The organism is Kitasatospora sp. NPDC090091 (assembly GCF_044747365.1).
GTDB lineage: Bacteria > Actinomycetota > Actinomycetes > Streptomycetales > Streptomycetaceae > Kitasatospora.
The window spans coordinates 1-56350 of record NZ_JBIVDY010000009.1 but is presented as its reverse complement, the minus strand read 5'-3'; the positions used below and the strand labels follow the sequence as shown (position 1 = coordinate 56350).

Annotated in this window: 50 protein-coding genes, 1 tRNA gene and 1 pseudogene (1 of these 52 cut by a window edge); 27 read left to right on the top strand and 25 right to left on the bottom strand. The window is 71.9% G+C overall.

Going from position 1 to position 56350, the window contains the following annotated elements; genetic code table 11:
- The 6 genes from ACIPSC_RS17315 to htpX all read left to right on the top strand — a co-directional run.
- A protein-coding gene (locus tag ACIPSC_RS17315) for an NADH-quinone oxidoreductase subunit J (RefSeq protein ID WP_400826530.1) crosses the window boundary here: on the top strand, positions 1 to 13 show its 3' portion. The gene continues 782 nt to the left of window position 1, outside the view; 13 of the gene's 795 nt are visible here — the last part of the coding sequence; the start codon falls outside the window, past its left edge; the stop codon is at positions 11 to 13.
- Positions 13 to 381 (top strand): NADH-quinone oxidoreductase subunit NuoK, encoded by a 369-nt coding sequence (nuoK, locus tag ACIPSC_RS17310; RefSeq protein WP_395295723.1) that lies wholly within the window; start codon positions 13 to 15, stop codon positions 379 to 381. The genes ACIPSC_RS17315 and nuoK overlap by 1 nt, the downstream gene beginning before the upstream one ends.
- Positions 378 to 2423, top strand: a complete 2046-nt coding sequence (locus tag ACIPSC_RS17305) for an NADH-quinone oxidoreductase subunit L (RefSeq protein ID WP_400826528.1) — start codon at positions 378 to 380, stop codon at positions 2421 to 2423. Before nuoK ends, ACIPSC_RS17305 begins: the two co-directional genes overlap by 4 nt.
- Before the next feature lie 72 nt (positions 2424 to 2495).
- Positions 2496 to 4076, top strand: a complete 1581-nt coding sequence (locus tag ACIPSC_RS17300; RefSeq protein WP_400826526.1) for a NuoM family protein — start codon at positions 2496 to 2498, stop codon at positions 4074 to 4076.
- A 2-nt stretch (positions 4077 to 4078) separates the two neighbouring features.
- A complete protein-coding gene (locus ACIPSC_RS17295; RefSeq protein WP_400826524.1) occupies positions 4079 to 5680 on the top strand; it encodes an NADH-quinone oxidoreductase subunit N in 1602 nt (533 codons plus the stop codon).
- A gap of 156 nt (positions 5681 to 5836) precedes the next feature.
- Positions 5837 to 6700: a zinc metalloprotease HtpX gene (gene htpX, locus ACIPSC_RS17290; protein ID WP_238863752.1), complete on the top strand. Its 864-nt coding sequence runs from the start codon at positions 5837 to 5839 to the stop codon at positions 6698 to 6700.
- A gap of 103 nt (positions 6701 to 6803) precedes the next feature.
- Here htpX and ACIPSC_RS17285 read toward each other — a convergent pair whose 3' ends face one another.
- Positions 6804 to 8264: a PLP-dependent aminotransferase family protein gene (locus ACIPSC_RS17285; RefSeq protein WP_400826523.1), complete on the bottom strand. Its 1461-nt coding sequence runs from the start codon at positions 8262 to 8264 to the stop codon at positions 6804 to 6806.
- On the opposite strand from ACIPSC_RS17285, the gene ACIPSC_RS17280 reads away from it, so the two are divergent.
- Positions 8263 to 9282, top strand: coding sequence for a DMT family transporter (locus ACIPSC_RS17280; RefSeq protein ID WP_400826825.1), 1020 nt, complete (start codon positions 8263 to 8265; stop codon positions 9280 to 9282). The genes ACIPSC_RS17285 and ACIPSC_RS17280 overlap by 2 nt on opposite strands.
- Before the next feature lie 85 nt (positions 9283 to 9367).
- On the opposite strand, the gene ACIPSC_RS17275 is transcribed toward ACIPSC_RS17280, so the two are convergent.
- Positions 9368 to 9832: a hypothetical protein gene (locus tag ACIPSC_RS17275; RefSeq protein ID WP_400826521.1), complete on the bottom strand. Its 465-nt coding sequence runs from the start codon at positions 9830 to 9832 to the stop codon at positions 9368 to 9370.
- 336 nt (positions 9833 to 10168) lie between these two features.
- On the opposite strand from ACIPSC_RS17275, the gene ctaD reads away from it, so the two are divergent.
- The 4 genes from ctaD to ACIPSC_RS17255 all read left to right on the top strand — a co-directional run bounded on the left by ctaD (position 10169) and on the right by ACIPSC_RS17255 (position 13894).
- Positions 10169 to 11827, top strand: coding sequence for a cytochrome c oxidase subunit I (ctaD, locus tag ACIPSC_RS17270; protein WP_400826823.1), 1659 nt, complete (start codon positions 10169 to 10171; stop codon positions 11825 to 11827).
- A 132-nt stretch (positions 11828 to 11959) separates the two neighbouring features.
- Positions 11960 to 12385, top strand: a complete 426-nt coding sequence (locus ACIPSC_RS17265; protein ID WP_400826519.1) for a BlaI/MecI/CopY family transcriptional regulator — start codon at positions 11960 to 11962, stop codon at positions 12383 to 12385.
- A 3-nt stretch (positions 12386 to 12388) separates the two neighbouring features.
- Positions 12389 to 13375, top strand: coding sequence for a M56 family metallopeptidase (locus tag ACIPSC_RS17260; protein WP_400826518.1), 987 nt, complete (start codon positions 12389 to 12391; stop codon positions 13373 to 13375).
- A 120-nt stretch (positions 13376 to 13495) separates the two neighbouring features.
- Positions 13496 to 13894: a YccF domain-containing protein gene (locus ACIPSC_RS17255; RefSeq protein WP_400826516.1), complete on the top strand. Its 399-nt coding sequence runs from the start codon at positions 13496 to 13498 to the stop codon at positions 13892 to 13894.
- 12 nt (positions 13895 to 13906) lie between these two features.
- Here the strand turns inward: ACIPSC_RS17255 and ACIPSC_RS17250 are convergent, their stop codons facing one another.
- Complete coding sequence (locus tag ACIPSC_RS17250) at positions 13907 to 15877, bottom strand: FtsX-like permease family protein (RefSeq protein WP_400826514.1); 1971 nt, start codon at positions 15875 to 15877, stop codon at positions 13907 to 13909.
- Positions 15878 to 16142: 265 nt separating this feature from the next.
- On the opposite strand from ACIPSC_RS17250, the gene ACIPSC_RS17245 reads away from it, so the two are divergent.
- Together ACIPSC_RS17245 and ACIPSC_RS17240 are read left to right on the top strand one after the other, a co-directional pair.
- Complete coding sequence (locus tag ACIPSC_RS17245; protein ID WP_400826513.1) at positions 16143 to 17468, top strand: sensor domain-containing protein; 1326 nt, start codon at positions 16143 to 16145, stop codon at positions 17466 to 17468.
- Positions 17469 to 17506: 38 nt separating this feature from the next.
- Entirely contained in the window at positions 17507 to 18139 is a 633-nt protein-coding gene (locus ACIPSC_RS17240; protein ID WP_400826822.1) for a LuxR C-terminal-related transcriptional regulator, read from the top strand.
- 68 nt (positions 18140 to 18207) lie between these two features.
- On the opposite strand, the gene mug is transcribed toward ACIPSC_RS17240, so the two are convergent.
- From mug to ACIPSC_RS17220, 4 genes are all read right to left on the bottom strand, one after another.
- Positions 18208 to 18765: a G/U mismatch-specific DNA glycosylase gene (gene mug / locus ACIPSC_RS17235; protein ID WP_400826511.1), complete on the bottom strand. Its 558-nt coding sequence runs from the start codon at positions 18763 to 18765 to the stop codon at positions 18208 to 18210.
- Positions 18725 to 20002 (bottom strand): phosphatase PAP2 family protein, encoded by a 1278-nt coding sequence (locus tag ACIPSC_RS17230; protein WP_400826510.1) that lies wholly within the window; start codon positions 20000 to 20002, stop codon positions 18725 to 18727. The genes mug and ACIPSC_RS17230 overlap by 41 nt, the downstream gene beginning before the upstream one ends.
- Positions 20003 to 20145: 143 nt before the next feature.
- Complete coding sequence (locus tag ACIPSC_RS17225; RefSeq protein WP_400826821.1) at positions 20146 to 21225, bottom strand: M24 family metallopeptidase; 1080 nt, start codon at positions 21223 to 21225, stop codon at positions 20146 to 20148.
- A gap of 243 nt (positions 21226 to 21468) precedes the next feature.
- Entirely contained in the window at positions 21469 to 22923 is a 1455-nt protein-coding gene (locus ACIPSC_RS17220; RefSeq protein WP_400826508.1) for an MFS transporter, read from the bottom strand.
- A gap of 113 nt (positions 22924 to 23036) precedes the next feature.
- On the opposite strand from ACIPSC_RS17220, the gene ACIPSC_RS17215 reads away from it, so the two are divergent.
- The 3 genes from ACIPSC_RS17215 (at position 23037) to ACIPSC_RS17205 (ending at position 25235) form a co-directional block, all read left to right on the top strand.
- Positions 23037 to 23831 carry an ArsR/SmtB family transcription factor gene (locus ACIPSC_RS17215; RefSeq protein WP_400826507.1) on the top strand — a complete coding sequence of 265 codons (795 nt, stop codon included), beginning with the start codon at positions 23037 to 23039 and terminating at the stop codon, positions 23829 to 23831.
- Positions 23832 to 23872: 41 nt separating this feature from the next.
- A complete protein-coding gene (locus ACIPSC_RS17210) occupies positions 23873 to 24415 on the top strand; it encodes a hypothetical protein (protein WP_400826506.1) in 543 nt (180 codons plus the stop codon).
- Between the two features lie 127 nt (positions 24416 to 24542).
- Positions 24543 to 25235, top strand: a complete 693-nt coding sequence (locus ACIPSC_RS17205; protein ID WP_400826505.1) for a hypothetical protein — start codon at positions 24543 to 24545, stop codon at positions 25233 to 25235.
- Between the two features lie 227 nt (positions 25236 to 25462).
- Here the strand turns inward: ACIPSC_RS17205 and ACIPSC_RS17200 are convergent, their stop codons facing one another.
- From ACIPSC_RS17200 to ACIPSC_RS17145, 12 genes are all read right to left on the bottom strand, one after another.
- Positions 25463 to 26542 carry a hypothetical protein gene (locus ACIPSC_RS17200; RefSeq protein ID WP_400826503.1) on the bottom strand — a complete coding sequence of 360 codons (1080 nt, stop codon included), beginning with the start codon at positions 26540 to 26542 and terminating at the stop codon, positions 25463 to 25465.
- Positions 26539 to 28944 (bottom strand): hypothetical protein, encoded by a 2406-nt coding sequence (locus ACIPSC_RS17195; protein ID WP_400826502.1) that lies wholly within the window; start codon positions 28942 to 28944, stop codon positions 26539 to 26541. The genes ACIPSC_RS17200 and ACIPSC_RS17195 overlap by 4 nt, the downstream gene beginning before the upstream one ends.
- Positions 28945 to 29135: 191 nt before the next feature.
- Positions 29136 to 29609: an NUDIX domain-containing protein gene (locus ACIPSC_RS17190; RefSeq protein ID WP_400826501.1), complete on the bottom strand. Its 474-nt coding sequence runs from the start codon at positions 29607 to 29609 to the stop codon at positions 29136 to 29138.
- A gap of 146 nt (positions 29610 to 29755) precedes the next feature.
- Positions 29756 to 30232: an NUDIX domain-containing protein gene (locus ACIPSC_RS17185; protein WP_400826499.1), complete on the bottom strand. Its 477-nt coding sequence runs from the start codon at positions 30230 to 30232 to the stop codon at positions 29756 to 29758.
- Entirely contained in the window at positions 30229 to 31008 is a 780-nt protein-coding gene (locus tag ACIPSC_RS17180) for a phosphotransferase (protein ID WP_400826498.1), read from the bottom strand. The genes ACIPSC_RS17185 and ACIPSC_RS17180 overlap by 4 nt, the downstream gene beginning before the upstream one ends.
- Positions 31005 to 31805, bottom strand: coding sequence for a class I SAM-dependent methyltransferase (locus ACIPSC_RS17175; protein WP_400826496.1), 801 nt, complete (start codon positions 31803 to 31805; stop codon positions 31005 to 31007). Before ACIPSC_RS17175 ends, ACIPSC_RS17180 begins: the two co-directional genes overlap by 4 nt.
- Positions 31806 to 31842: 37 nt before the next feature.
- Entirely contained in the window at positions 31843 to 32352 is a 510-nt protein-coding gene (locus ACIPSC_RS17170) for a topology modulation protein (protein WP_400826494.1), read from the bottom strand.
- A gap of 78 nt (positions 32353 to 32430) precedes the next feature.
- Positions 32431 to 33486 carry a hypothetical protein gene (locus tag ACIPSC_RS17165; RefSeq protein WP_400826492.1) on the bottom strand — a complete coding sequence of 352 codons (1056 nt, stop codon included), beginning with the start codon at positions 33484 to 33486 and terminating at the stop codon, positions 32431 to 32433.
- Positions 33483 to 35201, bottom strand: coding sequence for a carbamoyltransferase (locus ACIPSC_RS17160; protein ID WP_400826491.1), 1719 nt, complete (start codon positions 35199 to 35201; stop codon positions 33483 to 33485). The genes ACIPSC_RS17165 and ACIPSC_RS17160 overlap by 4 nt, the downstream gene beginning before the upstream one ends.
- 5 nt (positions 35202 to 35206) lie before the next feature.
- Entirely contained in the window at positions 35207 to 36175 is a 969-nt protein-coding gene (locus ACIPSC_RS17155) for a thymidylate synthase (protein ID WP_400826489.1), read from the bottom strand.
- 34 nt (positions 36176 to 36209) lie between these two features.
- Positions 36210 to 37202 (bottom strand): NAD-dependent epimerase/dehydratase family protein, encoded by a 993-nt coding sequence (locus tag ACIPSC_RS17150; RefSeq protein WP_400826488.1) that lies wholly within the window; start codon positions 37200 to 37202, stop codon positions 36210 to 36212.
- Positions 37203 to 37255: 53 nt separating this feature from the next.
- Positions 37256 to 37468: a hypothetical protein gene (locus ACIPSC_RS17145; RefSeq protein ID WP_400826487.1), complete on the bottom strand. Its 213-nt coding sequence runs from the start codon at positions 37466 to 37468 to the stop codon at positions 37256 to 37258.
- Between the two features lie 271 nt (positions 37469 to 37739).
- On the opposite strand from ACIPSC_RS17145, the gene ACIPSC_RS17140 reads away from it, so the two are divergent.
- Complete coding sequence (locus ACIPSC_RS17140; protein ID WP_400826486.1) at positions 37740 to 39071, top strand: hypothetical protein; 1332 nt, start codon at positions 37740 to 37742, stop codon at positions 39069 to 39071.
- Between the two features lie 31 nt (positions 39072 to 39102).
- Positions 39103 to 40188 (top strand): UDP-N-acetylmuramate dehydrogenase, encoded by a 1086-nt coding sequence (locus ACIPSC_RS17135; protein ID WP_400826484.1) that lies wholly within the window; start codon positions 39103 to 39105, stop codon positions 40186 to 40188.
- Positions 40189 to 40257: 69 nt separating this feature from the next.
- Here the strand turns inward: ACIPSC_RS17135 and ACIPSC_RS17130 are convergent, their stop codons facing one another.
- Complete coding sequence (locus ACIPSC_RS17130) at positions 40258 to 41217, bottom strand: hypothetical protein (RefSeq protein ID WP_400826482.1); 960 nt, start codon at positions 41215 to 41217, stop codon at positions 40258 to 40260.
- Positions 41218 to 41549: 332 nt separating this feature from the next.
- Between ACIPSC_RS17130 and ACIPSC_RS17125 the strand changes: the two genes are divergently transcribed.
- The gene (locus tag ACIPSC_RS17125; protein WP_400826480.1) at positions 41550 to 42491 is read left to right on the top strand and encodes a hypothetical protein; all 942 of its coding nucleotides are present in this window, start codon (positions 41550 to 41552) and stop codon (positions 42489 to 42491) included.
- Positions 42492 to 42531: 40 nt separating this feature from the next.
- Here ACIPSC_RS17125 and ACIPSC_RS17120 read toward each other — a convergent pair whose 3' ends face one another.
- The 3 genes from ACIPSC_RS17120 to ACIPSC_RS17110 form a co-directional block, all read right to left on the bottom strand.
- Positions 42532 to 42855 (bottom strand): hypothetical protein, encoded by a 324-nt coding sequence (locus tag ACIPSC_RS17120; protein ID WP_400826478.1) that lies wholly within the window; start codon positions 42853 to 42855, stop codon positions 42532 to 42534.
- A gap of 170 nt (positions 42856 to 43025) precedes the next feature.
- On the bottom strand, positions 43026 to 43472 hold the full coding sequence (locus ACIPSC_RS17115; protein WP_400826477.1) for a plasmid mobilization protein: 447 nt from the start codon (positions 43470 to 43472) through the stop codon (positions 43026 to 43028).
- Between the two features lie 384 nt (positions 43473 to 43856).
- Positions 43857 to 44882, bottom strand: coding sequence for a DUF2637 domain-containing protein (locus ACIPSC_RS17110; RefSeq protein ID WP_400826476.1), 1026 nt, complete (start codon positions 44880 to 44882; stop codon positions 43857 to 43859).
- Between the two features lie 117 nt (positions 44883 to 44999).
- On the opposite strand from ACIPSC_RS17110, the gene ACIPSC_RS17105 reads away from it, so the two are divergent.
- A complete protein-coding gene (locus ACIPSC_RS17105) occupies positions 45000 to 46319 on the top strand; it encodes a tyrosine-type recombinase/integrase (protein ID WP_400826474.1) in 1320 nt (439 codons plus the stop codon).
- A gap of 214 nt (positions 46320 to 46533) precedes the next feature.
- On the top strand, positions 46534 to 47298 hold the full coding sequence (locus tag ACIPSC_RS17100; RefSeq protein WP_400826472.1) for a hypothetical protein: 765 nt from the start codon (positions 46534 to 46536) through the stop codon (positions 47296 to 47298).
- A 191-nt stretch (positions 47299 to 47489) separates the two neighbouring features.
- On the opposite strand, the gene ACIPSC_RS17095 is transcribed toward ACIPSC_RS17100, so the two are convergent.
- Complete coding sequence (locus ACIPSC_RS17095; protein WP_400826470.1) at positions 47490 to 47978, bottom strand: YajQ family cyclic di-GMP-binding protein; 489 nt, start codon at positions 47976 to 47978, stop codon at positions 47490 to 47492.
- A gap of 215 nt (positions 47979 to 48193) precedes the next feature.
- On the opposite strand from ACIPSC_RS17095, the gene ACIPSC_RS17090 reads away from it, so the two are divergent.
- Positions 48194 to 48274: transfer RNA gene (locus ACIPSC_RS17090), tRNA-Tyr, on the top strand.
- A gap of 64 nt (positions 48275 to 48338) precedes the next feature.
- On the opposite strand, the gene ACIPSC_RS17085 is transcribed toward ACIPSC_RS17090, so the two are convergent.
- Complete coding sequence (locus ACIPSC_RS17085) at positions 48339 to 49004, bottom strand: HAD family hydrolase (RefSeq protein ID WP_400826468.1); 666 nt, start codon at positions 49002 to 49004, stop codon at positions 48339 to 48341.
- A 389-nt stretch (positions 49005 to 49393) separates the two neighbouring features.
- Between ACIPSC_RS17085 and ACIPSC_RS17080 the strand changes: the two genes are divergently transcribed.
- From ACIPSC_RS17080 to ACIPSC_RS17060, 5 genes and pseudogenes are all read left to right on the top strand, one after another.
- The gene (locus tag ACIPSC_RS17080) at positions 49394 to 51238 is read left to right on the top strand and encodes an APC family permease (protein ID WP_400826466.1); all 1845 of its coding nucleotides are present in this window, start codon (positions 49394 to 49396) and stop codon (positions 51236 to 51238) included.
- A 303-nt stretch (positions 51239 to 51541) separates the two neighbouring features.
- Positions 51542 to 53536, top strand: a complete 1995-nt coding sequence (locus tag ACIPSC_RS17075; protein ID WP_400826819.1) for an APC family permease — start codon at positions 51542 to 51544, stop codon at positions 53534 to 53536.
- Positions 53537 to 53933: 397 nt separating this feature from the next.
- Positions 53934 to 54023, top strand: a complete 90-nt coding sequence (kdpF, locus tag ACIPSC_RS17070) for a K(+)-transporting ATPase subunit F (RefSeq protein ID WP_238863773.1) — start codon at positions 53934 to 53936, stop codon at positions 54021 to 54023.
- Position 54024: 1 nt separating this feature from the next.
- Entirely contained in the window at positions 54025 to 55686 is a 1662-nt protein-coding gene (gene kdpA, locus ACIPSC_RS17065) for a potassium-transporting ATPase subunit KdpA (RefSeq protein ID WP_400826465.1), read from the top strand.
- A pseudogene (locus ACIPSC_RS17060) lies at positions 55686 to 56350 on the top strand (potassium-transporting ATPase subunit B); the annotation flags it as partial. The gene kdpA and the pseudogene ACIPSC_RS17060, both read left to right, overlap by 1 nt.

Sequence of the window (56350 nt, the reverse complement as noted above, 5' to 3'; positions counted from 1 at the left end):
GGAGGAGAGCTGATGCACCTCGCCTACCCCGCCGTGCTCGCCGTGCTGCTGTTCAGCGTCGGCGTCTACGGCGTGCTCGCCCGGCGGAACGTCATCCTGGTGCTGATGTCCGTCGAGCTGATGCTCAACGCCGTCAACCTGAACCTCGTCGCCTTCGACGTCTGGCTGCGGGACTCCCTGCACGCCGGCCAGGCGCTCACCCTGTTCACCATCACCATCGCCGCCGCCGAGATCGGTCTCGGGCTCGCCATCGTCCTGCTGCTGTTCCGGGCCCGGGGCACCGCGGACGTCGACCGGGCCACCGAGCTCGGCGACCCGGCCGAGACCGCCGAGGAGGCGCCGACCGGAGCCGAGGCGCTGAAGGGCCAGGCCGCCGCATGAACCTCGCCCTGCCCGCCCTCGTCCCCGCGCTGCCCGCGCTCGGTGCCGCCGCCACCCTGGCCACCGGCAAGAAGGTGCCCGGGCTGGCCAAGCCGCTGGCGATCGTCCCGGTCGCCGCCTCGGCCGTGCTCGCCCTGGTGGTCGCGCTCCAGCTCGGCACCGGCCAGGTCCTGGACGCCGCCACCCGGCTCACCCCGACCGGCGGCCCCGAGATCTCGCTGGGCTTCTACCTGGACGGCTACAGCTCGCTGATCTCCGTCCTGGTCGGCCTGGTCGCCACCTGCGTGCAGGTCTACTCGACCGCCTACCTCAAGGGCGACCCGCGCTACCCCTCGTACGCGGCGCTGGTCTCGCTCTTCACCGCGGCGATGTTCCTGGTCGTCTACTCGGGCGACCTGATCGTGCTGCTGGTCGGCTGGGAGGTCATGGGCATCTGCTCGTACTTCCTGATCGGCCACCACTGGGAGACCGCCGACGCCCGCTCGGCCTCGCTGAAGGCCTTCCTGGTCACCAAGCTCGGCGACGTGCCGTTCCTGTTCGGCATCTTCCTGCTCGGCGCCGACGCCGGCAGCTTCCGGATCCCGGACGTGCTGGCCGCCGCCACCGACGGCCGGCTCGGCCACCCGACGCTGACCGCGCTGCTGCTGCTCGCCGGGGTCGCCGGCAAGAGCGCGCAGTTCCCGCTGCACACCTGGCTCCCGGACGCGATGGCCGGTCCGACGCCGGTCTCCGCGCTGATCCACGCCGCCACCATGGTCGCGGCCGGCATCTACCTGGTGGCCCGGCTGCTGCCGGTCTTCCTGCTCTCCGGGGCGGCGCTGGTCGTGCTGGCGGTCATGGCCGCCGTGACGATGATCGGCTCGGCGCTCTGCGCACTCGCCCAGGACGACCTGAAGCGGGTGCTCGCCTACTCGACCGTCGGCCAGCTCGGCTACATGGCCGGCGCGCTGGCCAGCGGTGACCGCGAGGCATCCGTCTTCCACCTGGTCACCCACGGCGTCTTCAAGGCGCTGCTGTTCCTCGCCGCCGGTGTGGTGATCCACGCCGCGCACACCAACTCGATCTCCGCGATGTCCCGGGTGCCGGGGCTGCGCAAGCGCGTCCCGGACGCCTACTGGACGATGGGCATCGCGCTGGCCGCCCTGATCGGGCTCCCGCCGTTCTCCGGCTTCTTCAGCAAGGAGGCGGTGCTGACCGCCGCCGAGCACGCCGCCGACGGCGACGCGCTGACCAACGGGCTCGGCCCGGCCTCGGCCGTCCCCGAGGCGGCCGGCTGGATCGTGCTGGTCTCGGCCGCGCTCACCGCGCTGCTCACCGCGGCCTACGCGGCCCGGATGTTCCTGGTCACCTTCCACACCCCGGCGGCGGCCGTCGCCGCCGTCGCGGCCGCCCCTGCGGCGGGACGGCCGGACCACGAGGCCGACGCGCCGTACTCGCCCGAGGTGGACGAGGCCGACCCGGCCACCGCGGAGCCGCCCGCGATGCGCTGGCCGCTCTGGGTGCTGGCCCTCCCCACCATGGGCCTCGGGGTGCTCGGCCTGCGCTCCGAGTGGCTGCCCGCACTGCTGGACGGCGGTTCGCTGCGCCCGTCGCCCGTCACCGCCGTGATCGGCACCGGCCTCGCCGTGATCGGCGCGCTGCTGGCGTACGGGGCCTGGCGCGCCGCCACCGCTCGGGTCGCGGCCGGCCGCCCCGAGCCGGCCGACGCGGGCCGGGTGCCCGAGCAGGCCGGAGCCCCGGCCGCCGAGATGATCATCGGCGACCCCGGGCGCGCCCTGCTCGGCCCGCTGTTCGGCCCGGCCCGGCACGGTTTCGGCGTCGACCGGCTCTACAGCGCGCTGTTCGTCCGCCCGGTGGCCGCCGCCGCGCAGCTGGTCCGCTTCCTCGACCGCGAGGTCGTCGAGACGTACGTGCGCGGCAGCGGGCTCGGCGCCAACCTGCTCGGCCGGGCCGTCCGGCTCGCGCAGACCGGCAACGCGCAGACCTACCTCAGCGCGCTGCTCGCCGGCGTCGTCCTGCTGGCCGTCCTGGTGGCGGTGTAGCCGGATGCCCTACCCCGCCCCGCCGGTCCCCCCGATGTCCACCGCCGTCCGCACCGCCCGTAGGAGCCCCCGATGAACGCAGTCCTCATCGCCCTCCTGCTGCTGCCGCTGGCCGGCGCCGCGCTGACCCTGGCGCCGGTGTTCGGCGCCGACGCGGCCGCCGCCGACCGGCGCGCGCTCCGGCTGAACAGCGTCGTCACCGGTGCCGTGCTCGTGCTGACCGTCGTGCTGGCGGCCGGCTTCGACCACGACGAGCCCGCCCGGATGCAGGCCACCACGGACGTGTCCTGGATCCCGGCCATCGGCGTCCGGTTCCACCTCGGTGTGGACGGCGTCTCGCTGCCGCTGATCGTGCTGACCTCGCTGCTCACCTTCCTCTGCGCGCTGTACTCGGAGAAGCGGCTGCCCTCGGGCGACGCCGCGGGCGCAGCCCCCGGCGCGGGCCGTCCGTCGGCGCAGTCCTTCGTCGGGCTGTTCCTCCTCCTCGAAGTGGGCATGCTCGCCACCTTCGCGGTGCTGGACCTCCTGCTCTTCTTCCTGGCCTTCGAGATCGTGCTGATCCCGATGTACTTCCTGATCGCCCGCTGGGGGAGCGGGGCGAAGGTGCCGGCCGCCAACCGGTTCATCCTCTACACGGTGCTCGGCTCGGCCGTGATGCTGCTCGGCTTCCTGCTGGTCGGCAGCAAGGCGGGCACCTTCGACATGCAGGCCCTGGCCGCCGCGCACGGCAACGGCCTGAGCCACACCACCCAGGTGATCGCCGCGTTGGCGATCATGGTCGGCCTCGCGGTCAAGGCCCCCGCCTGGCCGCTGCACAGCTGGCTCCCGGACGCGCACACGGCGGCCCCGACCGTCGGCTCCGTGCTGCTCGCCGGCGTGCTGCTGAAGATGGGTACGTACGGCCTGGTCCGCGTCCTCCTCCCGGTCGTGCCCGACGGCACCGCGACGCTCGCCCCGTACCTGGGTGCGTTCGCCGCCGTCGGCATCGTCTACGGCTCGCTGGCCTGCCTCGCGCTTTCCCGCCCGGGCTCAAAGGGCGACCTCAAGCGCCTGATCGCGTACTCCTCCGTCGGGCACATGGGCTTCGTCCTGCTGGGCATCGCCTCCCTCACGGCGGTGGGCGTCAACGGCGCGCTGTTCGCCAACATCGCCCACGGTCTGATCACCGGTCTGCTCTTCTTCGTGGTGGGCGCGCTCAAGGACCGCTACGGCACGGCGGACCTCGACACCCTGGCCGGCTCCACCGGCGGCGCCCTCTACGGGCGGGCCCCGCGGATCGGCGCCCTGCTCGCCTTCGCCGCCGTCGCCAGCCTCGGCCTGCCCGGACTGGCCGGCTTCTGGGGCGAGCTGCTCGCGATGTTCGGCGCGTTCGACCCGGCCGCCGGCCTCTCGCGCTCCGCGTTCCTCACCTACATGGTCCTGGCCGGGCTCGGCACCCTCCTCACCGCCGCGTACCTGCTGGTCGTGGTCAAGCGCGTCTGCATGGGCGACCCGAAGCAGCCCGCCCCGGTGGCCGAGCTGGCCGACCTGCGCCCGTACGAGGCGGTCAGCTGGACGCCGCTGGCCGCGCTCACCCTGCTGGCCGGACTCTGGCCCGCGCTCCTGCTGGGCCTCTCCGAACCCGCCGTCAAGCTCCTCCTCGGGGGTGGCTGAGCATGCTCGGACCCCAGCTCGCCGCACTCGGACCTCACTCCACGGGGCAGCACACTGTGACCTCCCTCGCCGTAGCCAATCCGGGCAGCCTGATCCAGTCCGTGGACTGGGTCGCGATCGCGCCCCCGCTGATCGCCGCCGTGGCCGCCCTCGCCGTGCTGGTCACCGACCTCTTCCTGCCCGAGCGCCACAAGAAGCTCCTCGGTCTGCTCACCGCGGCCGGACTCGCCCTCGCGCTCATCTCGCTCCTCCCGCTCATCGATGGGTCACCCCGGGCGACGTTCTGTGCGCAGAACGTAACAGGCGCCACTGACAACGCCGGCTGCTCGTACGTGGCCGACCACTTCGCCCTGGTCTTCCAGCTGCTCGCGCTCGGCGGCGCGCTGATCGCCGCGCTGCTCTCGGTGCACACCGTCGAGGACGAGAAGCTGCCCGGCGGCGAGTACTGGTTCCTGCTGCTCTCCAGCGCCACCGGCGCCGCCCTGCTGCCCGCCTCCCGCGACCTCGCCACCCTGGTGATCGCCCTGGAGGTGGCCTCGCTGCCGGCCTTCGCGCTGGTCGCGCTGCGCCGGGACGGCCGGGGCGCCGAGGCGGCGCTCAAGTTCTTCCTCACCTCCGTCACCGCGACCGCCGTGATGCTGCTCGGCGTCGGGTTCGTCTACGCCGCCTCCGGCAGCCTCCACCTGGGCGCGGTGGCCGAGGGCCTGGCGCACGCGCCGGCCCAGCTGAAGCCGCTGGCCGAGGTCGGCGCGGTGCTCACCCTGGCCGGCTTCGCCTTCAAGGTCGCCGCCGTCCCGTTCCACTTCTGGGTGCCCGACACCTACACGGGCGCCCCGCTGCCGGTGGCCGGCTACCTCTCGGTGGTCGGCAAGGCGGCCGGCCTCTCCGGCCTGGCGCTGGTCACCGTGATCGCCTTCCGGCCGTACGCGCACACCTGGGGCCTGGTGCTCGCGGTGCTGGCCGCCGCCACCATGACGGTCGGCAACGTGGGCGCGCTGCGCCAGCGGTTCGACACCCGGTACAGCGCCGTCCGGCTGCTCGCCTGGTCCTCGGTCGGCCAGGCCGGCTACCTGCTGGTCCCGCTGGCCGCCGCCGGGTACGCGCCCACCGGCACCGACCCGCTGGGCGCCACCGCGGCGTACGCGCTGATCTACGGCGTGGTGAACCTGGGTGCCTTCGGCGTGGTCGCCGCCGTCGGCCGGCGGGCCGGGACGAGCGTCGACGACTTCCGCGGCCTGTTCGCCCGGCGCCGCTGGACCGCCCTGGCGCTCGCCTTCTTCCTGCTCTGCCTGGCCGGCCTGCCGCCGGGTGTGATCGGCCTCTTCGGCAAGGTCGTGGTGTTCCGCGCCGCGGTCGACGCCGGGCTGGGCTGGCTGGCCGTGGTGATGGCCGTCAACGTGGTCGTGGCGCTCTACTACTACCTGCTCTGGACGGCGCGGCTGTTCGCTCCGGTGGCGGCCGGGGAGCCGGTCGGCGAGGCTGTCACCGAGCGCCGGCTCCCGGTCCCGCTGGCGGCCACGCTGGGGCTCACCGCCTCCGCCGCCGTGGTGCTCTCGGTGGCCCCGGAGCTCGTCCTCCAGGTGGTCGGCGGCACCCTGTTCTGACCCCCGCCGGCCGGGTCCGTCCCGGCCGGCCCCGGTGGGTGCGGTGGTGGTCACAGGCGGAGGTCACAAGGGAACAAGGCCCACGGCCCCACCCGTTGAGCGGGCAGAGGGACGAGGCAGAGAGGGCTTCCCCGCCGCACCATTGGAGGGCCTGCCGTGCACCGCCGGCACAACGGACTGAGGACCGCCGCACTGCTCGGCGGCCTCTCGGCACTGATCCTGCTGATCGGCAGCCTCTTCGGCCGCACCGGCTTCGTGATCGCCCTGGTGGTGGCCCTCGGCACCAACGCCTACGCGTACTGGAACAGCGACAAGCTCGCGCTGCGCGCGATGCGGGCCCGGCCGGTGAGCGAGATCGAGGCGCCCCGGCTGTACCGGATCGTCCGCGAGCTCTCCACCTCGGCCCGGCAGCCGATGCCCCGGCTCTACATCTCGCCCACCCCGGCGCCGAACGCCTTCGCCACCGGCCGCAACCCGCGCAACGCGGCGGTCTGCTGCACCGACGGCATCCTGCAGCTGCTGGACGAGCGCGAGCTGCGGGGCGTGATCGGGCACGAGCTGAGCCACGTCTACAACCGGGACATACTGATCTCCTCGGTCGCCGGGGCGCTCGCCTCGGTGGTGATGTTCCTGGTGAACTTCGCCTGGCTGATCCCGTTCGGGCGCAGCGAGGACGACGACGGGCCCGGCCTGTTCGGCACGCTCGCGATCATGATCCTCGGACCGCTGGCGGCCTCGCTGATCCAGCTGGCCGTCAGCCGCTCGCGCGAGTACCAGGCCGACGCCGACGGCGCCCGGATCACGGGGGACCCGCTCGCCCTGGCGAGCGCGCTGCGGAAGCTGGAGGCCGGCACCCGGCAGCTGCCGCTGCCGCCCGAGCCGCAGCTGCAGACGGCCAGCCACATGATGATCGCCAGCCCGTTCCGGCCGGGCGAGGCCGGCGCCCGGCTGTTCTCGACGCACCCGCCGATGGCGGAGCGGATCGCCCGGCTGGAGCAGATGGCGGGCTACCGGCGCTGAGCGCCCGGCGCCCGCAAACCGGCGCCCGGCGTGGTCGGGCGGCAGGCACGGGCAGGTCGGCCGGGTCGGCCGGCTCGGGCGGGCTCGGGCGTACGGTTCCGGCTCAGCCGGCGACAACCTCCTCGTAGGCCCGGCGCAGCCGGTGGACGCCCTCGGCGGCGTGCGCCGGGCTGTCCACCCCGGCGTAGCTCAGGCGCAGGTGCGGGGCCGGCGGCTCGGCCGCGTAGTAGGGGCGGCCGGGGGTGAGCTGGACGCCGGCCCGGAGCGCGGCGGCGGTGAGCACCGCCTCGTCGGTGCCGTCGGGCAGCCGGAGCCAGAGATGGTAGCCGCCCGGCCGGAACGCGCCGAGCAGACCGGGGAGCTCGCGGCGCAGCGCGGCGACGGTGGCGGTGCGGCGGTCGCGCAGCTCGGCGCCCAGGGTGCGCAGGTGGCGGGCCCACCCGGGGTCGGCGACCAGCTCCAGTGCGGCCTCCTGGAGCGGCCGGGAGACGAAGAAGCTGTCCACCACCTGGGTGGCCCGCAGCCGCTGGCGGGCGGGGCCGCGGGCGGTGAGCGCGCCGACCCGGAGGTTGGGCGAGGCCGCCTTGGTGAGCGAGCGCAGGTGGACCACCACGCCGTCCGGGTCGTCGGCGGCGAGCGGGCGGGGCAGCGCGGGGGAGTCCGAGTGCACCAGGCGGCGGGCGAAGTCGTCCTCGATCACGAAGGCGCCGGCGGTCCTGACGATCCGCAGCACCTCCGCCCGCCGCTCGGCGGAGAGCACCGCGCCGGTCGGGTTCTGGAACAGCGGCTGGCAGACGAAGAGCCTGGCCCGGGTGGCGTCGAAGGCCGCCGCCAGCAGGTCGGTGCGCACGCCGTCCGCGTCGACCGGGACCGGCACCACCCGGAGCCCGGCGGCCCGGGCGGCGGCCAGGGTGCCGGGGTAGGTCGGGGACTCGACCAGGACGGGGGCGCCCGGGGCAACCAGGGAGCGCAGGGCGATGGTGAGTGCGCTCTGCCCGCCGGCGGTGATCAGCACGTCCCCGGCGTCGAGCGGCCCGCCGCTGCCGCCGATGTCCCGGGCGAACCAGCCGCGCAGCTCGGTCAGCCCCTCCACCGGGGGGCGGTCCCAGGCACCGGGGCGCCGTCCGGCCCGGGCCAGCGCGGCGGCCAGCAGGCGCTCCGGCAGCAGCGAGGCGTGCGGGTAGCCGCCGTTGAGGTCGATGACCCCGGGCGAGGGGACGTTCAGGGTGGCGAGCAGCGGCTCCGCCGCCGGGGTGCGCGGGCCGGCGTCGGCGCTCAGCGCCACCTCCTGCCAGGAGAGGTCGCCGGAACGCCCCGGCGGTGGGGCGGCGGCCGGCGCGACGGGCGGGGCGAAGGCCGCGGCGCGGAAGACCCCGGCGCCCGGCCGGGAGACCACCAGGCCCTCGGCGGCCAGCACGGCGATCGCACGGGAGACCGTCACCGGGCTGACCTGGTGGCGTTCGACCAGCGCCCGGCTGGACGGCAGCTTTCGTCCCTCTGGATAGCGCTCCACTTCCCGTCGGAGGATATCGGCGAGTTCGGTGACGCTGCTACGCTCGTTCATGACGGCACAAGATAGCGCTACTCAGTCCCTGGCGATAGCACCCGAGCGGCCGACGCCCGCCCCCGGTGCCCGCGCCGCCGACGACACCTCGGGCCGCACCGGCTCCTCGGGCCGCGCCGGTTCCTCCCGCGGCACCCGCTCCTCCGGCGGCACCCGCTCCTTCGGAAGCTCCGGCACGGTGCTGGCGGGGCTCGGGGTGCTCTCCTTCTCGTTCAGCTTCCCGGCCACCGCCTGGGCCCTGACGGGCTTCGGTCCGTGGACGGCGACCGGGCTGCGCGGCGTCCTGGCCGGGCTGCTCGCCGCGCTCTGCCTGGCGGCCGCCCGCGTCCCGATCCCCGAACGTCGCCACTGGCCCGGGCTGCTGGTGGTCTCGGCCGGCTGCGTGCTGGGCTTCCCGCTGCTCACCACCCTGGCCCTGCGGACCTCCTCGACCGCGCACTCGGCCGTCGTCATCGGGGTGCTGCCGGTCGCCACCGCCTCGGTCGCGGCGCTGCGGACCGGCCGGCGCCCGTCCCGGGCGTTCTGGGGCGCGGCGCTCGCGGGAGCCGCGGCGGTTCTGGCGTTCACCCTGATGCAGAGCCACGGCCGGCCGACCGGCGCGGACCTCTACCTGTTCGCCGCGCTGCTGGTCTGCGCGGCCGGGTACGCGGAGGGCGGGCGGATCTCGCGGGAGCTGCCGGGGTGGCAGGTGATCGCCTGGGCGGTGGTCGCGGCGCTGCCGGTCACGGTGCTGACCACTGCGCTGGCGCTGCCCGCGGAGCCGTCCCACCCGGGCGCGAAGGCGCTGGTCGGGCTGGCGTACACGGCAGTGGTCTCGCAGTTCGGCGGGTTCGTGGTCTGGTACCGGGGGATGGCGGCGATCGGGGTGCCGAAGGCCAGTCAGCTCCAGCTGGCGCAGCCGCTGCTGACGCTGGTCTGGTCGGTGCTCCTGCTGGGCGAGGAGCTGCCGGCGGCGGCGCCGGTGACGGCGGTGGTGGTGCTGGTCTGCATCGCGGTCACCCAGCGCGCCCGCAGCTGAGGCCGGGACGGCCGGGACGAAAGCCGCGCCCGCGCCCGCACCCGGGCAGCGGGTACGGGCGCGGGCGCGGCGCGGTGGCGGACGGTCAGGTCTGCTCGGGGCGGTAGACGCAGAGCGCCCAGATGATGAAGACGTCCGCCGCGATCACGATGATCGACCAGAACGGGTAGTACGGGAGGTCGAGGAAGTTCTCCAGGGCGCTCAGCGAGACGACCACGATGGCGGCCCAGCGGGCCCAGCGGGCGCCCGAGAGGAGGAAGCCACCGACCAGTGCGACCACTGCGCCGGTGATGACGTGGACCCAGCCCCACCCGGTGAGGTCGAAGCGGAAGACGTAGCGCGGGGTGGTGAGGAAGACGTCGTCGTCGGCGATCGCCATGATGCCGCGGAAGGCCTCGAAGAAGCCGTTGATCAGCATCAGGACACCGGCGAAGACGACCAGCCCGGGGGCCCACTCGCCGAACCGGTTGACCGAGGTCGGCGGCGGTGGCTGCCCGGTGCCGGAGCGCCAGGGCGGGGGCTGGTCGGGGGTGGGCGACGCGCTGCTCATGGGGCTCCTCCTGGGCCGTGCGCCGGGGCCGGCGGTGCGGCGCACGGAGGCGACGCGCCGAAGGCCCGGAACGGGCGTACGGAAAAGGCGTTCGGACTTCGACCGTCCGCCGAACCCGGGCGGCGGGCAATCGGGCGCATCTGTTCGGGTGACGGCCTCCGCGCGCCGCCGGTGCACGCGAACGGGGGCTGGTAGTGGTTGTGCGACCACTGTCCGGGCCCGGTCCGCCCGCCTCGGCGGGGCCGCCGCCCGGCCCGAGCACGGGAGGCGCGCCGCGTGACTCTTCTGCCGAAGGACGTCGTGGAGGAGACCGCGCGCCCGCCGCGCACCCCCCGGCTGGCCCGCTTCCTGGCAGCCGCGCGCCGCCGCCGCGGCCGGGCCCTGGTGGGCTGGCTGACCACCACCGACCACAAGCGGATCGGCACCCTCTACATCACCACCTCGTTCCTGTTCTTCCTGGTCGGCGGCCTGATGGCGATGCTGATCCGGATCGAACTGGCCCGCCCGGGGATGCAGCTGCTCGACAACGCGCAGTACAACCAGCTCTTCACCATGCACGGCACGATCATGCTGCTGATGTTCGCGACGCCGCTGTTCGCCGGCTTCGCCAACTGGATCATGCCGCTGCAGGTCGGCGCGCCGGACGTGGCCTTCCCCCGGCTGAACGCGCTCGCCTACTGGCTCTACCTGTTCGGCTCGCTGATCGCGGTCTACGGCTTCCTCACCCCCGGCGGGGCGGCCGACTTCGGCTGGTTCGCCTATGCGCCGCTGAACAGCGCCGAGTACAGCCCCGGCCTCGGCGCCGACCTCTGGATCATGGGCCTGGCCTTCTCCGGCTTCGGCACCATCCTGGGCTCGGTCAACTTCATCACCACGATCGTCTGCTTCCGCGCCCCCGGGATGACCCTGTTCCGGATGCCGATCTTCGTCTGGAACGTCCTGCTCACCGCCGTGCTGGTGCTGTTCGCCTTCCCGGTGCTCGCGGCCGCGCTGCTCTGCCTGGAGTCGGACCGCCGGTTCGGCTCGCACGTCTTCGACGCCGCCAACGGGGGCGCGATGCTCTGGCAGCACCTGTTCTGGTTCTTCGGGCACCCGGAGGTGTACATCATCGCGCTGCCGTTCTTCGGCATCGTCACCGAGGTGATCCCGGTCTTCAGCCGCAAGCCGGTCTTCGGCTACTCCGGCCTGATCGCGGCGACCGTCGCCATCACCGGCCTGTCGATCACGGTCTGGGCGCACCACATGTTCGTCACCGGGCAGGTGCTGCTGCCGTTCTTCTCGATCATGACGATGCTGATCGCGGTGCCGACCGGGGTGAAGTTCTTCAACTGGATCGGCACCATGTGGCGCGGTTCGCTGAGCTTCGAGACCCCGATGCTCTGGACGGTGGGCTTCCTGGTCACCTTCCTGTTCGGCGGTCTGACGGGCGTGCTGCTGGCCGCGCCGCCGATCGACTTCCACGTCTCGGACTCGTACTTCGTGGTGGCGCACTTCCACTACGTGGTGTTCGGGACGGTCGTCTTCGCGATGTTCGCCGGGTTCCACTTCTGGTGGCCGAAGATGACGGGGCGGATGCTGGACGAGCGGCTCGGCCGGATGCACTTCTGGACGCTGTTCGTCGGCTTCCACGCGACCTTCCTGGTGCAGCACTGGCTGGGCGCCGAGGGCATGCCGCGCCGGTACGCCGACTACCTGGCCTCGGACGGCTTCACCACGCTCAACACCGTCTCCAGCATCGGCTCGTTCCTGCTGGGACTCTCCACGCTGCCGTTCCTCTACAACGTCTGGTACACCGCCCGGTACGGCGAGAAGGTGACGGTGGACGACCCGTGGGGGTACGGGCGTTCGCTGGAGTGGGCCACCTCCTGCCCGCCGCCGCGGCACAACTTCACCACCCTGCCGAGGGTCCGTTCGGAGTCGCCTGCGTTCGACCTGCACCACCCCGAGATCGCCGAGCTGGACCGGCGGCAGAACGCCCGCGAACCGCTGGTCTGAGCGGGGCGCTCCGGCGGTGGTCCGGCGTCGGAGCGGCGGTGGTCCGGCGGCGCCGGGCGGTCCGCAGGCGCTTCCCGGGCGGTCTCGGGGCGGTTCCCGGGCGGTCTCGGGGCGCTCGTTAGGATGGCCGCCATGGCAGAGGAGACCAACGCCCCGACGGCCGGGGACCCGCGGGGCCGGCGCCGCGGCCAGGGCGAACTGGAGGCCCAGGTACTGGCGGTGCTCCAGCGCGCGCCCGGTCCGGCCACGGCCGGCTGGGTCCAGGAGCACCTGGACGGCGGCCTCGCCTACACCACGGTGATCACCATCCTCTCCCGGCTGCACGCCAAGAACGCCGTCTCCCGGACGCGTTCCGGCCGCTCCTACCTCTGGCAGGCCGCCTCCGACGCGGCCGGCCTCGCGGCGCTGCGGATGCGGCGCGTCCTGGACGGCGAGCCCGACCGGGACGCCGTGCTGGCCAGCTTCGTCACCGCCCTGCTGCCGCACGACGAGGAGCTGCTGCGGGCCCTGCTGGACAGCGCGTCCGCCGATCCGGCAGTGGCCGACCGTGAGAGCTGAGCCGTGGGCGTCTTCGTCTTCCTCCCGCTCGTCCTGCCGCTGACGGCGGTTCCGATCGCCCGCCTCGCCGAGCAGCACCTGCACCCGCGCGGCGCGGCCCGGCTGCTGACCTCGATCGGCGCGGTGATGGCGCTGTGCAGCGCGGTCTGCCTGGGGCTGACCGGCGTGGTGGGCACGGCCCAGATCCCGGGCAATCCGCTGCCGGACAGTTGGTCCGACCCGGAGGTCCGGGCGGCGCTGCCGTACCACGAGACGGTCGGGACGGCGGCGATCTGCCTGCTGGTCGCGGTGGCCGCGGCCTGTCTGCGGACGGTCGTCCGGCACCTGCGGGTCCGGGCCCGGGCGCGCCGGGCGCTGGGCCGCCGGGCCGCGGGCGGCCTGGCCGGCGTGGGTGGCACGGGGGTCGCTGCCGCAGGTGCGGCGGGCGCCGACGACGTCGCCGTGCTGCCGGACGCCAGCCCGTACGCGTACGCGCTGCCCGGGACACCCGGTTGGGTGGTGGTCTCCACCGGGATGCTGGCCGGCCTGGCCGCCGACGAGCGGGAGGCGCTGCTCGCCCACGAGCGGGCGCACCTGGAGCACCGGCACCACCGCTACCTGCTGGCCACGCAGCTCGCGGGCTGCGTCAACCCGTTCCTGCGGCCGCTGCAGCAGGCGGTCGCGTACAGCGCGGAGCGCTGGGCGGACGAGGAGTCGGCCCAGGCGGTGGGCGACCGGCGGGTCACGGCCCGGGCGGTGGCCCGCGCCGCGCTGGTCTCGCACCGGGCGCCGGTACCCGGGTTCGCCGCCTTCGCCGCCCCCGGGCCGGTGCCGCGCCGGGTGGCCGCGCTGCTCGGCCCGGTGCCGGCCGCGCGGAACTGGCCCCCGGCCCACACCCGGGCGGGCGTCGCCGCGATGGTGGCGGCGATCGGGACGGCGGCCTCGGCGCTCTGCGCGGTCAACGCGGCGGTGGCCCTGCTGCTGGTCCTGAAAGCCGTCACCCCGCTGTAGGGAGTGCCGGCCCGGTTCACCCCGCCGGGTCGACACCGGGTCGTCCGCCGAGTGGACACGCCCTCGGGCGGGGATGATCGGTGTGAGGTGCTGACCGTCCACCGCGAGAGGGTGCTCGCCATGAAGGTGCTCGAATTCGTCCTGAACGCGATCTGGCTGATCTTCTGCGGCATCTGGATGGCGATCGCCTACGCAGTCGCCGGCATCATCTGCTTCATCCTGATCATCACCATCCCGTTCGGCATCGCCGCCTTCCGGATCGCCGGCTTCGTGATCTGGCCGTTCGGACGGACGACCGTGGAGCGGGCGGACGCGGGGGCGCCGTCCTGCGTCGGCAATGTGATCTGGCTGGTCTTCGCCGGGTGGTGGCTGGCGCTGGCGCACATCGCGACGAGCATCCCGCTGTTCCTGTCGATCATCGGGATCCCGTTCGGGTGGGCCAACCTCAAGATGATCCCGATCTCCCTGATGCCGCTCGGCCGCGAGGTCGTGTCGACGGACCAGCGCTTCGGGCACTGAGCCGGGTCGCCGTCAGCGGGCGGCGGCCGTGACCGGCCGGTGCCGCAGGGCCCAGGCCGCCGCCGGGGCCGCGCAGGCCATCGCGACCAGGACGGAGGCCGCCGCCACCGCGCCCACCGGCCGCCACGGCACGGTCCACGGCGCCGGCGCCCCGAGTGCGGCCAACCCGGTGCGCATCATGCCCAGTTGGGCGGCGGTGACGATGCAGCCGAGGACGGCGCCGACGATCGCCACCAGCGCCGACTCGGCGGTCACCAGCCGTACCACCTGCGCCCGGGTGGCGCCCGCCAGACGGAGCAGGGCCAGTTCGCGGCGGCGGTCGGCGGTGGACGTCAGCAGGGTGTTGGCGAGCGCGATGCCGGTGTACAGCAGGGCGAGGCCGAGCACCAGGACGGTCCGCAGCCAGGCGATCCGCCCGTTGGCCGGGGAGGTTGCCGCGAGCCAGCCGTCCCGGGTGAGCACCGTCGCGCCGTACGGCTGCGCGGCCTCGCGGAGCCGCGCGGTCGCGGCGGCCCGCTCCGCAGGGCCGGCGCCGGGGGCGAGCCGGACCTCGATCCGGTCGACCCGGGCCCCCGGGGCGTTGCGAGCCGTCACGTACAGGCCGTTGTCGCCGACACCGTCGCGCAGGACTGCGGCCACCCGGAGGGTGGTCCGGCTGCCGTCGGCGCGGATCACCGGCACCGGCTCGCCGACGGCCGTCCGGCCCCACTCGGCGGGGAGCACGATGGCGTCGTCGGCGAGGTCGGCCGGCGAGCCGGCCCGGACGGGCAGCCGGGCGAGGGCGGCCAGTCCGGCCGGATCGGCCATCCTGGCCTCGGCCCGGACGGTGTTGCCGTCCGGCTCGACCAGGGCGAGCCGGGTGGGCGCGGTGGGGGAGACGGCCGCCGTTCCGGGCACGGCCCGCAGGGCCTCGACGAGCCGACCGGTCGCCGGGGCGGGTCCGTCGGTCGCCGGGGCCGGTCCTGCGGGCGCTGCGGCGGGCACGATCACCAGATCGGCCGCGGTCCGCGCGGCAGCCTCGGCGGTGCGGGCCGCGGCGACCGTGTCCAGCGCCCCGGCCAGCGAACCGGTCAGTGCCACCGCCACCAGGACCGGTGCCGCGACCGCCCCCGTGCGGCGGACCGCCGCCGCGGCGTTCCCCCGCACCATCCGGACCGCGAACGCGGCCGACCGGGCGGGCCGGGAGTGGAGCCGGCCGAGCGGCAGCCGCCCGAGCACGTGGACCAACGGGCGGGTGAGGGCCGGCGCGAGCAGGCCGCAGGCGGAGATCAGCAGCATCGGCCGGGTGGTGTAGGTCTTGCGGTGCAGCAGGTCGGCGGGGTCGGTGGCGAGCGCCACCGCGGCGAGGGCGGCGGCGGTGAGCAGCAGACCCAGGCCCCAGAGGAGCCGGCCGGCCGTCATCACCCCGGAGTCGAGGTCGGCGGCGCACAGGGCATCCAGCGGGCCGACCCGGCCGGCCCGGCGGGCCGCCGCCGTGACACCGGCCAGCGCCACCAGCAGGCCGGTCCAGAAGGCGCACGGCAGCGGCCAGGCGGCGTCGCGGAGAGCGAAGCCGGCCGGAGCCAGACCGACCTCGCCGAGCCACCGGACCAGCACGGGCGCGCCGAGCCGCCCGAGCGCGCAACCCGCGGCGGAGGCGGCGGCGCCCAGGAACAGTGCCTCGGCGAGGACGGTGCGCCGCACCTGCGCGCGGGTGGCGCCTGCCAGGCGGAGCAGGCCCAGCTCGCGGCGGCGCTGGGCGACGGCGTAGGAGAACGTGGACGCGACGACGAAGGCCGAGACGAACGCGCTCACCCCGCCCGCCGTCCCGAGCGCGGCCACCAGGGAGACCAACTCCTCCCCGCCGGGCGCCCCGACGGCTGAGGCCAGCCCGAGCAGCATCACCGCCGTCATCGCCACCCCGAGGGCGAGCGCGGTGAACGCCCCGAGGAGCGAGACCCAGCGGGCCTTCAGTGATCCGAGCGCGATTCGCAGCATCCTCATGACCGCCAGCCAACCGGCGTTCCCGGCCCCGGTCAGCAGCCCGGGACCCACCCCGTGGGGTAGGGCGGCCCCTACCCGCAGACCCCGTAGGGGTGGCGTGGCGTGGGAAGTCGGCCGGTTCGACTTCCAACTCCGGTCGTCCGGCCGGGCGGGGGGCCACTTCCCGCTCCGGGAGGGTAGGCCCAGCCCTACCGACGGCCGGGGCGGCGCTGCCTAGGGTGGCCGGACGGGCGGAGGGCCCACGGGTGGAGCGGGGTGCGGGGAGATGGCTGAGCGGGGCGGCGGGTGCCAGGCCGAGAGCCGGGCCGTCGACGGCAGCAGGGCGCGGGGCCTCCGGGGGGAGCCGGGCCGCCCGGGCTTCCTGCGGTCCCGGGCGCCCTGGCGCGCCGCGGCCTATCTGCTGGTGAGCGGCTCGGCCGGGCTGCTGCTCTGCGCACTGCTGCTGGTGGCCGGCGTGGCCGCCGGAGCCCTGGCGGCACTGCTGGTCGGCCTGCCGCTGCTCGCCGCCCTGGCCCTCGTCGGGGTGCCGTACGCGGCGTGGGAGCGGCGGCTGTTGCGCCTGCTGGACGGCACCCGCGTGCCCGACCCGCACCTGGTGCCCGACCGTCCCGGCCTTCCGGCCTGGCTCCGCCTCCGCTTCCGCGAGCAGGCGACCTGGCGCGAACTCGGCTTCACGGTGCTGGCGGCCGTCGTCCTCTGGCCGATCGACCTGGTCGTGGCCGGCTGCGCCGTCGTCGTCCCCGGCCACCTGCTCGCCGCCCTGCCGCTCCTGCTGCTGGACGGCGAGCAGGTGAACGTGCTGAAGCTGTGGCAGGTGCACTCCCCGGTGACCGCCGCGCTCCTCGGGGCGGCCGGGATCGCCCTGCTCCCGCTGCTCGCCTACCCGTTGACGGTGGTGGCGGCCGGCCGGGCGGCGCTGGTCCGGACGGTGCTCGGGCCCGGCGCGCAGGAGGACCGGATCGGTGAACTGGTCAGCTCCCGCGCCCGGTTGGTGGATGCGTTCGAGGCGGAGCGCCGCCGGATCGAGCGCGATCTGCACGACGGCGCCCAGCAGCGCCTGGTCGCCCTCACGATGACGCTCGGCCTGGCCCGGCTGGACGCCGAGCCGGGCGGCCCGCTCGCCGGCCGGCTCGCCGAGGCGCACCGGCAGGCGGGCGAGGTGCTGGCCGAGCTGCGCGAGTTGATCAACGGAATCCACCCCCGGGTGCTCGCCGACCGCGGCCTCCCGGACGCCTGCGCGGATGTCGCCGACCGCTCCCCGATCCCCGTCACCACCCGCTTCGACCTGCCCGGGCGCCTGCCCGCGCCGGTCGAGTCGGCGGGCTACTTCGCCGTCTCCGAGGCGCTCGCCAACATCGCCAAACACAGCGGCGCCGACTCCGCCCGCATCGAAGCCCGCTACGCCGGTGGGCGGTTGACCATCGAGGTCACGGACGACGGCTGCGGCGGCGCCGACCCGGCCGCCGGCACCGGACTGACCGGCCTGGCCGACCGGGTCGCCGTCGTGGACGGCAGACTGACGCTGAGCAGTCCGCCCGGTGGCCCGACCCTGTTGCGCGTGGAGATCCCTTGTACTCCGATCAGCCCCTGACCGATACGGATGCGGCCGGAACCCCCGGCCTGCGCATCGTGCTCGCCGAGGACGGCGTCCTGCTGCGCGAGGGCCTGATCGGCCTGCTGGGCCGGTTCGGCCACCGGGTGGTCGCCGCCGTCGGTGAAGCGGACGCCCTGCGTACGGCGGTCGCCGAGCACGGGCCGGACATCGTCATCACCGACGTCAGGATGCCCCCGGGCCAGACCGACGAGGGCCTGCGGGCGGCCGTCGCCCTGCGCGCGGTGCGCCCCGGCCTGCCCGTCCTGGTGCTCAGCCAGTACGTCCAGCGCTCCTACGCGGCCGAGCTGTTGGACTCCGGGGACGGGTCCGGCGTCGGGTACCTGCTGAAGGACCGGATCGGCCAGGTCGAGGAGTTCGCGGCCGCGGTCGGCACGGTGGCGGCCGGCGGCACGGTGGTCGACCCGGAGGTGGTGCGCCAACTGCTGCGCCGCCGCCGGGACCCGCTGGAGCGGCTGACCCCGCGCGAGCGCGAGGTGCTGGCGCTGATGGCGGAGGGCCGCTCCAACGCGTCGATCTGCCGCGAGTTGGCGGTGTCGGAGGCCGCGGTGAGCAAGCACATCGGCAACATCCTGATGAAGCTGGACCTGCCCCCGGCCGAGGAGACCCACCGCCGGGTGCTGGCCGTGCTGGAGTTCCTGCGCGCCTGAGTGCGAGGGCGCCTGAGTCCCTGCCTGCCCGAGCGCCGGACGCGCCGTCGCTGCTCCGCCACCGGCCGCTACTCCGCCGCCGGATGCTCCACGGCCTCCCGCAGCCGGCGGAACTCCGCCGCCAGCCCGTCCAGGGTGTAGTGCGCGTTGAGGCCGCTCGGGTTGGGCAGGACCCAGACCTCCGTCGTCCCGATGCCGTCCGGCTGGCGTCCGATCGCGGCCGTCCGCCGCCCGAACGCCGTGCGGTAGGCGCCGATGCCGAGGACGGCCAGGACGCGTGGACGCAGCCGCAGCACCCGTTCGGTCAGCGCGGCGCCGCCCTCGCGCAGTTCGTCGGCCGTCAGCTCGTCGGCCTTGGCGGTGGCACGCGGAGCGACGTTGGTGATGCCGAGGCCGAGGTCGAGCAGCCCGCGCTGCTCGTCCGGGCGCAGCTGGTGCGGGGTGAAGCCGGAGCGGTGCAGCGCGGGCCAGAAGCGGTTCCCGGGGCGGGCGAAGTGGTGGCCGGTGGCGCCGGACCAGAGCCCGGGGTTGATGCCGCAGAAGAGCACCCGCAGGCCGGGCGCGGCGATGTCCGGGATGGTGCTGTCACGGGCGGCCAGCAGCTGTTCGGCCGTCGGCTTCGCCACCGTCGGCGTCGCGGACTTCGCCTGCCTCGTGGACGCCGCCGTGGGCACCGTGGAGGCCCTGGGCGCCGTGGACTTCGCGGGCTTGGTCGGATGCGGGGGCTTGTCGGTCACCCGCCCAGTCTGCCCGGCCCCCGCCCGCCGCCGGCGTGCCGGGAGCCGCCGGGGTACCCGATCCGGCCAGGACACCGGGGACGGCCAGGACGCCGGATCCGCCGAGGGCACCGGATCCGGCCAGGACACCGGGGACGGCGGCCCGCAGCCGTGCGTGACGCCGCTCCCGCAGCCACCGCAGCCCGTACACGACGGCCGCCGCGTACGCCCAGCCCGCGAAGATGTCGACGATGAAGTGCTCGGCCCCGTAGACCAGGGTGAACGCCATCGCGAGCGGGTAGGCGACGAGCACCACCCGCATCCGGCGCGAAGCCGTCGGCCAGAAGAAGAACAGCAGCATCGCCGGGTAGGCGGAGTGCAGCGAGGGCATCGCGGCGACGTCGTTGGCGAACCGGCTGCCGTTCTCGAAGATCGAGCCGGCCCGTGGCAGCCCGCTCTGGGTGAGGACGTCCGACACCACCCGGGTGAGCGCCGGCATGTTCCCCTCCTGGGCGGTGAGCCACGGCGGGTCGGCGGGGTACAGCAGGTACGTCGCGAAGCCGGCGAAGGTGAGGGCGAGGTAGCAGGTGAGCAGCCGGCGGAACCGGTCGTGGCGCCGCCGCCAGAGCACGGCCAGCACCACGAAGACCACGAAGAAGTGCGACAGGTAGACGGTGACCGCCGCGTAGTCGTACCAGCGCGGCGAGCCGGGGGTGTAGAGCCCGTACTGGAGCCGGACGGTCCAGGTCTCGCCGAGGCCGAGCAGTTCGTCGGCGCGCAGCTGCGGCCGCCAGTGCGGTGCCCACGGGGTGTGCGCGCCGTAGCCGCGCAGCAGCGAGTACGCCCAGACGGCAGCCATCACCGGGACCCAGTCACGCAGGACGAGCAGGAAGCCGCGCGGCCCGTGGCCGCTGTGCACGGCGGCGGCCAGCAGCGCGCCGATGAGCCAGCAGAACACCACGTCGTTGGCGTACGGCAGCCCGTTCGCGCGCAGGTACCAGAGCAGGGCGAGGAAGTAGAGCGGCCACGCCAGCAGCCGGAGCCGGGACAGGGCGCCGGCCGGCGCACCCGGCCGGGGCCGGTTCACCGGGCGCAGCCGCCCGGCCCGTTCGGGTGGCACCGGTGCCGGGCGGAGCAGTTTGGTCATGCCGGTCGAAGCTAGCAAGGCATTCTTTGAGGACTCTCTACGCGAACGGCCTGCCGCCCAGCAAAGGCTCAGAAAGCCGCCGGTCGGCGTAACCGCGGGCCGGTGGGACCGCCGGCCCGCGGCCCCACCGGCCCACCCGCGGTCTACGCGACGATGCCCAGCTCGTGCGGGGTGTTGTTGAGCCGGCGCCCGCCGTTCTCGGTCACCGTCACGATGTCCTCGATCCGCACCCCGAACCGCCCCGGCAGGTAGATCCCGGGCTCGATCGAGAAGCACATGCCCGGGACGAGCGGCCGTTCCTCGCCCTCGACCAGGTACGGCGGCTCGTGGGTGGTGATGCCGATGCCGTGGCCGGTCCGGTGGATGAAGTACTCGCCGTAGCCGGCCTCGGTGATCACCCGGCGGGCGATCCGGTCGATCTCCTGGCAGCTCACGCCGGGCCGGACGGCCTCGAACGCGGTCTGCTGCGCCCGCCGGACGATGCCGTGGACCTTCCGGACCTCGTCCGGGACGTCCGCCCCGACGTGCACCGTGCGCGTGGTGTCGGAGCCGTAGCCGTCCTTGAGGCCGCCGAAGTCCAGCACCACGGTGTCGCCGGGCTCGATGACCCGGTCGCCGGCCTCGTGGTGCGGGTTGGCGCCGTTGGGGCCGGAGCCGACCACGGTGAAGTCGACCTGGCTGTGCCCGTACTGGATGAGCAGCGCGCTGAGGTCGGCGGCCACGTCGGTCTCCCGGCGCCCGGCGAACCGGACCTCCAGGATGCCCCGGTACGCGGCGTCGGCGGCGCCGCCGGCCGCGGCCAGGCGGTCGAGCTCGTCGTCGTCCTTGACCGCGCGCAGCATCGGCAGGGCCTGGGTGAGCGAGGTCCAGCGGGTGCCGGCGAGGGCGGCCTGGAAGCCGAGCAGGTGCATGGCCCAGGCGTTGTCGGAGACGCCGTACCGGCCGGCGGGTTCGAGCAGCGGGACGGCGGCGGCGTACGGGTCCTCGCCGTCGGTCCAGTCGACCAGCCGGACGGCGGGGGCGCCGGGGGCCTTCTCGGCGTCCGGGCGTTCCAGCCTGGGGACGATCAGGGCGGGCTCGCGCCCGGCGGTGAGGACGAGCGCGGTCAGCCGTTCGGTGATCGCGGTGGGCCGGTAGCCGCAGAGGTGGACCAGGTCGGGGCCGGGGGCGACGACCAGGCCGGTGAGTCCGGCGGCGGTGGCGTCGGCGGTGGCCCGGGCCATCCGGGCGGTGTAGTCCTCGGTGGTGAACGGTCGTGGCACGGGTGTCTCCCGCCTTCCTGGATCGGCAGCGTCTTGCGGTGGCACTGGCCTCGGACGTCCGGCGCCCGGGTCCGGCGGTGCACGACGGATCCCCCGCGCGCCACCGGACGCCGGTACGGCGGCCGTCACTGATGCCCTATCACGACCGGGTCGAGGCGGTGTAGTGCGGCGGGAACCGGGTGTCGGGCCGGTCACCGACAGGGCCTAGGCGGGCCAGGAGGAGCGGCGCAGTGTCCGGTCGGCCGTCGCGGGCAGCAGCGCGAGGGCGAGCAGCCCGGCGATCACGGACAGCGCGGCGACGGGGGAGAGGTGGTCCAGCAGCAGTCCGCTGCCGAGCATCCCGGCCGGCATACCGACCGTGAACAGCGTCATCGTCGCGGCGATCACCCGGCCGCGCAGCCGGTCGGCGACCCGGCGGAACACCAGGATGTCGATCATCACCCGCAGCATCGGCGTCCCCAGGCCGACCGTGAACAGCGCCGCGAAGACCGTCGCCGGACCGCCCGGCAGCAGTGGCGCCAGCGTCACCGGCACGCAGAGCCAGGCGACGGCCAGCAGCAGCGTGCCCGGCCCGGCCAGCCGGTGCAGCCGGCCCACCAGGAGCGCGCCCGCAAGCGCCCCGACCGCCTCGCCGGCCAGCGCCAGGCCGATCCCGCCGCCGGAGGTGCCGTGGTCGCGCAGCACGACCATCACCGGCAGCAGCATGGCGGCGCCCGCCAGGTTGATCACGAAGACGACGGCGAGGGTGAGGCTGAGTGCCCGGTCGGCGGCGAGGTGGCGGAAGCCGGCCAGCGCGCCCTGCTCGTCCTTCCGGGCCGTGCCGGTCGGCGCCGTCGCCCCGGCCGCGGGGCCGGCCTGCGTATCCGCCTCCGCCTCCGTGGTTGGCGCGGCGGTCGGCGGGGCGGCGGTCTCCGGGGCGGCGGTCTTTGGGGCGGCCGTCGCCGGCGCGGCGGTCTCCGGGTCGGCCGTCGCCGGGGCGGCGGTCTCCGGGCCCGGTTCGGGGCGGCTCGGGAACCGCACCAGCAGGGTGGCGGTGAGCGAGACGGCCGAGGCGAGCGCCGTGCCGAGGAACGGCACCGCCCGGCCGAGCCCGAACAGGTACCCCGCCAGCGGCGGCCCGATCAGCCCGGCACCGCTCACCCGGGCCTCGTCCTGGGCGAGCGCCTGCCGCAGTTGCTCGGGCGGCACCACCGAGCGGACCGCCAGCAGCCGGACCGGCCCGCTGTACGCGATGGTGCCGCCGATGACGACGGCGACCAGCAGGGTGTGCACGACGGTCAGCCGGTCCAGCGCCATCGCCAGCGGGACGCTCGCCGCGGCGAGCAGTCGCGCCGCGTCCGCGATGATCAGGATCCGGCGGCGGTCGTAGCGGTCGGCGGCCGAGCCGCCGTGCACGCCGAGCAGCACCGAGGCGCCGATCTGCAGCGCGCCGAACGCGCCGGCCAGCGTCGACGATCCGGTGAGCGCGAGCAGCAGCAGCGGGTACGCGGTGTCGGCGATCTGCAGGCCGAGCGTCGCAGCGGCCTGCCCGGTCCAGAGCGCCTGGAAGCGTCGGTTGCGCCGCAGCGGGACCGGCGCCGGCCTTGCCGCCCGCTCCCCTACCGCTGCCGTCCGGACCTCCGGCGACCTGCTCCGGGCCGCCCCCGTTCCCGCGTCCATGTCCACCCCTCGCGTTCGCGCAACCATTCACGTTCTCGTAAATGATTACTCTGTCGTGATTGCTTGCGCAAGGGTGATTGCGAGTCCGGGCGGCGATCTGCCAGGGTGGTCCCGTGGCTGAGAACGCTGAGCAGCAGGCCGGTACCGCAGGCGCAGGCGGACGCCCCGAGGGGCGCCCCGACGGACGACTCGGCGGACGCCCGGACGAGCGCCCCGACGAGCGCCTTCCGGAGCGCCGGGTGGACGACGTCGCGACCCTGAAGGCGCTGGCCGACCCGCTGCGCCTCGCCATCCTGGGCGCCCTCAGCTCCGCGAGGTCGCAGCCCGGTCCCGACGGCGGCTCGCTGACCGTCAAGGAGATCGCGGCCGCCCTCGCCGAGCCGCAGACCAAGCTCTACCGCCACATCAAGCAGCTGGAGAAGGCCGGACTGATCCGCGTCGCGGGCACCCGGCTGGTCTCCGGCATCGTCGAGAGCCGCTACGCCGTCGCGCACGAGTCGGTCCGGCTCTCGTCGGAGATCTTCTCCGCCGGCTCCCCGGCCCGCTCCGAGGCCTACGACGCGATGCTCGCCGCGGTCGACCGGGTCCGCGGCGACTTCCACGCCAAGGCGGCCTCCGGTCGGCTCGACCTGAGCACCCCGAAGGACGGCTCGGCCGGACCGCCCAGTCTGTTCGCGCACTCGGAGCTGCGGCTCAGCCCGGACCGCCTGGTCCGGCTCCGGAGCCGGCTCGCCGAGGTCTTCGACGAGCTGTTCGCCGAGATGCAGAACGAGCCGCAGGGCGGGGCGGCGGGCGAGGTGACGGACGGGGCGGAGGACGCCGTGGACGTCACCGTGCTCACCCTGCTCTACGGCGTCCGGCCGGAGCGCCCCTCTCGGGCCGATTCCCATCCAGCCACGGATTCGTAAATCGCGGGCGGACTGTCAGTGCGGTGGTTCAGGATGACTGAATGCCATACGAACTTCAGGCGCTGATCGGCTCGGCGGAGCTGCTCGCGGTGGCCGCCGCCGAGGTGCCGGTCGCCCGCCTCGCCCCGCTGTCGCAGGGGCTGGCCCTGATCCCGGCCACGCCCGCCTTCCTGGCCGCGCTCGCGTACCAAGTCGGAGGAAGCGAAGGCGCATTGGGGGACGCCGCCGGATTCGACTGGCTCCCGGACGGCTCCGGGCGGCGGCTCGCCGCCTGGTCCAAGGCCGGCCCGATCGCCTGCGTCGAGGCCTGCTTCTTCGGCGGCAGCGGCACCCAGCGCGCCGCCGTCTGGGCCGACGGCCGTCTCGTCCTCGGCCCGCTCACCAGCGCCGAGTTCGCGCCCTTCCCGCCCGAGGGCAGCCCGATCTCCCGCGCCCTGCGCCGCCTCGGCGCCCACGTGGAGCCCGCTCGGGCCGACCGGGCCGACCGGGCCGACAAGGTCGACGGGGCCCACCACGTCGACGAGTTCGAGGCCGTCGGCCTCCCGGCCCACCGCAGCACGGCCCGCTGGGCGGCCCCCGCCTGAGCCGCCCCCGCCATCCCCGCCTTCCCTCTCACCGTTCGGCGTACGTGCAGTGGCTGGGTCAACTGCCCTGCCCCAACGTGTGAACCAGGCGAACTCGCCTGATTCGCATCGAGAGGAAGCAACACCCATGCGTGCCACCTGGACGGCCGCCGCGCTGACCGCAGCCATCGTGCTGACCCCGGTCGCCACGGCGTCCGCCACCGCCGCCGACGACGGATCCGCGGCTCCCCGAACCTCCCCCTTCGGCGCCGCCCTCCCGGGCTCGTCCGCCTTCGCGGCCGTCTCGGCGGTCCCCGGTCGCCCCGTGCTCCCCGCGGTTCCGGCCGTCCCCGCCCGCCCCGTGCTCCCCGCGGTTCCGGCCGTCCCCGCCCGCCCGGCCGACGCGCCGCTGCCCGTCACGGTGCCCCCGGTCGCCGCCCCGGCGCCCGGCGCCCCGGCCCTGTCGGCCACCCCCGACCTGCCGGTCGCCCCGGAACTGCCGGCCCTTCCGGAGCTGCCCGCCGTCCCCGACACGTCCGCGCTCCTCGGGACGGTCGGCGATCTCGTCAACACCGTCACCGGCCTGCTCTCGTCGCTGACGTCCGCGGTCGACCTCGGCGCCGTGCAACAGCTCGTCAGCTCGCTCCAGGCCGTCCTGCAGGGCCTGCTCGGTCAGCTGCCGACCCCGCCGGTGGCCGTCCCGTCCCCGCCGACGCTCCCCGGCAGCGGTGCGCAGAGCCGGTCGGACCAGCTCGCCTCGCTGAAGGCGCAGGCCCAGTACCTGGCCGACGCCGCGGCCGCGGCGCGCGCCGCCGTCCACCCCCACCCGACCGCCGGCTGACCGACCCCGCCGACGCACGAGGCCCCGGCCCCGAACCCGGGACCGGGGCCTCGCCGCACACCCCGCAGGGTCAGCGGTAGTTCACGTACTGCACCAGCACCGCGCTGACCTGCCATTTTGCAGCGATCACGGCGCTGACCTGGGAAAACTCTAGTATGGAGTTTTCACTGGTCAGCGCCGTTTGCCGCCCGCATGTGCCCTGGATGTGCCCTCGTTTCGCAACGATGTCAACCGGTGTAGTGGTCCAAGGAGAGCAGAACCCTTCGCGCGCCTGCCAGCGCCTGGCGGAGATCGAAGGACATCGACCGGATCAGTGGCACCGGGTAGCTCGGGTAGGCGTCAGCGTGTGCGGCCGCAGTGATCATTTGGCATGCGGCCGTGATTGTGACCAAGACGTTGATGGCGAAGGCCTGCTGGGCTGGCAGCGCTCCAGACGGCCGAAAGAGCACGGTGACAAGGCTGCGGTGCCAGGAGGCGTCAACCGACTCCGGAAGCGCCAGTGCCAGCGCCAGAGCCTTTCCTGGCTTGCCCAGGCCGTCGGGGTGCGTGGCTTGAGTCTTGCCCCAGATCCTGGCCACCAGCGAGCTGCCCTCACGTACGCTGGGCCGGTAGGAGGATGGGTTGCGCACCTCGTGTCGGGAGCGTCGCACGCCATCGATGAAGTCAGCAAAGGATCCGTCGCCATCCCGCCGCGTTAGGCTCCAGAAACTGTCTGTCGCCGCCTTGTTCTGAGCGCACACCGCATGGAGCCGTTCCGACAGGGCGCCTTCCAAGTCGAAGAGCAGCTGACACACGTCCCCGATAGCGGCTTCAGCTGTATTGAGCGGGGATTCGGCACGCCATGTGAGGTCCTCGATGACGACGGAGGTGGTCTGGCCGCCGAGGCGGGGGAACCACGCAGGGAGCGCCACCGGAGAGGAAACCTGGGGCAAGCGCAGGGTGTTACGAGCCAGCAGCACCACCGCACGCCGCTCCGTGGTGCCATCACCCGTCAGGTGCTTCTCGCATGCCTCCTGATGCTCCTGGAGGATTGCGACGAAGTCATCGAGTACTGCGTTGACGTTCTCGAAGGGGGTCCCGCGAACCACCAGGACCACAACAGCGTCGCTGGCGAGCTGCTTCTGCAGCTCTTGCGCGTAGTCGCTCCGGCTTCCTCGGACCTGGAACCAGAATCCGCTCAGCTCACTATCCGACGTGGCCAGCCTGTTCCTGATAGCGGCGGCGAGGAGAGTGGGGGCGATCTGTTCGTCACTGAAGGTGCCGGGACTCGTGACGCCAGTGAGGCTTTCCCAGGCGACGGCGTTCATGCGTGTACTTCTCCTTGCGAGATCGCTGCGATTCGACCGAGTAGGCGAATCTTGGGTCGTACCCACTCGCCGTCACTGTCGAGGAAGTTACTTTCCGTGGCACTGGACAACAGGCGGTCGGCACTCATGCCAGTGCTCGGCCCGATCCGCTCGACGATGTTCTCGAAATCCTTCATCCCGCATCGCATAGTCTCCGGCGACGCGCGCACGATCTCGCTCAGGCAGTAGTAGACGGCGCGCAGCCACACGGTGTCCCTGCCGTCTCGCGCGCCCATGGCCTGAGAGGCCGCTCTGCGGAAGAACTCGTACTCCCGGCTCCGGCTGATATGGCTCGGGCGGAGCCGGATCTCGGAGAACTGCACTGCGTCCTCCAATGTGAGCTGCAGGTCGGACTGCCGCCGTTCCTTTTCGATGAGGAAGGCAACGAAGTCGCGTAGCAAGTTCACGGTAAGGAACGGGTGGCCGGCTGTCTCCGCGTAGATGGCGTCGACGAAGGCTGTGTCGAGCGATACCTGAGGACCCAGCACCTTCTGAGTGAACTGGGCGAACTCGCTTACGTCCAGGCCAGGTTCGTGTGCAAAGAGGGGGAATGGATCCTGTCGCACGAAGGGACTGAGCTGGTTCTGCTCCATCAGGATGAAGTGAGCATCGGGTTGCTGTCCGAGGAACACCAGGAGGTTCTCTCTAGCGAACCGGACCATCTGGTTGAGTAGTGGCTGAACCACCGTGTACCTGATGCCAGGACTGCTCTGCAAGGCTGCCTGAAGATCTCCGAAGAGCGTCTCGTACTCATCGAGAACGAAGACGGTGCGTCCTCGGTCAATCGGTTCTCCGTCCGCACAGTGGTTGACGAGGTCGGAGAAGAACGTGCCCGGGATGCGGAGACCCTTGTCCAGGGCAGCGCAGATGCGGTCGTAGAAGACGCCGTCATTGGCGAGCTCCCCGGTAGAGGAACAGGTCTGGCTGACCACGGCCGCTTCCCCGGTCGTTGATGCCAGGTCGAAGCCCGCGGTGGTCTTTCCGCTGCGCCGAACGCTGCACCAAAGCCGTACGCCGTTGCGGCTCTCGAAGGTCCGCAGCAGATCGTGCACGCTGTGCCGGTGGACGCGGTAGTACCGCAGCTTGCCTGGTTCCTCCAGTGGGAAGTCTCGGGCGAAGTTGTACTGCAGGGGTTGGCTGCGCACCGATGTGGTGCCCTGCCGATAGGACCGAGACACCAGCAGGCGGAGTACCTGGTCCCGAGTCAATGGGATGGAATCGACGACGCTGGTCTCACGGGGAACAGCGACGACGGTCGCGCTCAGACGTTCGTCCTGCTCGATGAAGGTGCGCAGGTCGGACGGGAGGGGCGCCACAACGGCGGCGACTCCTCGCCGGACGGCATCCTCTAGATCGCGCCGGTCGACATAGCCGCCGTCGAGATAGCACTGCACCTCGATCATTTGCTGGTACGGCGACCGGGTGGAGGGGCGGAGCGAGATGTCGAGCCGGTGCTCCGTCACCGAGTACTGAGAGAGAGCTGGCAGCGGGACGTGCTCCCGGTTGTTCCCCAGCGTGTCGAAGGCGGAGACAGCGGGCAGGACGCTGCGGAGCAGGCCGTCGGTGAACTGACTGCGACCGATTCGCTTCTGGATCAGGAGCAGGTCATCCGTGACGAGGAACGGAAGCGTATGGAACCAAGCTCGCGCGTTCTCCGAGAGCACCTCCCGGCCGCTCCGCGCTCCGAAGGACACCCGTACGTAGCCGGTGATGATGGCGGACAGCATGCAGGAGTTCAGAGCGCGGAGACGGCGGGCAGACTCGAGGTCGGCAGCGGCCGGCAGGCGAGTGGAATAGAACTCGATGGGAAGGTCCAGGAACCGCTGAAGGCCGTTGAGCGACTTCATCAGAGCGTACGTCTCGGATCCGCCCTGCGAACTCTGGTAGTTGAAGCCCTTCTGGAAGATGTCCTGGGCGTGACTGGACAGCGCCTCAGAGATCTTGGGGAGCAGTGTCTTCACCTCTTCCGGGTCCGCCATGCGGTCCAGGGAGTAGGCGAAGTCCTCGGCGAGGCGGTCTCGGTAGTAGGTAGACCACTGGAAGATGTGCCGGTCACTCAGGTCCTGCAGTGCCGTATGGAACTCCTCCAGCCAGTAGTCCTCGGCCGGCGCGGCCGCCTGGGAGGATGAGGTCGAGGCAGGCGGGGGCCCGTACAACTTCTCGTCGAGCAGAGCCAACAGGACTAGCTTGCGTTTCTTGTGGAAGGCATGACCAAACACTGCCCGCAGCTGGCTCTCGCGAGCTTCCAAGTCATCAGTGGCGAGGCCCTTGATCAGCGTAGTCGCGAGGGCTTCAGCCTCTGCAGGCTTGACTTCCCTGCACAGACGCTCGACGTCCTGCAGGACAGTGTCAACATCGGGCATCAAACGTCCTTCTGAGGGTCCGTCATCAACCCCGGCATCCTATTCGAGGATCCTGCGCCCGCACGCCCGGATCGTGGCATCTCCGGTGGAGCTGCGCCTCGCCGCTTTCCAGCCTCTCGCCCCCAGTTGTAGCTGTCCGCCTGAGCGCAGGGTCAGCGGGGAGGACGGGCAGTCCTGCGGGTTGTGTATGTCTATGGGCGGGGCGCTCCGTGCTCCAGGTAGGTGGTTTTGGACTGTGTCTTGGCGGCATGGGCAGCATGGACGCGGCGGGCGAGGCGTGGGATGAGGAGTGCGTCGAGCTGGTCGGCGGTGTGGAAGGCGTACTCGCCGATCTCCACCTGGTCGACGGCGATGCGGTCGAGCTCGTCGGCTGGGAGGACGCCCCCGTCGAAGACGAAGAGGAGCTTGTCGCCCTCGGTGGGGTGAGGTGCCCAGTCGGCGACGAGCAGGCGACCGATCGGCGGGGTGATGGCGAGCTCTTCCTTGACCTCGCGGGCCGCGCCTTCACTTGGGGTCTCGCCCGCGTGAAGGTAGCCGCCGGGGATCTCCCAGCCGGGCTTGTAGGTCGGCTTGACGAGGAGGACGCGGTCTTCCTCGTCGAAGAAGAGCACCCCGGCGGCGGTGCGGGGCTGGGCTACGACCTCGTGGAGCTGGGAGTCGCTCATGGTGACGACTGTAGCCAGCGGACCGGGGTGGTCGCCGGGTCGACGGACGAAGTGGTAACGGACCGACTCGGGGCCCAGTTCCTCGGCGGGCACGGCTGGGTGGGCTCGCCGAGAATGCTCCTCGACGAGCCCACCCAGCCACGTCGTCACGCCACTGCCCGCTCCCAGCCGTAGCTTGAGAAGGCGGGACCGCCAGCGCGGTAGGCGGTGAGCGCCTGTGCGGCGGTGGGGAAGGCCGGCTCGGGGAGGTTGTCGGCGGGAACCCAGCGGGCGGTGAGGTGCTTGTCGGGTTCGGTGTTAGTGAGCTCGCCGGTCCACTTGTCGGTGGCGAAGACGAAGAGGACGAACTGGCCGGCCTGGTCCCAGCCCTGTTCGACGTGGATGACGTGGACGAGTTCGAGGTCCGCCGGGTCGACGAGCAGGCCGGTCTCCTCCTTGAGTTCGCGGGCGGCGGCCTCGTCGAGGGCTTCGCCCGGCTCGGCCTTGCCGCCGGGGACCGTCCAGGCGGGGTGTGGGGACCAGTTGCGGGCGGCGTAGTGCACGGCGGCGACCGTGTCGGTGCTCTTGTCGTGGACGATCACGCAGACCGAGTTCCGGCTGTTCATCACGCTGCTGTGCGTCACGGTGCGGACTCCTTGTCGAGGTGCCGGAGGATGTCGGTGGTCCAGGATGGCCTGGTGGTGTGCCAGCTGAACCGGTAGCCGTTGGTGCCGAGGTAGGGCGTGGTGAGGATGTGGTGGAACTCGCACCACGCGGCGAACTCGCGCCAGGAGCATCCGGGCAGGCCGCGCTGGCGAGGGTGGTGGTTGTAGGTGTCCACGGCCTGGCGGATGGTGTCCTCGGGCAGCGGACCGGTGGTCATGGCGGTGCTGACGACGAGCTTGGCGAGGTCGTAACCGAATGGTGCGAGGGTGAGGGAGTCGAAGTCGATGACGGCCACATCGGCGTCGGCGATGAGGAAGTTGCGCGGGTTGGCGTCCTTGTAGAAGGCGGCCGGCATGGTCGCGGCCCGCTTCAGCCAGTCGTCGGCGGCCTCGGGCGTCAGTGCTGGCTCCGGCACGGTGCCGGAGGCCAGGAGCTGGTGGAGGCGTTCGCGGCGGCCGTCGGCGAAGCCGGTGATGGTGATGGTGTCGTGGGTGTGCGGCGCGTCGAGGCGGGCTGCGTGCAGCTCGCGGGTGTGAGCGGCGGTGTGCTGGTGTCCGAGGAGGTTGGCCAGGGCCACCAGGTGGTCGGGACCGCCGTGTCGTCCTTCGAGGTGTTCGAAGTCGATCTCAGCGGGGCGGACTTGGACGATCCGGGGGATGCGCACGTCGGGGTTGGTACGGGCGATCCACCGGTGATGGGCCAGGGATTGCTGCTGGGCCTGGGCGCTCGGGTACGTCTTGGTGAAGGTCTTCATCGGCGGGCGGCCACGACGTAGGTGACGGTGGAGGTGGTCTCCAGCGGGCCGTTGCCGACGGTCTCCCGAAGTCGCCGAGCGATCTCCTCGACGTCACCACCGAGTTGGTACTTCGGGTTGGTGGCTGCGTACTCCGCGATGTGGTCGGCGTCGGTGAAGCGGAAGCGGTGTTCGTGGTGGACGACCTGCTGCACGTCGAGGTAGGTGCCGACGATGTCGGCCTGGTTGTGGCTGTGGAAGGTCTCGTACAGGCTCGGCTGGCTGGTGGCCTCGGGGTCGAGGCCGCTGGCGGCGATCACCTCGTCCAGCGTGCGGTAGCTGTCGGGCGACTTGGTGACCGTGATCGACAGCCCGCCGGGCGCCAGGCAGCGGGCGATCTCGGCGATCACTGCCGCCGGCCGGGGCGAGTGGTAGAGACAGAACGCGGCCACCGCGACGGCCACGGAGGTGTTGGGCAGGTCGATGGCATGGAAGTCACCGCGCAGGAACTCCACGCCCAGGCGGCCGGTGAGCCGGCTCCGGGCCTCGGCGAGGAGGGCGGTGGACTGGTCGAAGGCGATGAGCCTCGGCGGGTCGAGCCGCTCGGCCAAGGCGAGAGTGGTCGTGCCGCGTCCGCAGCCGATGTCGAGGACGGTGCCGCGCAGGCCGGTGGCGGCGAGGTCGGCGATGACGGTGGCGGGGTGGGGACCGGCGGTCTTCGCACGGGACAGCGCGCCGGTGCGCTGGGCGATGCGGCCCGCGTCGGCGTACAGGTCGCGGCGGACGCGGTCGGTGTCGAGGAACGGGTTGGCGGTCATGGACAGGTGGAGCCTTCCCGGTGCGAAGTGGGTCAGGTCATGTCTGTGGAGGGACGGCGGCGACGAAGCGGCGGGCGGCCCGGCGGCTGGTGATGGTGACGACGCGGGCGTGGCCGGCGTGCTCGGCGATCAGCGCGCGGACCTTGGGCCGCATCTGGCGCCGATAACCGAGGATGTAGCGGACGAAGCTCCAGGTGATGCGGTCGAAGACGCCCTGGGAGGTGTGCTGGCCACCGCGGTAGCGCCAACGTCGTTGCAGGATGCCGAGCAGGCAGACGACCGGGGGAATGTCGAGGAAGATGACGGTGTCGGCCCGCTTGAGGCGGATCGGGAGGGTGGAAGCGTAGTTCCCGTCGATCACCCAGCTGGGCCGAGCGACGAGCTCCTCCTGGAGAGCAGCGAACTTCTCCTGCGGCAGCGGGTTCCAGTCGGCGTCGTAGTAGACGCCGTCCAGGTGGGTCAGCGGGGCATTGATCAGTTCGGCGAGCTGGCGTCCGACGACGGTCTTGCCGCTGCCGCCGCAGCCCATGATGGCGATCCTGTCCATGCCGCTACACGCTACCGAGCCGTGCGACGGCCCGGCCCCCGACTTGTTCGGGCCACTCGGGCGAGATCTCCAGCGTGGTCATGCGCGGTCTCCTTCGAGCAGCAGGGGCGGGATGGCTGTGCCGCCCAGCGCGGCGGTGAGGGTGTGGAGCTGGCGGCTGAGGCGGAACGGGTCGAGCCGGTCGATGCAGCGGGCGATCAGGTCGGCGTGGGCCTGGCTGCCCGCGATCCGGGCGAGCGCGGTGACGGTGGCCACGACGTCGGCCGCGCTCGTGACGATCAGCTCGCGCGGGACGACCGTCTCGGCGGCCCGCAGGGCGCGCGGGGCCAGCGGCAGGCAGCCGGCGAGGACGGCCTCGAAGAGTCGCTGGGTGAACTGGCCGGTCCTCGCGTACCGGTCCGGGGCGAGGAGCACGGTGGCCACTGCGGAGCGGTAGGTGGGGGCGACCTCGTCGAAGGGGATGCGGCCGGTGAAGCTCACATGCGGCCAGCGGGCGGTGCTGCTCCACTTCCCGGCCACCCGGTGCGGCAGTTGGGCGGCGGCAGGGGCGAAGAACTCCTCGAAGGCGGTGTCGCGGTCGTACTGGTTGCCGATGTAGACGAGTGGCAGCAGGCGTTCCTCGGCCGCGAGCGCGGCCGGGTAGGCCCGGTCGAGGGCGTCGTCGGCGACCGGGAATAGCAGGCTGGCCGCTCCCGGCGACGGGTACAGGGCCGGTTCGCACACCTGCAGGTGCGGAACAGTCCTCAACGGGTCGTCGGCGGGCAGCTGTTGGTCCTTGTCCCACAGCACCGTGTGGACGGCGAGCCGGTGGGTGTAGTGGTCGAGGAGTCTTTGCTGCCGGTGCAGGTCGCAGGTGTGCCCTTCGGTGCCGCAGGCGGTGGTGTTGCGGCCGGGGATCGGCCAGCGCCACTCCAGGAACAGGGCGTCGATCTCGGGCAGGCCGCCGTCCCATTGGTAGGTGGCAGTGAGATCGGTGCCGGCCTCGGCGAGATCGCGGTTGGCCTGGAGGAAGATAATCTCGTGTCCGGCGGCGATCAGGCCGTCGACCAGGGTGCGGCGATGGCTCCGCCCGCCGTCGGGTGTGTCGATGATCCCGGAGCCGAGGAAGCCCCAGAAGCTGTAGCCGACCCTCATGCCTTGGTCACCCACCAGTCCTCGATGAGGAGCGCGTCCAGCCCGGACTCGGCCAGGCAGTCCAGCGCCATCTCCGGGGTGCCGCAGATCGGCTTGCCCTTCACGTTCAGGGAGGTGTTGATCAGGACCGGCACGCCGGTGATCTCGGCGAAGGCGGTCAGGATGTCGGCCAGGAGTGGGTTGTCCCTGGGCGAGAGAGTCTGCACCCGGGCAGTGCCGTTGGCGTGGACGATGGCCGGGATCGTCTGGTGGGCCAGGTCGGTGACCGGGGAGGCCATGGACATGAACGGGGCTTCCTGGCCGAGCGTGAAGTAATCGGCGGCTTTGTCGGCCAGGACCACGGGGGCGAACGGCCTGAACTGCTCGCGGAACTTCACCGTGGCGTTGAGCCGGTCGGCGACGCCGGGCCGCAGCGGTGAGGCGAGGATCGAGCGGTGGCCGAGAGCACGTGGGCCTGCCTCCAGCTTGCCCTGGAACAGGCCGATGATCGTGCCCTTGGCCAGCTCCCGGGCTGCGAAGCCTGCCGGGTCGTCCAGGCGCCGGGCGGCCATCCCCGGTCGTGGTTCGGCCGGCAGCTCCAGGCCGGGGAAGGACGGGCCGAGGTAGCAGGCCCGCGCCAGCCCGGTCGGGAGGTCCCCGTGCCGGTCGAGGTGGACCGCAGCGGCGGCACCGATCGCGGTGCCGGAGTCACCGGGCGCGGGCGGTACGGCGACCTCGTCGAACAGCCCGGAGGCGATGATCTTCCCGATGCTGACGCAGTTCATCGCCACCCCGCCGCCCACGCACAGCAGCCGGGCACTCGTGCGTTCGCGGGCGATCCGCGCCAGGTGCAGCATCACCTGCTCGGTGCGCTCCTGAAGAGCGGCTGCGAGGTCGGCGTGGACCGGAGCGACCTCCTCGTCCGGGCGCCTGGGCGGGCAGGCGAGCGCGGTGAAGGCGGTGGTCAGCCGGGGGTAGCGGCGGTCCATGACCCGCAGGCCGATCAGCCGGTGGTCGAGGACGAATCCGTTGGTGGTGAGCCGGACAGCCTTGGCGAACAGCCCGCGGAACCGCTTCGGGTCGCCGAGGGCGGCCAGCGCCATGACGGTGCCCTCCTCGTCCCCGCGCCGCCAGCCGAGATGCTCGGTGACGGCGCCATACAGGTAGCCGAGGGAAGCGGGGTCGTCGAGGGCGTGGACGATCCGATACGAGCAGCCGGCCGCGCTCTGCCGCGCGTAGCCGATGGTGGTGGTCTGGGTCTCGCCGAGGCTGTCCACCACGAGGACGGCGGCGTCCTCGTAGCCGGAGGCGGCGAAGGCGTACAGCCCATGAGCGCGGTGGTGCAGGACTGGCTCCACAGCAGCGTTTGGGAAAGCGCCGGCCAGACGGGCGAGCCGCCGGCGGGTGTTGGCGGCGACCTGAGCGAACGAACGGGCCCGGGGCAGCGCCCTCGCTGCCGTGATCGGCCGCAGGGTGTGGGTGAGAGCGGAGGGGACCGCCCGCAGATAGTGCTGCGGGGTGAAGTTGTACGCGACGGTGCCGATGTCGGCGAGGGTCAGGCCCGCTTCGTCGAGGAGCCACTCCACGGCCTTGGCCGGGTAGCTCTTGTCGTGCTTGACGGCGCTGAGCCTCTCCTCCTCGACGAAGCCGACGAGTCGGCCGTCGACGAGCAGGGCGGCGGCAGAGTCGTGGGTGTAGGAGCACAGGCCCAACACGGTGCTGCGGTTTGCGGCCACCTCAGTCACCTCTTCGCCGGGATCGCCGGAATGGGCATGGCCGCGAGCGGGATCTTCTGCTCGCGCTGGTCATACCAGAGCGCCAGGGTCTCGGGCAGGGGCCCGGTCGCCTCGGCGGCCCTGGCCCGGGCCTCGTCGCGGCGACCGGCCTTCCACAGCCGGTAGCTGGCCAGGACGGAGGCGAAGCCGTCCCAGACCGGGTGACCGACGGCCTCGCCCACGGTGACCTGCTTCAACATCAGGTCGAAGTCCTCCCACGGGATGCCGAGCGGCTGCCAAGCGGGTGAGGCGGGCGCGTCGGCGGCGAGGCTCCAGGCCGTGTCCTGGTGCTGGGCGTACAGGTGCAGGGAGTCCACGTGGTGGTGATAGTCGCCGACCTCGGCGCCGAGCCATCCAGCCATCAGCTCGTGCAGGACGGTGGTGGTGATCAGGTCGTACGGAAGGCCGAGCCACACGTCCTGGCTCCGCATGCTGGTGTGCATCTCCAGCCGGCCCTCGCGCAGGTAGAAGCGGTATCCGAGGGTGCAGGGCACGTCCTTGTGGCCGACTGTGTCGCGCGCGGGGTCGAAGATCTGGACGACGGCGCGGCGGCTCTCGCTGTCGCGGGACAGCTGGCGGCGGACGTAGTCGAGCTGGTCCAACTGCCCATGCCAGCGCCGCAGGCGCGGACCGTAGGCACCCTGGAGGGCGCCGTGGTCGGTAAGGCCGGCCAGGCGGCTGTTGAAGTCGTGGATCCAGTCGGCGCTGGAGCCGGAGAGGATCCACACGGTCTCGGCGGCGGCGAACGCGGGGTTCAGCACCCGGTACGGGCCGAGGTGGACCATCCGGGCGGCTGGGTTGGTCAGCTTGAGGTAGGCGCCCATGAGCTCGGCGGTGGCCATGCCGCGCGGTGCGACGCTGCGGCCCTGGCTCAGGATGGCCTTGCCGGCACGGGTGAACAGCGCGTTCGCGCTGTCCGCGGTGGTGACGAACACGATTCCTCCGATGGGAACGACGGGGCAGGATCGTTCAGGCGCCCACGGGCTGCGGGGAGTTGGCGTTGAGGTGGGCGAGCTGGCGCGAGACGCCCTGGGTGAGGGCGGTGCGGGGCTTCCAGCCCAGGAGGGCCACCGCCCGGGAGTTGTCGGCGAGGGTGGCCTCGACGTCGCCGGCCTGGACGGGTAGCCGGTTGACCGGCACGGGGTGGCCGGTCAGCTCTTCGACGGCGGCCAGCACGTTCAGCACGGTGGTGGTGACGCCGGTACCGATGTTGAGGACCGTCGTGCCGATCGGGGCGGTCGCGGCGGCGATGGCGGCTCGGACCACGTCGCCGACGTAGGTGAAGTCCCGGCGCTGGCTGCCCTCGCCGTAGAGGTTCAGGGCGGGTCCGCCGAGCGCCGCCGTGAGTGCGCGGCCGATCAGCATGTCATCACGCTGGCGAGGGCCGTAGACCGTGAACAGGCGAAGTGCCACCGCGGTGACGGTGGAGGTGGCCTTGCCCGCGTGGGCCAGGCAGAGCTGTTCGCCGGCGAGCTTGCTGATCGCGTACGGCGACTCGGGGCTCGGCACGATATCCTCGCCGGCCGCGTCGCCGCTCGTGGTCCCGTAGACGCTGGAGGAGGAGGCGTAGACCAGCCGGGGAACGCGGACGTCCTCGCAGGCGGCCAGTACGCGCTCGGTGGCGAAGACGTTGCAAGCGGTGTACTCGGCGAACCGCTCGCCCCAGGAACTGCGGACACCTGGCAGTGCCGCGAGGTGGAAGACCGCGTCGGCCTGCAGGAACAGTGCCGTGAGCGGGCAGGCCCTCAAGTCGGCGGCGACAAAGGTGAAGCCGGGGTGGTCGAGGGCTCCTGCCAAGTTCGCCGCCGCACCGGGGTCGGTGCGGGGGTCACGGCGGTCCACGCCGATGACGGTGGCACCCTCGCCAAGGAGGGCGTCGACCAGGTGCGAGCCGATGAAGCCGGCGGCTCCGGTGACGACCGCCCGAGACAGGGCGCGTCCTGGTGTTGCCTTGTTCTGCATTGAAGTCCCCCAAGGATCTTGCCGTTGGCGTCTGGGCCGACGGCGCCGGGCGGTCAGGCCGTGTGCGGCGTGCGCGGGTGGGTGCCGTCGAGCGCCGTGGCGTGGCTGAGGGCCGATGCGGCGAGCTGGTGCTGGACGGCCACCCCGAGCAGGGCGAGGCACAGGACGTGGCCGAGGGCCCACAGGCCGGTGAGAGCCGAGCCGATGGGGTTGCGGGCCGCACAGCGGCGTCGCCTGCCCGGTGTTCCGCTCACGATGTGGATCATCACCTTCTCCTCCGAAGCTCCCTGCGCGGACCCGCGCAGATCAAGGCGCGTGCTGCCCAGCGGTCGGCCGGTGGCGAGGCTCGTTGCCTTGGCGGCCGGGGCGTGTCGAAACCATCACGCACCGCAACCCCGACCTGGAAGGGCTGGTGATGGTCAGTCAGGTCAGGTGTTGGTCAGAATGGTCAGAATCACCCAACGGCGAAGGGGCGCACCGCAGGCTGCTGTACGTTGGCGTCGAACCTGTCAGCCGCATCGGACTTCGAGGTCACCTGTGGACGAAGGGTCTGTTCTCGGCGACTGCCTCAAGCGACTCGGCTGGTCGCCCGACAAACTGGCACGCGAGATCAACCGCGTGCGCCCGAACAGCATCAGCCCGAAAGCGCCCTATGGCTGGATCAAGGGCTCCACGCCGCGCGGCTCGCTTCCGCAGATCGTCGCGTCGATCCTCTCGCACCATCTGAGGGAGACGGTCACCGCCGAAGCCCTGTGGCCTGCGAAAGTCATCGCGCCCGGTGCCGACGGCTGGCTACAGCAGCCCTGGTCGCAGGACGGTACCTGGGAGGGGCTCGGATCATTCACGGCCGGTCCCCTCCGCTCTGGCCTCGGGGTGTCGCAGGCCCTGTCCGGCCAGGGACTCATCGGCCCGGCCGTTGACTGGCTGACGACACCGGACGAGCCGGTAGCAGGGCGGCCCAGCGGGGAGGCGATCAGCCCCCAGGCCATCGACGTTCTCGCCGATCGCGTCGCCCAGCTCCGCCGGCTCGACGATGCCCAGGGCGGCCCGCTGGTGCTGGACTGGATCACCCAAGACCTGAACTGGGCCGCACACTTGGCCCGCAACGGCACCTACGATCCGGCCATAGGGCAACGCCTCCACAGCGTGCTCGCCGAACTCGCCCAGCTGGCCGGCTGGCTCGCCTGCGACCTCGGTCGCAACGCCCTCGGCCAGCGGTATCTCCTCTTCGGACTCCGCGCCGCGCACACGGCCAACAACCGCGCGCTCGGCGCGAACATCGTCTCCTGCCTCAGCTACCAGGCCACCTGGCGCAGTGCGCACGACGAGGCGCTTCGCTTGATCAAGATCGCCCGTCAGGGCGTCGGTGGCACACCCGGCGGCGTGGTCCACGCCCTCCTCGCCACCAGGCAGGCCCGTGCTCATGCCCAGCTGGGCCAACTGGACGACTGCGCTCGGACCCTCGATGAGGCAGCCGCCCTGGCTGAGTCCGCAGCGGACAGCGGCACACCCTCGTGGGCCTACTGGGTGACACCGGCTGTCCTGGCCGCCGATGCTGGCCGCGCATGGCTCGAACTCGGCCGTCCCGAGGTCGCCGAACGCCACCTGGTGCGTGGCCTGCAGCTGTTCGGTGACGAGCAGCCCCGGAACCGGCTGCTGCACACGATTTCCCTGGCGGAAGCCCGGCTGCGGCGGCACGACCTCGACGGTGCAGCCGAGGCCACCCGCCAGGCCCTCGATCTCCGCTCGTACCTCGACTCCGGCCGCGCCAGACAGCGGATGGCCGGCCTACGCCACGGGTTCGAGCACTCCGACAGCCCATTGGCGCGCGACGTCACAGACGAGATCGGCGCCGTCCTGGCCGCGTAGCCTGGACTTCCGCACGCACCCGAGGAACCGAATGTACGTCCGCACACAGGTCCCGCTGGCTCCGCTCACCACGCTCGGCATCGGCGGCAACGCCGCAGTCCTCGCCGAGCTGACCGACCCCGCCGACTTCCCCGACGTCGTCGACCTGGCCCGTCGAGAGACTGCTCGGCCCTTGGTCCTCGGCGGCGGCAGCAACATCCTCGTGGCCGACGCCGGGTGCGGCGTGCCCGTCGTGCGCATGGCCACCCAGGGTGTGGCGTTCGAGCGCGGTGACGACGGCGAGGCGGTCACCGTCACCGTCCAGGCCGGCCACATGCTCCAGGCCCTCGTCGAGGAGACCATCTCCAACGGCCTGACCGGGATGGAGACGCTGATCGGCATCCCCGGCACGGTGGGAGCCACGCCGGTCCAGAACGTCGGCGCCTACGGGCAGGAAGTCGCGGACGTCCTCGTGCGCGTCACCGCCTGGGACTGGGTCACCGGCCGCGAGGTCACGCTCTCGGCCGAGGACTGCCGGCTGGGCCACCGCACCAGCATCTTCAAGCTCTCCACCCGCTGGACGCTCCTCACGGTGACGTTCCGGCTCCGGCGGTCCGAGCTGAGCACCCCGATCACGTACGGGATGGTCGCCAGGGTCCTCGACGTCCCCAAGGGCACGCCGGTTCTCCTTGCCGACGCGGCTGCCGCCGTGCTGACCGTGCGCCGCAGCAAGGGCATGGTTCTCGACCCCGGAGACAGCGACAACCGCAACGTCGGCAGCGTCTTCCTCAGCCCTGTCGTCGACGAGAAGCAGGCCGAGAAGCTCCGGGTCGAGCAGGCACCCGTGAACACCTTCCCCGACGGCCTGGCCAGGGTCAGCGCCAGCTGGCTGATCAAGGCCGCCGGGTTCGCCCTCGGCCAGCCGATCGCCCCGGGTATCCGGATGTCGACCAAGCACTTCACGCTCGTCGCCGAAGGCCACGCCACCGCCGGTGCGTTCGCCGAGGCATCCAGGACGGTCGCCGAGAGCGTGCAGGAGGTCACGGGAATCCAGCTGACCCCCGAGCCCGACCTCTTCGGCGACGAACCCGCGTACCTACGCCTCAAGCAGAGCGCGCTCGCTTCAGCAGCACTCTGACGGGGCTGGCCAACCCGGACGGTCGCTTCGCAGGCCTGGCCTGGCACTCCTCCCCGGTGAAGATGCTCCCTACCCGGCGGTGGCCAGGCCACCCAGGTTCAGGCCGACCGTCTTCGCTGTACGCAGTGCCGCTCGGGCACGTGCGGCACCGTTGCGGGTCACCGCTTCGCCTCCGCCGACGGTGAGCATGCGGGTCCCGAGGCCCGCACAGGGGCGGCAGATGCCCGGCTGAGGCACGGGGTCGTGACACTTGGCGCACTCGGCGTACCGGGCCGCTACCGGGCGCACAGAGGCCGGTACGGGTGGCATCTTGCGCTCCAAGCGGTTGCGCAGCACCGCCACTGGCGAGTAGACCGGGCTGGGCAGGCCGGGCAGGAGGGCAGCGGCAAGGTCGGCGCTGGTCGCGCCGCGCTCCAGCCAGTGGGCCACCAGCGGCGCAAGCGTGCGCGCTTCGGGCTCGCCGAGGTACAGGCGCGGCTCGGGCCGGATCACCCGGAACAGCGTGGCGACCGCTTCGCGGACCTGCGCGTCCGGCATCGCCGGAGCGTTGTTGGCGTCCTGGTGTTCCTCCTCCCGCCCTCCCGGCTCCTCGTCCGCCTGGTCGGCGGTCGCCTGGCCGTTCGCGGGGCCGGTGGGGAGGGAGGGTTCTTTGTGCCGGGTACTTTCAATTAGGGCGCCAGCATCACCGGTGGTCGCTTCACCGGAGACCGGACGGGTGGCACCCGGCAGCGGTGGGAGCTGCGGGGTGTCGTAGACGTGGGTCTCGGTGCGGATGGTGCCGTCGGGCATGCGGATCTTCTCGACGCGGTAGAAGCCGGCGTCGGCGAGCTCCTTCAGGGCCTTGCGGATCGCGCCGCGGCCCTGAGGGCTGGTGTCGGCCATGTGCCGACCGTCCTCGCGCCAGCCGTCGGGGCGGGAGAGGAGATCCGCGAGCAGGCCGCGGGCGGTGTAGGACAGCTGCCGGAACTGCAGCATGCAGTTGGGCAGCACCGTGAAGTTGCGCACGTGGGCGCTACGATGGACACGCATCGGGAGGTCGCACTCCTGTTGCCGGACCCCGGGGTGTTACCAGCACCGCCGGGGTCGCCTATTTTCGATTGGACCACGGAACGTAGCACGTACGCCGTCGAAGATCGACGCGAACGTCGAGCGACCACCATCACATCGCTCGACGTGACTGACGCGTAGTCAGGATGCAGGCTGTGGCTGGCTGATCTCGTCCGAGCTGCCGTCGAGCAGGCGACCCTGTGCGACGATAGGACTGCCGCGTCCGTTCGCCTCGCCGCTCTGGCGCGAAAACCTGTTGGGGCCAACCGGTTTGGCGCTGAGCGGGTGAGCCGACCTGCAGGAGATAGCTGCTCGTGCCCACCTTACGGTCAAGCAATCAAGGAAATGCTGGCCCTCTGTCGACGGCGCTGGCGCGCGCGGTCATAGCCGTGTGTCGGGACGCGCTCCATTGGCGCGACGATCTGCGGGCCATCTTCCTCGCCGCTGGGGTGTCACGCTCCCACTATGAACGTTACGACCGGCCGGAGCTGAGCAAGGCCAAGATCGCCCGCGCACTTCTCGATGACCTCGGCGAGGTGGGCGCGGCTGGCTACGGCGTCCAACGAAGGGTCGTTGAAGAGCTGTGCCAGATGAATCGGCCGCATGCAGATGCACCAGACCAACACGCCGGCAAGGAAGCTCTGGCCGAGCTGAAGCGCGAAGCTACAGCGGAGCGGATTCTCGTCAATCCCGAGCAGGCCGCTGCAGAAGCGCGGAAGGCGGCAGAGAAGCGGCGTCTGCAGGCAATTGCCGAGAGGCGGTTGGTCGTAGGCGAGTTGCGCGATGAGTTCATCGCGTTGGTGCAGATGCAGCAGGGGCAGAGCACCCAAGGCCGCGGGTACGGCCTTGAAAAGCTCCTGGTCCAGCTCTTCAAGGTTCACGATCTTGACTACCGCCCGCCGTACCGCATGGCCCGAGAGCAGATCGACGGCTCCTTCCACTTCCGCGGCTTCACCTATCTCGTCGAGGCCCGATGGCGTTCTGCGCAGCCTGACCTGGGTGATCTCCTCGACTTCAAGGGGAAGGTGGACGGGAAGCTCGATAGCACAAGGGGTGTCTTCATTTCGATGGCTGGGTTCGATCCGGACGTTCTCGACCACTTCGTACGCAACTCCCGGGGGAGTCGCAACAACATCATCATGTTCACCGGCCAGGACGTTTCCCAGCTCTTCGAGGGAAGCATCGGGTTGGTGGACGCGCTCACCAAGAAGGTTGATGCTGCCGAGCAAGAAGGGGTAGCGCTCCGAGAACTGTGAGGCGGGGCGGATCCTTACTCAAGGAGCCGCCCCTGTCCGCTCAGCTGTTCCAGATCGTTCCGGCCAGGAGGCCGTCGAAACCCAGCCCGGTCATGGCGTCATCGAAGGCGTCCCACTCGCGTTCGGGTGCGGTGAAGTGTTCGTCGAACTCGTCGCGGGTGAGATCGGGCTCGTGCCATTCAGCCGCGCAACGGCAGCGGACGAAGACTTGGCGGCGGACGTTGAGGAGGAGCCAGTCGCGGTCGGCGTCGCACTCCGGGCAGGTGATGGTGATGCCACGTAGGTCGAGGACGTTGGGGTGGGGGACGGCACGAATCACGGGGCGGTCGAAGGTGTTCCAGTCGGCGTTGGCGGGGTTGGTCACAGGCGCCTCCAGGAGTGCCGGTCGGTCGGAACGACCACAAGACACCCTGGTGCGAGAATGTTCCAAACCTGCCCAAATGACATCGAATCGACACCAACTTCCAAGGCTGAGTGCCGCCTTGCACTCGTCCGGATTGTGGTACGCCGGGTGACGTGTGTACGTGCGTCCCGCTACCTGCCCACGAGTTCGGCTGCGGTGGCGTCGACCCGTGCGACAGCCTGCTGGACGAGTTCAAGGGCCGCACCGAGCTCGGCGGGGTGATGGAAGCCGCTGGCGTTGAGCACGAAGGTGATCTGGTTCAGGTTGTTGCCGACGCGGGCCAGTTGAGTGCGGCTGCCGGCCAACTCGTCGATCGCGCGGTCGAGGCGGTCTTGCGGATCGCCGGCACTCAGGCCGCGGGCGTCGTTGAGGGTGCTGGTGGCGCAGAAGCGGGCGATCGTCTGGCTGCGGTCAGCGGCGGCTCGGCGGATCTCTTCGTATTCGGCGGCGTTGTATCGGACGGTCACTCGGTGCGGGCGCTGCTGCGGGTCACGGTGGCGGCGACGCGGTTGGCGAGTGGGGTGGCTCGGAGTGATGTCCTCAAGGCTGTCGCTCCCTTCCCCTACCTCGCTCGGCACCCCCTGGTGCCGAGCTGCCGGTGACAAGTCGAGCGCCCCCGCTCGACTTGCCGCCGGCTGTCCCGCGCCGACCGGCGAGGGACCTGCGTGGGGCCGCCTCTGGGGCGGTCCCACGCGATAGCTTGCTGCGCCAGGGGCGGTCAGTTCGGACGCGAGTCGCGGATCACCCTTGAGAGTAAGCGAGTTGAGGAGCGCTTCCAGGTCGCCGCCGGGGCTGTCGGTGTGCCCGGGGTTGGGCTGGTGGATCGTCAGAGGGGACTCCTGGGGGTGCGTGGGGAGGTGGGCGGGACCGGACCGGGCCTGGTCGGGATCACAGAGAGGGGATCCGGGTGCCTCGCGGGACGGCGCCGAGCGAGGCACCCGGGGTGAGCGGAAGTGCCGGGATCAGATGCTGGCGGCGGGACCGTCGTCGTCCGGTTCGTCCGGACGGACCATCCTCATGACCGTGGTGAGGCGTCCGTCGGACAGCGTGAGGCCCTGTGCGCGGACCGCGTCCCGGACGACGGACCGGCTCAGCCTCCCGGTGTCCGTCCACGCTCGGACGGCGATGCCGGCCAGCTCGTCCAACGACGCGCCTGCCGGTCGGCCGACGGGCCGGGGCTCCGGAACCTGTCCGGCAATTCCGCTCGGCCCCTGGCCTGCGGCTTCTTGGTCCACGGTGTCGTCGGTCCGGGAGTGCTCCGCGCGGTCTGGGTCTGTCCATGGGAGGTCCTCGCCTGCGGACGGACGGTCTGAGCGGAATTGCCCGTCCGGTTCCGGTTCCGGGTCCGGTCCCGGACAGCGGTCCCTGTCCGGTCCGTCCGCAGGCCGCAACGGTCCGGCGGTCCGGTTCGGTCCGGTCTGGTGGACCTCCACGGTCTGGTCCGGTCCGGCGGACCGTCCGTCGTCCGGAGACCGTCCGGTCTCAGAAGAGGGGACGGGGACCGAGTTGCGGACCACCGGTTCACCGTTCGACTGGACGACGGGCCGGATATGGCGGGTGGTGTGGATGCCGAGGTGGACGGCTCCAGCGAGGGCGAGAGGGGAGATGGCGGACAGAACGCCGACCGTCGTGTCGCTCAGGTGCAGGTGTCCAGCGGTGGCCAGGGCCTGCTGGTTGAGCCGGACGGCGTGGAGGGTGTTGGCCCAGATGCTGGCGGCGGTGGAGGTGCCGAACAGCAGCCACACGTACGCGCGGGCGGTGAGCGGGGCGGTTCGCAGAAGTAGAAGGGCGCGGACGCTGTAGGCGACGAACCCGTCCACGATGAGCGGGAACAGGTAGGCGAGCTGGTCGCGGATGTGGATGGCGAGGGCCATCTGGCGCAGGGCGTCGTAGGAGAGGGCGAAGCCGGCGGCAGCGAGCAGGCCGATCGCGGCGAAGTCCCAGAGGGTCACACGGCTGGTGCGGGCGGCGCGGTCCGTGGTGGGCATGTGGGTGGTGGTCCTCCTTGGGGGCGGTCGAGGTGTTGGTGGCGGTGGGCCGTTGCATCCGTATTGGGCGTCCACGGCCCTTGTCCCGGGTGGCCCTGCCCCGACCCGAGGAGCCGAATGGCGACCGTTTACGACACCTGGCACAAGACCCACCCCCGCCCCACCGACAAGCCCTGCCGTGAGCACAAGGGCAAGTACCCCACCGCCGACCACGGCAAGGGCAAGCGCTGGCAGGTCCGCTACCGCGACCCCAGTGGGGAGCAGCGCAAGCTCAACTTCACCCGGCGGACCGACGCCGACGCGGAGGCTTCGCGCCTCGACAACGACCTCAACCGCGGGGCCTACATCGACCCCGCGCTCGGCAAGGAGACGTTCCGTGAGGTCGGCGAGCGATGGCGCGCGAGCGCCGTCCACGGGTCGAGCACCGTAGAGCGCGTCGACCGGGCGCTTCGCCTGCACGTCTACCCGATCCTCGGCGACGGGGCCATCGCGGGCTTCAAGACCTCGGAGATCCAGGCGTGGGTCAAGGACCGCTCGAAGGTCCTGGCGCCGTCGACCCTGCGGGTGCACTACAGCTACGTGACCGCGATCTTTCGCGTAGCGGAGCTCGACCGCCAGATCCCGTTCAACCCGACGAAGGGGGTGAAACTGCCGCCTCCGCCGCGCAAGGAGATCGTCCCGCTCGCCGTCGAGGTCGTGGCGGCCCTGGTCGACGCCGCTCCCGGCTGGTACCGGGTGCTACTGCTCCTGGCGGCGGCCTCGGGGCTGCGGCAAGGCGAGCTGTTCGGGCTTGAGCCGGCGCACATCGACTTCAAGCGCGGCACGGTCCAGGTGAAGCAGCAGGTGGTCAGCCCTGATCGGGGCGAGCCCTACCTCGCGCCGCCGAAGACCCACGAGAGCTACCGGACGGTCCCGGTGGCCAAGCCCGCGATGGACGCGCTGGCGGCGCACCTGGAGAAGTACCCGGCTCGCCGGGTCGATATCGAGGACCGCACCGCCCCGCGCCCCTCCAAGTGGAAGCGGCGGAAGGCGCTGCTCGTCTTCACCAACGAGCGCGGCGAGGCGATCCGCCGCGCGGCCTGGGCCTCGGTGTGGGAGACCCTCGTGCGGGTGGCCGACAAGGCCCTGCGGAAGCAGTACGAGGGCGCGCTCAAGAGCTGGGAGCGACGAGGCCGGCCGGACGACGCGGAGCCGACGCTCCGTCAGGTGCCGGACGACGCCACGATGCACGACCTCCGGCACTTCTACGCCTCGGTGCTGATCAAGCACCGCGAGAGCGTCAAGACGGTGCAGAAGCGTCTCGGACACGCCAAGCCGTCGATCACGCTCAACACCTACACGCACCTGTGGCCGGACGAGGAGGACACAACGAGGGCTGCGATCGAGGCTGTCTTCAGTAGCGCACCCTCGATGTGCCTCCCCGGGCCAAGGCGTTGAGTTGTGGGGCGGCGCTCGCACGGTAGGTATCCGGCCGCGCAACGGGTGGCCGTCGTTTAGACGTGCACCATCTACCACAGAGCCGTCGTGCAGCGTGGGGTCATTCCTCGAACGTAAGTCCTTGGTAGGTCACCTGGCTTGACATCAGGGCGCGTTGTCAGTTGCTTCCCCTACCGTGCGAGATGGAGTGTTCAACTCGACGAGGAGGACTGCCATGGCCGAGCAACTGCGCCGGAACTACAGCAACGCCACTGTGGCCGCGCTGATGACCCTGGCCCGAGGCGGGTGCTACGCGCCGCGCTGCGGGGCGCCGACAGTGCGCGTCATCGACGGGGAGCCGATGCTGAATCTCGACATCGCGCACATCCGAGCCCTCAAGCCGGAGGGGAAGCGGTTCGACGCGACGTGGACCCTGGAGCAGAGGAACAGCTTCGCCAACTTGTTGCTGCTGTGCAACGTGCACCACAAGCGGGTCGACGGCGCAGGCGGAGAGAACTACACCGTGGAGATCCTTGAGGAGTGGAAGCGCGTTCGTGAGGCGGACGGACGAGATGCCCTGGCGGGACTGAGCGGTCTGACCGAGGCACGGCTGGTGGAGATGATCTACGAAGCGCAGGAAGCGTACGTCGAGCGGATCGGTCCCCTTCTGGGGAGCATCGCGAAGGAGATGCCAGAACTGGCGTCCCTGATGAAGGTCCTCAGGGCGGACCTGGAGGTGCTGCGCGGAAGCCGGCTGGGGGTCTCCGAGGACACGGCTTGGATGCTCCACGAGGCCAGCAACGGGCTCCAGCACCTTCAGGACAACGCCCCTTGGCTGCATGAGGCCAGCCGTGACCTGCGCCACCTTCAGGACAATGCTCCGCTGCTCGCGAATGCCGTCAGCACCCTCTCGCGGCTGGCTGATCTGCCGTCGTCGCTGAGCTCGGCTGCCAGCGACGTTCGGAGGGCGGCTGCGGCGTTGGCAGACGCAAAGTACTGACGGTCCCGGGCGCGACGCGGAATCGATCGAGGTGTCGATGACTGACTCGACGCCCACGCCGCTGGTCAGAATCCGACCCTTCTCGACAAGGGCACAACGAGGGTCATCGGCGGCGGTTGTTCCCGCCGAAGTGCCCTCGTTGTGCCCTGTGGCCATCTAGAGCCTGCGTTTCCGCAGGTCAGCGGCATCGACTAGCGGTAGTTGACGAACTGGATCGCGAAGTCCAGGTCCTTGCCCTTGAGGAGCGCCTGCACGGCCTGCAGGTCGTCACGGCTCTTCGAGCTGACCCGCAGCTCGTCGCCCTGGACCTGGGCCTTCACGCCCTTGGGGCCCTCATCGCGGATGATCTTCGCGACCTTCTTGGCATCGTCCTGGGAGATGCCCTCCTTCACGTCCGCGAAGATCTTGTACTCCTTGCCGGACAGCTGCGGCTCCTTGGCGTCCAGAGCCTTCAGCGACAGCCCGCGCTTGATGAACTTGCTCTGCAGCACGTCCAGCACGGCCTTCACGCGCTCCTCGCCGCTGGCCTTCATCTCGATCGTTTCGCCGGAGCGGCTGATGTCGGCGCCGACGTTCTTGAAGTCGAAGCGGGTGGCGATCTCGCGGGAGGTCTGGTTGATCGCGTTGTCGACCTCCTGCCACTCGACCTTCGAGACGATGTCGAAACTGGAGTCGGCCATGGGTGTTGGTCTCCTTGATGCTGTGGCTTCACTGGCACGGCCCGCCCCACCGGGCGACCGCCGCCCCAGCCTATCCAGCACCACCCCGCCGCTGCCCGCGACGAGCGCACCGCGCGCCTTGATCATCACGTGACCAACCGAGTGGCGAACCACCCCCTGGCATCGGGTATCGTTTACGGAGTCGAGCGGGGGAAGCCCCGCGAGACACCAATCCTGGCTGGTTGCCCGAGCGGCCAAAGGGAGCAGACTGTAAATCTGTCGCGCAAGCTACGCAGGTTCGAACCCTGCACCAGCCACTGGATTACCAGACCGGCCCCGAACAGCGGAAACGCTGTTCGGGGCCGGTTCTGTTTTGGGGGGTCAGGGGGTGGCGAGGAGGAGGGTGGTGGCGGCGGGGGTGTCGGGGGCGGTGTAGGTGGGGGTGGGGTGGGACGGGGGGAGTGGCGGGGGCGGGGCCGGGGTGATCCAGATGGAGCGCAGGCCGACGGCGTGGGCGCCCCGGAGGTCGGTGGCGGGGTTGTTGCCGACCATCCAGGCGTCGGGGGTGAGGGTGCGGCCGAGGCGGGCGGCGGCGAGGTGGAAGATCTCGGGGGCGGGCTTGCGGGCGCCGGCCTCCTCGGAGACGCAGACGGCGTCGACGGCCGGGAGCAGGCCGGTGCGGGCGAGTTTGGCGCGCTGGATGTCGGTGCAGCCGTTGGTGACGACGGCGATGGCCCAGCCGGCCTCGCGGAGGGCGGCGAGGGCGGCGGGGACGCCGGGGATCAGGTGGGTGCGGGCGGCCTCGTGGGCGACGTGTTCCTCCCAGAGGGTCTCGCCGGAGTGCGGGAGGCCGTAGGCGGCGGCGATCCGGGCGAAGCCGGCGGGGGAGCGGTCGGCGAGGAAGAGGTCGAAGACGGCGGGGGCGGCTTCGGCGGGGAGCCCGTGGGTGGCGCAGAAGACCGGGGTCCAGGCGTCGGAGGCGCCGTCGCGCTCGACCAGGGTGTGGTCCAGGTCGATCAGGAGCAGGGGCGGAGGGTGGTCGGACATGCGCGGAGAGTAGCGCACGGGAGGGGGTGCGCTGGGGGTGGCCTTATTGCGTATTACTTGCAATTACCCTCATCAAGCAGCAGAGTGTCATCAGGGGCGGTCGGACCGTTCGGCCTTTCCGCTGAGACGTTCCGGACGTGCCGAGGTGCGCCGGAGTCCTCCGTGTGAGCTGATCGTCTTCCCAACCGGCGCCCGCCGGGACACCGGTCCGCCCGCCCCCGCACTTCCCCCGCACCTGCCCCACCTGCCCGCACCGGCGCCGATGCGGCGCCCGTCAAAGGGGCGTCAAGAGTGCGTGCCGGGGCGTCAGGAACCCGTAGGGGCGGGGGGTGCGGGGAGGAACGGCCCGCAGGATCGGGAGCACTGCCCGACCGCGGAGGTTCCGTCCGATGTCCAGCTCCGTCACCCCGGCGCTCACCGCCGAGCCCGTGCCGCCCGATACCGGCCGGGAGGCGCCCGGGGCCCCGGACGAGCGCCACCGTCTCTCCGTGCTCGGCGGACTGGCCGCGCTGTCGTTGGACGCGATGGCCTCGGTGGCGTACGGGCCGGAGTCGATCGTGCTGGCGCTGGCCGCGGCCGGGGCGTACGGGCTGGGCTTCACGCTGCCGGTGACGGTGGTGATCGCGGTGCTGCTGGCGGTGCTGGTGGCCTCGTACCGGCAGGTGATCGCGGCCTTCCCGGACGGCGGCGGCTCGTACGCGGTGGCCAAGGCACACCTGGGGCGGCGGACCGCGCTGACCGCCGCGGCGTCGCTCGTCGTCGACTACGTGCTGAACGTGGCGGTCTCGGTGACGGCCGGGGTGGCGGCGCTGACCTCGGCGGTGCCGGGGCTGTACGGCGAGCGGGTCTGGCTCTGCCTGGGCGTGCTGGCGCTGGTCACCGCGGTGAACCTGCGCGGGATCGCCGAGTCCGCCCGCTGGTTCCTGGCGCCGACGGCCGTGTTCGTGCTCTCGATCCTGACGATCGTGGTGGTCGGCCTGTTCCGGGACGCTCCGGTGAGCACGGCCGCCGCCGAGGGGCACGCGTCCGTGCCGGCGGACAACGCCACCACCGTGGGTGCGCTGCTGCTGCTCAAGGCCTTCGCGGCCGGCTGCTCGGCGCTGACCGGCGTGGAGGCCGTGGCGAACGCCGTCCCCTCCTTCCGCGCGCCCGGCGTGAAGCGTGCACAGCGCACCGAGGTTGCGCTCGGCGCGCTGCTCGGCGTGATGCTGATCGGACTGGCCGTGCTGATCGGCCGCTTCCACCTGCAGCCGGTCGAGGGCGTCACGGTGCTCGCCCAGCTCGCGGACGCCTCCCTCGGCCACGGCGCCGGCTTCTACCTGGTCCAGTTCGCCACCGTGGTCCTGCTCGGGCTCGCCGCCAACACCTCCTTCGGCGGCCTGCCCGTCCTGCTCCACCTGCTCGCCCGCGACAACCACCTCCCGCACGTCTTCGCGCTGCGCGCCGACCGTCAGGTGCACCGGCACGGCGTCCTCTTCCTCGCGGCGGTCTCGACGGTGCTGCTGGTCGGCTCGGGCGGGGACGTCAACAGCCTGGTGCCGCTGTTCGCGATCGGTGTGTTCGTCGGATTCACGATCTGCCAGGTCGGCATGGTCCGGCACTGGTGCCGGGAGAAGCCCGCCCACTGGCGGGCGAAGGCCGCCCTGAACGGCTTCGGCGCCCTGCTCACCGGTACCGCCGCCCTGGTCGTCACCGGCACCAGGTTCACCGAGGGCGCCTGGGGCATCTGCCTGGCCCTGCCCCTGCTGGTCCTCCTCTTCGAGGCCGTCCACCGCGCCTACGCCCGCATCGGTCGGCGCCTCGAACTCGGCCGCATACCCGGACCCCTCACCCCGCAGCGCAGCCTGGTCGTCGTCCCGGTCGCCGCGATCACCCGTCTCACCCGGGACGGCCTCTCCGCCGCGCTGTCGCTCGGCGACGAGGTGATCGCCGTCACCGTCGCCCACGACGCCGCCGCCACCGAGGCGCTGCGCCGGGACTGGGAGCTCTGGCGGCCGGGCGTGCCGCTGGTGGAGGTCGCGGACGCGCACCGCCGCCTCGGCCCGCCGATCGCCGACTTCGTCAACACCCTCGCCGCCGAGCACGCCTACGACCGCCTCACCGTCCTGATCCCCGAGGTGGAGCCGGTCCGGCCCTGGCGGCGGGCGCTGCAGAACCGGCGCGGCGCCGTGATCGACCGGGCCCTGCGCCGCCACACCGACGCGGTGGTCTGCCGGCTCCGGATGCGGATGTAGTTCGGCTCCGGATACGGGCGTAGGGCTGTCCGATATAGACCGATAAGAGAAGAAGATTCGGGCCGATCGTCATATCTTGACGATGTCTTAACGGCCCCGCCCGGCGCCCTCGAAACGTCGCCACCGGGCCCGGCGCGCCCCGCCCTCAGCGGCTCCGACCTGCGGAAACACCCCGCCCATCGGGCGTGTCGGGCGCTTCGGAACGCTCCGCGACGGCCCATTGCGCGCCCGTTCGGCGCCCTTACGCTCGCCCATGTGTTCAACGTGCCCCAGGCGCTCAAGCGCCTAGTGATCGGCAGAGCCATGCGCAGCGAGGAGCTGGGCGAGACGCTGCTCCCCAAGCGGCTGGCGCTGCCGATCTTCGCTTCCGACCCGCTCTCCTCGGTCGCCTACGCGACCCAGGAGATCCTGCTGGTGCTCACCGTCGGTGGCACCGCGTTCCTGTACCTGACCCCGTGGGTCGCGGCCGGCGTGGTCGCCCTGATGGCGGTCGTGGTGATGTCCTACCGCCAGGTCGTGCACGCCTACCCGAGCGGCGGAGGCTCGTACGAGGTGGTGTCCCGCAACCTCGGCGCCAACTCCGGCCTGGTGGTGGCCGCTTCGCTGCTGGTCGACTATGTGATGACGGTCGCGGTGTCGGTGGCCTCCGGTGTCGACAACATCATCTCGGCGCTGCCCTCGCTGGCCGACCACCGGGTCGAGCTGGCGATCGGATTCGTCGTCCTGCTCGCGGCGATGAACCTGCGCGGGGTCCGGGAGTCGGGCAAGGCGTTCGCGGCGCCGACGTACCTGTTCATCGGCGGCATCCTGCTGATGGTGGTCACCGGCCTGATCAAGGCGGTGTTCGGGGAGACCCCGGTGGCGGCCAGCGCCGCGTACGGGGTGCTGCCGGTGGACGGCAAGGACACCCTGGCCGGTCTGGGCCTGCTGATGCTCGGCCTGCGGGCGTTCGCCTCCGGCTGCACGGCACTGACCGGCGTGGAGGCGATCTCCAACGGGGTGCCGGCGTTCCGCGCGCCCAAGTCGAAGAACGCCGCCGCCACGATGGCCGTGATGGGCACCACGGCCGTGGTCATGTTCGTCGGCATCACCGCGCTGGCCCTGATGGCGAAGGTGCACATCACCGACGACGCCTGCCAGCTGACCGGCTTCGCCGGGGACTGCCACACCGCTCCGCAGCAGACCGTGATCGCCCAGCTGGCGGCCGCGATCTTCGGCGGGGACCAGAGCGTCCTCTTCTACTTCATCCAGGCCGTCACCGCGCTGGTGCTGATCCTGGCGGCCAACACCGCGTTCAACGGGTTCCCGCTGCTGGCCTCGATCCTGGCCGAGCACCGCTACCTGCCCCGGCAGATGCACACCCGCGGCGACCGCCTCGCCTTCTCCAACGGCATCATCGCGCTCGCGGTGGTGGCCGGCGGGCTGCTCTGGCTGTACGACGCGGACGTCACCAGCCTGATCCACCTCTACATCCTGGGCGTCTTCACCTCCTTCACGCTCTCCCAGATCGGGATGGTGAAGCACTGGAACCGCGTCCTCGGCACCGAGACCGACCCGGCCGTGCGCGGCTCGGCACAGCGGTCCCGGGTGATCAACGCCTTCGGTGCGGTGACCACCGCGCTGGTGCTGGTGATCGTGCTGCTGACCAAGTTCACCCAGGGCGCCTGGCTGGCCGTGGTCGCCGCCGCCCTGCTCTGGGTGATGATGCGCGGCATCCGCCGGCACTACGACGGCGTGGCCGCGGAGCTGGCGGTGGACGACCCCGAGGCGGAGTCGGTGCGGCCGTCCCGGGTGCACGGGATCGTGCTGGTCTCCAAGCTGCACAAGCCCACACTGCGGGCGCTCGGCTACGCGCAGGCGTTCCGGCCGGACTCGCTGGAGGCGCTGACGGTCTCGGTGGAGAACGACGCCACCGCCGAACTGGAGCGGCAGTGGGAGGAGTTGGACGTCCAGGTGCCGCTCAGGGTGCTGGCGTCGCCCTACCGGGAGATCACCAAGCCGGTGCTGCAGTACGTGCGGGAGTACCGCCGGAGCAGCCCGCGGGAGGCGGTCGCGGTCTTCATCCCCGAGTACGTGGTCGGGCGCTGGTGGGAGCACCTGCTGCACAACCAGTCGGCGCTCTGGCTGAAGAGCCGGCTGCTGTTCACCGCGGGGGTGATGGTGATCAGCGTGCCGTGGCAGCTCACCTCCTCCAGCCGGGCGCACCGTCCCTCCGGCCGGGCACCCGGCGCGGTCCGGCGGGGTGAGCCGAAGACGCGGTCGGAGTACGAGAAGCTCCCGGCACCCGAGAACGCCTGACGCCGACCCACCGAGAGCCCCGGGCACCCACGCCCGGGGCTCTCGGCATGCCCGAGCACACCCGGACGCACCTCGGCGCCGTCCCGCGACCGTCCCCGCGCCGGCCCGCAGCCGTCCGGAGCCGTCCCCGAGCCGCCTACCGACGGCCCCCCGTATGGACCCCGTCAACAATCGAACGGGCCGCGTATGGAGGCCGTCAAGAGCGGCGGTAACGGCCCGTGAACGCGGTTGGCTGGCATCGCCGGCCCGCCGCCGGTGCCGCACCGAGCCCGTCGGGCCGGGGCTGCGGCCACCTCCGAACCACCGTGGTGGAGCCCATGTCCGATCTCATCTACGTCGGTGTCACCGTCGTCGTGTTCGCCGTCATCGCCCTGATCGCGCGGGGGGTGGAGAAGCTGTGAGCGCCGAGAACGTCGCAGGTCTCATCGTCGCCGTCGCCCTCGTCGGCTACCTCGTCGTGGCGCTGATCTACCCGGAGAAGTTCTGACATGAGCTCCACTCTTGCGGGCTGGCTGCAGTTCCTGGCGCTGGTGGGCGCCCTGGTGCTGTGCTACCGCCCCCTGGGCGACTACATCGCCCGTATCCTCACCTCCTCGAAGCACCTGAGAGTCGAGCGCGGTCTGTACCGGGTGATCGGCGTGGACGGCGACGCCGACCAGCGCTGGCCGGTCTACCTGCGGTCGGTGCTGGCCTTCTCGGCCGTCTCGGTCCTCTTCCTCTACGGCCTGATCCGGCTGCAGCAGCACCTGCTGCTGAGCCTCGGGGTCGAGCAGATGGCGGGGCACCAGGCGTGGAACACCGCGATCTCGTTCGTCACCAACACCAACTGGCAGTCCTACAGCGGTGAGTCCGCGATGGGGCACCTGGTGCAGATGGCGGGCCTGGCGGTGCAGAACTTCGTCTCCGCCGCCGTCGGCATCGCGATCGTGGCGGCGCTGATCCGCGGGTTCACCCGCAACCGCACCGACCGGCTGGGCAACTTCTGGGTGGACCTCACCCGCGTCTCGCTGCGCCTGCTGCTGCCGGTCTCGGTCGTGTTCGCGCTCGCGCTGGTGGCGACCGGTGTGGTGCAGAACTTCCACGGCTTCCACGAGGTCGCCACCCTGGCCGGCGACCCGCAGTCGATCCCGGGCGGGCCGGTGGCCTCGCAGGAGGTCATCAAGGAGCTGGGCACCAACGGTGGCGGCTTCTTCAACGGCAACTCGGCCCACCCGTTCGAGAACCCGACCGGGCTGAGCAACTTCCTGGAGATCTTCCTCATCCTGCTGATCCCGTTCGCGCTGCCGCGGGCGTTCGGCCGGATGGTCGGTGACAACCGCCAGGGCTACGCCATCGCGTCCGTCATGGCGATCTTCTGGGTGGCGTCGGTGGCGTTGATCACCTTCTTCGAGTCGCAGCACTCGGGTGCGGCGATGAGCGCGGCCGGCGGGGCGATGGAGGGCAAGGAGCAGCGGTTCGGCATCGCGGCGTCCGGCTTGTTCGCGGCGTCGACGACGCTGACCTCGACCGGTGCGGTCAACTCCTTCCACGACTCGTTCACGCCGTTCGGCGGCGGGATCACGATGTTCAACATGATGCTGGGCGAGATCGCGCCCGGCGGGGTGGGTTCCGGTCTCTACGGGATGCTGATCCTGGCGATCGTCGCGGTCTTCGTGGCCGGTCTGATGGTCGGCCGTACCCCGGAGTACCTGGGCAAGAAGCTCGGCGGCCGGGAGATGAAGTTCGCCTCCCTCTACATCCTGACCACGCCGACGATCGTGCTGGTGGGTACGGGTGTCGCGATGGCACTGCCGGGCGAGCGGGCCGGGATGCTCAACTCGGGCGCCCACGGCTTCTCCGAGGTGCTGTACGCCTTCACCTCGGCGGCGAACAACAACGGCTCGGCGTTCGCCGGTGTCACGGTGAACACCGACTGGTACGACACGGCGCTGGGCCTGGCGATGGTGTTCGGCCGGTTCCTGCCGATGGTCTTCGTCCTGGCGCTGGCCGGCGCGCTCGCCCGCCAGCAGCCCGTCCCGGCCACCCCGGGCACCCTGCCCACCCACAAGCCGCTGTTCGTGGGCCTGCTGTCGGGCGTCGTCCTGATCGTCGTCGGTCTCACCTACTTCCCGGCCCTGGCCCTCGGGCCGATCGCGGAAGGTCTCTCCTGATGTCGTCCACCCTTACCGACAAGCCGGCCGCCCAGCCGGAGGCGCCCGCCGCGGCGCCGCACAGAGTGGCCAGCGGACTGCTGGACCCGAAGCTGATCGTCGCCTCGCTGCCCGACGCGGTGAAGAAGCTCGACCCCCGGGTGATGGTCAAGAACCCGGTGATGTTCGTGGTCGAGGTCGGCTCGGTGGTCACCACCGTCGCCGCGATAGCCGATCCGAGCGTCTTCGCCTGGTCGATCACCGTCTGGCTCTGGCTGACCACGGTCTTCGCCAACCTGGCGGAGGCCGTGGCCGAGGGCCGCGGCAAGGCGCAGGCAGACACGCTGCGCAAGACCAAGACCGACACCATGGCCCGCCGCCTCACCGACTGGCCGAAGAGCCGGGCGGAGGAGGAGGTCTCCGGCACCGCGCTGCGGCTGGGCGACCACGTGGTGGTCGAGGCCGGGCAGATCATCCCGGGCGACGGCGACGTCGTCGAGGGCGTCGCGAGCGTGGACGAGTCGGCGATCACGGGTGAGTCCGCGCCGGTGATCCGCGAGTCGGGCGGCGACCGCTCGGCCGTGACCGGTGGCACCAAGGTGCTCTCCGACCGGATCGTGGTGAAGATCTCCTCCGAGCCCGGCAAGACCTTCATCGACCGGATGATCGCCCTGGTCGAGGGCGC

Excerpts from the sequence above, each read along its gene's own strand:
- nuoK (WP_395295723.1), top strand. The coding sequence starts at position 13 with ATGCACCTCGCCTACCCCGCCGTGCTCGCCGTGCTGCTGTTCAGCGTC.
- ACIPSC_RS17305 (WP_400826528.1), top strand. The coding sequence starts at position 378 with ATGAACCTCGCCCTGCCCGCCCTCGTCCCCGCGCTGCCCGCGCTCGGT.
- ACIPSC_RS17300 (WP_400826526.1), top strand. The coding sequence starts at position 2,496 with ATGAACGCAGTCCTCATCGCCCTCCTGCTGCTGCCGCTGGCCGGCGCC.
- ACIPSC_RS17295 (WP_400826524.1), top strand. The coding sequence starts at position 4,079 with ATGCTCGGACCCCAGCTCGCCGCACTCGGACCTCACTCCACGGGGCAG.
- ACIPSC_RS17280 (WP_400826825.1), top strand. The coding sequence starts at position 8,263 with ATGACGGCACAAGATAGCGCTACTCAGTCCCTGGCGATAGCACCCGAG.
- ACIPSC_RS17285 (WP_400826523.1), bottom strand. The coding sequence starts at position 8,264 with ATGAACGAGCGTAGCAGCGTCACCGAACTCGCCGATATCCTCCGACGG.
- ACIPSC_RS17275 (WP_400826521.1), bottom strand. The coding sequence starts at position 9,832 with ATGAGCAGCGCGTCGCCCACCCCCGACCAGCCCCCGCCCTGGCGCTCC.
- ACIPSC_RS17265 (WP_400826519.1), top strand. The coding sequence starts at position 11,960 with ATGGCAGAGGAGACCAACGCCCCGACGGCCGGGGACCCGCGGGGCCGG.
- ACIPSC_RS17255 (WP_400826516.1), top strand. The coding sequence starts at position 13,496 with ATGAAGGTGCTCGAATTCGTCCTGAACGCGATCTGGCTGATCTTCTGC.
- ACIPSC_RS17250 (WP_400826514.1), bottom strand. The coding sequence starts at position 15,877 with ATGAGGATGCTGCGAATCGCGCTCGGATCACTGAAGGCCCGCTGGGTC.
- ACIPSC_RS17245 (WP_400826513.1), top strand. The coding sequence starts at position 16,143 with ATGGCTGAGCGGGGCGGCGGGTGCCAGGCCGAGAGCCGGGCCGTCGAC.
- ACIPSC_RS17230 (WP_400826510.1), bottom strand. The coding sequence starts at position 20,002 with ATGACCAAACTGCTCCGCCCGGCACCGGTGCCACCCGAACGGGCCGGG.
- ACIPSC_RS17225 (WP_400826821.1), bottom strand. The coding sequence starts at position 21,225 with ATGGCCCGGGCCACCGCCGACGCCACCGCCGCCGGACTCACCGGCCTG.
- ACIPSC_RS17220 (WP_400826508.1), bottom strand. The coding sequence starts at position 22,923 with ATGGACGCGGGAACGGGGGCGGCCCGGAGCAGGTCGCCGGAGGTCCGG.
- ACIPSC_RS17210 (WP_400826506.1), top strand. The coding sequence starts at position 23,873 with ATGCCATACGAACTTCAGGCGCTGATCGGCTCGGCGGAGCTGCTCGCG.
- ACIPSC_RS17205 (WP_400826505.1), top strand. The coding sequence starts at position 24,543 with ATGCGTGCCACCTGGACGGCCGCCGCGCTGACCGCAGCCATCGTGCTG.
- ACIPSC_RS17200 (WP_400826503.1), bottom strand. The coding sequence starts at position 26,542 with ATGAACGCCGTCGCCTGGGAAAGCCTCACTGGCGTCACGAGTCCCGGC.
- ACIPSC_RS17195 (WP_400826502.1), bottom strand. The coding sequence starts at position 28,944 with ATGCCCGATGTTGACACTGTCCTGCAGGACGTCGAGCGTCTGTGCAGG.
- ACIPSC_RS17190 (WP_400826501.1), bottom strand. The coding sequence starts at position 29,609 with ATGAGCGACTCCCAGCTCCACGAGGTCGTAGCCCAGCCCCGCACCGCC.
- ACIPSC_RS17180 (WP_400826498.1), bottom strand. The coding sequence starts at position 31,008 with ATGAAGACCTTCACCAAGACGTACCCGAGCGCCCAGGCCCAGCAGCAA.
- ACIPSC_RS17175 (WP_400826496.1), bottom strand. The coding sequence starts at position 31,805 with ATGACCGCCAACCCGTTCCTCGACACCGACCGCGTCCGCCGCGACCTG.
- ACIPSC_RS17170 (WP_400826494.1), bottom strand. The coding sequence starts at position 32,352 with ATGGACAGGATCGCCATCATGGGCTGCGGCGGCAGCGGCAAGACCGTC.
- ACIPSC_RS17165 (WP_400826492.1), bottom strand. The coding sequence starts at position 33,486 with ATGAGGGTCGGCTACAGCTTCTGGGGCTTCCTCGGCTCCGGGATCATC.
- ACIPSC_RS17150 (WP_400826488.1), bottom strand. The coding sequence starts at position 37,202 with ATGCAGAACAAGGCAACACCAGGACGCGCCCTGTCTCGGGCGGTCGTC.
- ACIPSC_RS17145 (WP_400826487.1), bottom strand. The coding sequence starts at position 37,468 with ATGATCCACATCGTGAGCGGAACACCGGGCAGGCGACGCCGCTGTGCG.
- ACIPSC_RS17135 (WP_400826484.1), top strand. The coding sequence starts at position 39,103 with ATGTACGTCCGCACACAGGTCCCGCTGGCTCCGCTCACCACGCTCGGC.
- ACIPSC_RS17130 (WP_400826482.1), bottom strand. The coding sequence starts at position 41,217 with ATGCGTGTCCATCGTAGCGCCCACGTGCGCAACTTCACGGTGCTGCCC.
- ACIPSC_RS17110 (WP_400826476.1), bottom strand. The coding sequence starts at position 44,882 with ATGCCCACCACGGACCGCGCCGCCCGCACCAGCCGTGTGACCCTCTGG.
- ACIPSC_RS17105 (WP_400826474.1), top strand. The coding sequence starts at position 45,000 with ATGGCGACCGTTTACGACACCTGGCACAAGACCCACCCCCGCCCCACC.
- ACIPSC_RS17100 (WP_400826472.1), top strand. The coding sequence starts at position 46,534 with ATGGCCGAGCAACTGCGCCGGAACTACAGCAACGCCACTGTGGCCGCG.
- ACIPSC_RS17095 (WP_400826470.1), bottom strand. The coding sequence starts at position 47,978 with ATGGCCGACTCCAGTTTCGACATCGTCTCGAAGGTCGAGTGGCAGGAG.
- ACIPSC_RS17085 (WP_400826468.1), bottom strand. The coding sequence starts at position 49,004 with ATGTCCGACCACCCTCCGCCCCTGCTCCTGATCGACCTGGACCACACC.
- ACIPSC_RS17080 (WP_400826466.1), top strand. The coding sequence starts at position 49,394 with ATGTCCAGCTCCGTCACCCCGGCGCTCACCGCCGAGCCCGTGCCGCCC.
- ACIPSC_RS17075 (WP_400826819.1), top strand. The coding sequence starts at position 51,542 with ATGCGCAGCGAGGAGCTGGGCGAGACGCTGCTCCCCAAGCGGCTGGCG.
- kdpA (WP_400826465.1), top strand. The coding sequence starts at position 54,025 with ATGAGCTCCACTCTTGCGGGCTGGCTGCAGTTCCTGGCGCTGGTGGGC.